This is a genomic window from Auraticoccus cholistanensis (assembly GCF_009742705.1).
GTDB lineage: Bacteria > Actinomycetota > Actinomycetes > Propionibacteriales > Propionibacteriaceae > Auraticoccus > Auraticoccus cholistanensis.
This window is the reverse complement of the sequence record NZ_WPCU01000003.1, coordinates 137,262-194,932: the sequence shown is the minus strand read 5'-3', so window position 1 is coordinate 194,932 and position 57,671 is coordinate 137,262. Positions and strand designations below refer to the sequence as shown.

Here is a 57,671-nt window from a genome sequence, read left to right as displayed (position 1 = left end):
CGTGGAACTCTAGCACGGCTCGGGCCGGGAAGACGATTCGGGCCTCGTCCTCCCACGGTCGGACCGGCTGGCCCGCTACCGTCGCACCGGGGTCCGAACCCGGGCGCACGCCTGCGCTCGGGTCGCCGCACGACGCGGCCCCCGCATAGGATCAGGGCTGGTCCGGCGTGCGAGAGGAGGGTCATGGGCGTTTTCGACCGGTTCGAGAAGCGGATCGAGGGAGCGGTCAACGGCGTCTTCGCGCGCGCCTTCAAGGGTGACGTCCAGCCGGTGGAGATCGCCGCGCGGCTGCAGCGCGAGCTCGACTCCGAGGCCAAGCTGATGTCGCGCGACCGCCGGCTGGTGCCCAACGAGTTCATCATCGGGCTCAGCGAGCACGACTACGAGCGGCTGACCCCCTACGGCAAGACCCTCACCGGTGAGCTGATCCCCGAGCTGCGCCGCCACGCCCAGGAGCAGGGCTACGTCTTCAACGGGCCCATCATGATCCACTACGAGCTGGACGACTCCCTGCCCACCGGCCGCTTCACCGTGGCCTCGGAGGCCGTCGCCGGGGTGGACGCCGACCGGCCCGCCACCACCACCCAGATCAACCGCGCGCAGCTGGTCCTCGAGGTCAACGGCATGCGCCACCCGCTGGTGCCGCCCGGCCTGGTGATCGGGCGCGGCACCGAGGCCGACCTGCGGATCAGCGACCCCGGCATCTCGCGGCGCCACGCCAAGATCGACGTGCGCGGCAGCGGGGCGGACCTGTTCATCGAGATCAACGACCTCGGCAGCACGAACGGCATCGTGGTGAACGGCCAGCGGGTGCGCTCCGCGCGGCTGGACGCGGGCTCACGGATCGAGATCGGGTCGACCCGGATGCTCGTGCACGCCCCTGCGGGGAGCTGAGCGTGTCCGAACTCGTCGTCACCTTGCTCAAGGTGCTCTTCCTGGCGCTGCTGTGGGTCTTCATCCTCTCCGCCGCCTCCGTCATCCGCACCGACCTCTTCGGCCGCACCGTGCAGGCCAGCGAGCTCCCCCAGCAGCTGGAGCAGCCGCACCGGCCCCGCGGGCGGCGCCGGGCCAAGCAGACCCCCAGGGCGGTGGAGGTCACCAACGGCAACAAGCAGGGCCTGCGGGCCGACCTGTTCTCCGGACCGGTGCTGATCGGGCGCAGCTCCGACTGCGCCATCCTGCTCGACGACGACTACGTCTCGACCCGTCACGCCCGCATCGACGCCGACAGCTCCGGCGGGTACTACGTCGAGGACCTCGGCTCCACCAACGGCACCTACGTCAACGGCCAGCGGATCACCGCCCCCACCACCATCACCCTGGTCGACAGCGTGAGGATCGGTCGCACGGTGCTGAAGCTGGTGAGCTGATGAGCCTGCAGCTGCGCTACGTAGCCCACTCCGAGGTCGGTCTGGTCCGCAAGAACAACCAGGACTCCGGCTACGCCAGCCCGACCCTGCTGGTGGTGGCCGACGGGATGGGCGGCGCCGCCGCCGGCGACCTGGCCTCCGCGGTCGCGATCGCCGAGGTCAAGGCCGCCGACGCCGAGCTGCGGCAGGCCGCCGAGGCCGCCCGGGAGGGCACCGACGAACCGCCCCGCGACCCGGAGCCGCCCGTCGCCGGGCCAGACGGGACTGGCACGGACGGGACTGGCACGGGCGGGACTGGCACGGGCGGGGCCGAGGGCGAGCCCGAGCCGGTCGACCCCAACGAGGTGCCGCTGGCGGTCGACGAGATGCTCGGTTCGCTGGCCGGGATCGTGGCCCGCGCCAACGACCGGATCGCCGACCTGGTGGCCGCCGACCACTCCCTGGAGGGGATGGGCACCACCCTCGACGCCGGCATGTTCGACGGCGAGCACCTGGCGCTGGCCCACATCGGCGACTCGCGGGTGTACCTGCTGCGCGACGGCGTGCTGCAGCGCCTCACCCACGACCACTCGTGGGTGCAGAGCCTGGTCGACGACGGCCGGATCAGCCCCGAGGAGGCGGCCTACCACCCGCACCGCTCGCTGCTGCTCAAGGTGCTCAACGGCCAGCCCGCCAACGACCCCGACCTGAGCACCCACCGGCTGCGCGCCGGCGACCGGCTGCTGTTCTGCTCCGACGGCCTCTGCGGTCTGGTCGACGACGCGGTGATGGAGCCGCTGCTCGCCGTCCCCGACCCCGAGGAGGCGCTGCGGCTGCTGCTGGCCGAGGCCCACGCCGAGGGCGGCATCGACAACATCACCATCCTGATCGCCGACCTGGTCGAGGCCGGCGACGACCCCGAGCTGGCCGACGTGATGGTGCTCGGCGCGGCCGGCTCCACCGACATCCCCGACGTCTCGGTCCGCCCCCAGACCATCGACCTGGGCGACGGCGACGACGACGGCGAGGACGACCTCGACGCCCCCAGCGCCCCGCTGCCGGCCACCCCGCGGACCGTGAGCACCCCCGTCAGCGCGACCTCCCCCGACCCCGAGTCCGACCGCTACGCCCTGCAGGCCCCGCCGCCCGCCCGCCGCCGCGTGCTCCGCGTCGTGCTGACCCTGCTGCTGGTCGTGGTGCTGCTGGGCGGGGCGGCCACCGGGGCCGTGCTGTGGGGCCGGACCCAGTACTTCGTCGGTCCGGCCGACGACCGCATCGCCATCTACCGGGGGCTGCCCGACGAGATCGGCGGGCTGGCCCTGAACCAGGTCTACGAGATCCAGCAGACCGCCATCGCCGACCTGCCGCTGCTGTACCAGGAGCAGGTCCGCGCCACCATCGAGGTGAACAGCCTGGCCGCGGCCCGGACCACCGTCGCCGAGCTGGCCGAGGTCTCGCAGGAGTGCATCCGCCAGCGCGAGGAGCGGGCCGAGGCCACCACCGAGCCCACCCCACGGCCCTCGACCCCCGCACCCGACGAGACCGAGCCGCCCTCCCCCGGCCCGACCGGGAGCACCCCGCCGCCGCCCGAGGACGGGACCTGCTGATGGCGTTGCTCAGCGAGGTCCCCAGCGTCGTGATGGTGCACCGCAAGCGCCGCAACGTCGAGCTGGTGATGATCCTGTTCGCGCAGGCGGTCGGTCTGGGCGCCTACGCGCTGATCCACCTCAACCAGTCCGCCCGGCTGCCCGACGAGCTGCCGGTGGTGGCGGGCCTGTGGTTCGGGCTCGGCCTGGTGGCGCACCTGGTGGTGCGGCTCCGGCTGCCCTACGCCGACCCGCTGCTGCTGCCCTGCGTGCTGCTGCTCAACGGCCTCGGCCTGGCCATGATCCACCGCATCGACCTGATCAACGAGCCGCCGACGTCCGGCGCCACCCAGCAGCTGATGTGGACCGCGCTCGGGGTGGCGCTGCTGGTGCTGACGGCGCTCGTGCTGCGCGACCACCGTCCGCTGATCCGCTTCACCTACACCCTCGGGCTGGCCGGCATCGCGCTGCTGCTGCTGCCGCTGCTGCCGGTGATCGGCACCTCGCAGTTCGGCGCCCGGATCTGGATCACCGTGGCCGGTTTCTCCTTCCAGCCGGCCGAGGTGGCCAAGGTGGTGCTGGCCATCGCCTTCTCCTCCTACCTGGTGGAGAAGCGCGACGTGCTGGCGCTGGCGGGGTGGCGGGTGCTCGGCCTCGACCTGCCCCGCGCCCGCGACCTCGGCCCGATCCTGCTGGTCTGGCTGGCCAGCCTGCTGGTGCTGGTCTACCAGCGCGACCTGGGGACGTCCCTGCTGTTCTTCGGGCTGTTCGTGATGATGCTCTACGTCTCGACCGAGCGGCCCGGCTGGGCGGTGCTGGGGACGGCCATGTTCGCCCTCGGCGCGGGGGCGGCCGTGCTTCTCGCCGACCGGGTCGGGCAGCTGGCGCACGTCAGCGTGCGGATCGACTCCTGGCTGCACCCCTTCGACGACATCGACCAGAACGGGCAGATCATCGCCGCCCAGTTCGGGCTGGCCTGGGGCGGCCTGCTGGGCACCGGGCTCGGGCTGGGCCGACCCGGGCTGACCCCGCTGGCGCGCAGCGACTTCATCGCCGCCGCGGTCGGCGAGGAGCTGGGGATGGCCGGCCTGATGGCGGTGATCACCGTGTACGGGATCGTCGTCGCCCGCGGGCTGCGCACCGCACTCGCCGCCAAGGACCAGTTCGGCACCCTGCTCGCCACCGGTCTGTCGTTCGTGCTGGCGCTGCAGGTCTTCATCATCATCGGCGGCGTGACACGGCTGCTGCCGCTGACCGGCCTGACCACGCCGTTCATGTCCCAGGGAGGGTCGTCGATGATCGCCAACTGGGTGATCGTCGCGCTGCTGCTGGTGATCAGCCACCAGACCCGCAAACCCGCCGCCACCCGGCTCGAGCCCTCGCCGGACGCGGAGGAGACGCAGGTGATCGGCCGGGACCGGGCCGGAGCAGGAGGTCGTCGGTGAACCGTCCGATCCGCCGGGTGGCGGTGGTGTGCATGCTGCTGTTCGCGCTGCTGCTGGGCAACGGCACCTACCTGATCGTCGTGCGTCAGGACGCCCTCAACGCCCACCCGAACAACCGGCGGGTCCGCGACGCCGAGTTCGCCCAGGACCGCGGGGGCATCCTGGTGGCCAACACGCTGATCGCCGAGACCGTCGAGTCCGACGGCGACTTCCGCTACCAGCGGGTCTACCCCGACCCGGAGGCCTACGCCCACGTGACCGGCTGGTACTCCTACGACCGGGCCCGCTCCGGGCTGGAGGAGACCTACAACACCGAGCTGGCCGGCACCGACGACTCGCTGTTCGTGCGCCGGTTGGTGGACCTGGTCACCGGACGCACCCCGCAGGGCGCCAGCATCACCACCACCATCAACCCCGAGGCGCAGCGGGCCGCCGCCGAGGCGCTGGGCGACCGCAAGGGCGCCGTGGTGGCGCTGGACCCGCGCACCGGCGCCGTGCTGGCCCTGGTGAGCCACCCCAGCTACGACCCCAACGCCATCGCCAGCCACGACATCGGCGAGGCCGACCAGGCCTACACCCAGCTGGCCGAGGACGAGGACCGCCCGCTGGCCAACCGGGCGGCCCGCGAGATCTACCCCCCGGGCTCGACCTTCAAGCTGGTGACCGCGGCGGCGGCGCTGGAGGCCGGCTGGGAGCCCGACACCGAGACCGACAGCCCCGACCGGCTGCAGCTGCCGGGCACCGAGACCTACCTGCCGAACCAGACCGACTGCGGCGGGGACGAGGTCACCCTGGACCAGGCCCTGCAGGTGTCCTGCAACACCGCCTTCGCCAACCTCGGTGTCGAGCTGGGCGCCGACGCGCTGCGCGAGCAGGCCGAGGCGTTCGGGTTCGAGACCCGCCACCTGGCCGACCTCAACGGGGTGGCCAGCCGCTTCCCGGAGAACCCCGACGACGCGCAGACCGCGCTCAGCGCGATCGGCCAGTTCGAGGTGGCCGCCTCCCCGCTGCAGATGGCCATGGTGGCCGCCGGGATCGCCAACGACGGCGTGGTGATGGAGCCCTACCTGGTCGACCAGGTGCGCGCCCCCAACCTCTCGGTGCTGCGGCAGACCCGTCCCCAGGAGCTCGGCCGGGCGATGTCGGCGGAGAACGCGGCGAAGCTGCAGCAGATGATGGTCGACGTCGTCGAGGAGGGCACCGGCGCGAACGCCCGGCTCGACGGCGTCGAGGTCGGCGGCAAGACGGGCACCGCGCAGACGGACCTGGAGCGCAACCCCTACGCCTGGTTCGTCTCCGCCGCGCCGATGGACGACCCGCAGGTGGCGGTGGCGGTGTTCATCGAGGACGCCGACATCGCGCGCAACGACATCGCCGGCGGACGGCTGGCCGCGCCGATCGCCCGCGCGGTCACCCAGGCGGTGGTCGAGTGAGCCGCCCCACCACCCGCCAGCACAGCATCCGCCGGCCCTGCGCCCGCCCCCTGATCCCCCGCCTCACCGGCGACCGAACCGCCTGCCAGGCCGCTGCCCCCGCAGCGAGGAAGGACCGCACCCGATGACGCTGCTCGGAGATCGCTACGAGCTCGGGGACCCCCTGGGCCGCGGCGGGATGGCCGACGTGCGCCGCGCCACCGACACCCGCCTGAACCGCCAGGTGGCGGTCAAGCGGCTGCGGGCCGACCTCGCCGCCGACCCCACCTTCCAGGCCCGGTTCCGCCGGGAGGCGCAGTCCGCGGCCGGGCTCAACCACCCCAACATCGTCGCCGTCTACGACACCGGCGAGGACTTCGACGAGCGGGCCGGCGTGGCCGTCCCCTACATCGTGATGGAGCTGGTCGAGGGCTCGACGCTGCGCGACGTGCTCCGCGACGGCCGCAAGATCATGCCCGAGCGGGCGCTGGAGATCATGCAGGGCGTGCTGGAGGCCCTCAGCTACAGCCACCGGGCGGGCATCGTGCACCGCGACATCAAGCCCGCCAACGTGATGCTGACCCCCAACGGCACCATCAAGGTGATGGACTTCGGCATCGCCCGCGCGGTCGCCGACACCTCCGCGACGATGACCCAGACGGCGGCGGTCATCGGCACCGCGCAGTACCTCTCGCCCGAGCAGGCCCGCGGCGAGACGGTGGACGCCCGCAGCGACATCTACTCCGCCGGCTGCCTGCTGTACGAGCTGCTGGTGGGTCGCCCGCCCTTCATCGGCGACTCCCCGGTCAGCGTGGCCTACCAGCACGTCCGTGAGCAGCCCACCCCGCCCAGCCAGCTCGACCCGGTGATCACCCCGGCCATCGACGCCGTGGTGCTGACCGCCCTGGCCAAGGACCCCGAGGCCCGCTACCAGAGCGCGCGGGAGTTCTCCGACGACCTGGGCCGTCTCCTGGCCGGCGAGGAGCTGACCACCGTGCTCCCCGCGGCGGCGGCCATGCCGGCCGCCGACAACGCCGCCACCCAGCTGCTCGGCGGCACCCCCACCCCCGTCCCGGTGGGCGGGCTCACCCCGGGCAGCGCCGGGTCGGCGGACGACCAGCTGCCGGTCGGGCAGATGAGCGAGGAGGAGGACGAGCCCACCCGCAAGGGCCCGTGGATCCTGATCGCCGTGCTCGCCCTGCTGGTGATCGCCGGCGCGGTCGCCGGGGCCATCTGGCTGCTGGACGGCAGCGGCCGGGCCCAGGACGACCCCAGCGCCGCCCCGAGCGTCCAGCTGGTGACCGTCCCCGACGTCTTCGACCGGACCGAGGCCGACGCCCGCGAGGCCGTCGAGGCGCTCGGGCTGGAGCTGGAGGTCGACCGCGTCAACGGCGAGGACGACGAGACCGTCGGCCGGGTGACCAACCAGGACCCCAGCCCCAACGAGCAGGTCCAGCCCGACAGCACCGTCACGGTCGAGGTCAACATGGGCCCGGCGGAGGCGCAGATCCCCAGCAACCTCGTCGGCCAGAGCCTGGACGAGGCCCGCGACGCCCTGCGTGAGGCGGGCTTCGAGGACGTCAAGGTGGAGGAGGCGACCAACGAGCCCCCGGACGCCCAGGCCGAGGAGGTCCTCGAGGTCACCCCCGCCGAGGGCAGCGAGGCGCCGCTGGAGACCGAGGTGACCCTGGTGGTGGCGACCGGCGAGAGCGAGCTGCCGGACTGGAGCGGCCTGAACCGGGCCGGCGTGCAGCAGAACGCCGAGCAGCTGGGCTTCACCGACGTGCAGTTCGAGGACCGTGAGAGCGACGAGGTCGACCCCGGGCTCGTCGTCGGCACGGATCCCGAGGCCGGCACCACCATCGACCGGGACGACCGGGTCGTGGTCTACCTGGCCACGGAGCCGGAGGAGCCCGAGCCCAGCCAGTCGGCACCGGCGCCCAGCGCCACCCCGGGCGCCACCCCCGACGAGGACGAGGACAGCCCCTCGCCGTCGGCCTCGCAGTCACCGCGCTGAGCCCGGACGCACCGCGGCCCCCGACCTGAGGTCGGGGGCCGCTGCCGTGCTCGGGGTCAGCGCCAGAGCGTGGAGATGACGAAGGCGCTGGCCATCAGACCCATGCCGATGAGGATGTTCCAGTCGCCGAGGTCGCTGATCAGCGGGACCATCGAGCCGGCGATGTAGTAGACCACCAGCCACGCCACGCCGAGCAGGCCGACGGTGATGAAGACCGGAGGCACCCAGCGACGGCTGCCGGGGGCCTTGACGGCGGCCGCGGCCGCGCCCCGCTCGCGCTTGCGCCGGGTGGCGACGTTCTTGCGGGCCTTGGATTCGGGCACCAGTCCTCCTTGGTCCCAGCGGGCCTGGGTTCGGTGGGTAGCGTAGTCACTGGTTTCCCAGTTGGCACGTCGCCACCGGGGCGGGGCGTGACCGGCCCCGCCGGCACCGGCTGCGCGGGAGGAGGAGGTGGGCGTGCGCGAGCCGCTGTGGCGCCGGGCCCGGAGCCGCCTCACCTCCCGGGTCCGCGGCGACCGGCCCACCCTGCGGCGGCGGCTGCTGACGCTCACGGTGTGCTTCGCGGCCGGGCTGATGATCACCGTGTCGGCGATCAACGCGCGGGGCACCGACCTGCGACCCGCCCGCAACACCGACCTGGCCGACCTCGTCCGCAGCGAGTCGGCCCGCAACTCCGACCTCGCCGCCGAGGTGGCCGAGATGCGCGCCGAGGTGGACCGGCTGACCGCCGCCTCGGGCACCGTGCCCGCCGACACGGAACGGGCCTCCGAGCTCTCCCGCCAGGTCGGGCTGGAGCCGGTGGCCGGGCCGGGGGTGACGGTGACCCTGACCGACGCCCCGGTCAGCATCGACCCCGTCGGCGTGGACGGGGACCTCCTCGTGGTGCACCAGCAGGACATCCAGGCCGTGGTCAACGTGCTGTGGCAGGGCGGCGCGGAGGCCATGACCATCCAGGGCCAGCGCGTCATCCCCACCACCGGCATCAAGTGCGTCGGCAACACCGTGGTGCTGCACGGTGTGCCCTACGCCCCGCCGTACGTCATCTCCGCGGTGGGTGAGCCGGGGGCGCTGGAGGCGGCCCTCGCCGGCTCCCCGCAGGTCGGCATCTACCGGCAGTACGTCGAGGCCTACGGCCTGGGCTACGCCCAGCGGACCGAGTCCCGCCTGGAGCTGCCCGGCTTCACCGGCGGGACGACGCTGAGCTGGGCCGGACCCCGCCGCGACAGCTGAGGGCGCCCGGGCCGCCGCTCGCTCAGGCGGCGGCCATGGCCCAGCGGACGGCCGCGGTCGCGCCCACCCCCAGCGCCCGGCCGACCCGACGGCCCGGCCAGGTCAGCCCCAGCATCTCCCGGGCCCAGGACGGCAGCAGCACCACCGCACCCGCTGCCAGCCCGGCGTAGCCGGGTCGGGCCGGGGCGGGCAGGGGTGCCTCGCGCAGCAGGAACCGGGCGGCGTCGCGGGCGGCCTCGCCGACCTCCAGCTCGGGGCGGAAGGCCTCCAGCCGCTGGTCGAGCTCGGCGCGGGTGGTGGGCGGGTCGGTCACCCCCAGCAGCCGGGCGGCCACCCCGGTCTGGCTCACGTAGGTGTCGGCCTCGGCGTCGGTCAGCGGGGTGGTGGCGTAGGCCTGGAAGGCGGTCAGGAAGCTGTCGACCTCGGCCAGGTGCACCCAGCCGAGCAGCTCGGGGTCGCCCGCGCGGTAGGGCCGTCCCCGCTCGTCGCGGCCCCGGACGCGCTCGTGCACCCGACGCACGCGCGCCACGGCCGCCTCGGCGTCGGGCACGGTGCCGAAGGTGGTGGTGGCCACGTAGTCGCTGGTGCGCTGCAGCCGTCCCCAGGGATCCCCGCGGTAGCCGCTGTGCCCCGCCACCCCGGCCATGGCCAGCGGGTGGAGCGACTGCAGCAGCAGCGCAGCCAGCCCGCCGGGGAACATGGACGCGTCGGAGTGCACCCGCCAGATGGGGTCGGCGGGGGTGAACCACCGCTCCCCCGGCGTGCCCCAGATCTGCTCGGCGCGCTCCTCGGCGTCCTCGCCGGCGACCCGGGAGCGGATCAGCCGACCGAGCGAGGAGCGCACCAGCGGGACCACTAGAGGGCCATGAGCGGGCTCAGCCCGGCGGCCCGGGCCGGCGCGTCGGTGTCCCCGCAGGTGGCCAGCCAGTTGGCCAGCATCTGGTAGCCGCCCTCGGTGAGCACGGACTCGGGGTGGAACTGCACCGCCTCGACGGGGAGCTCGCGGTGCCGCACGGCCATGATCACCCCGGTCTCGGTCCGCGCGGTGACCTCGAGGACGTCGGGCAGGGTGTCGGGCGCGATGGCCAGCGAGTGGTAGCGGGTGGCGGTGAAGGGGCTGGGCAGGCCGGCCAGCACGCCGCGGCCCTCGTGCAGCACCGGCGAGGTCTTGCCGTGCAGCAGCTCGGCGGCCCGGTCGACCACGCCGCCGTAGGCCACGGCGATCGACTGCAGGCCCAGGCACACCCCGAAGACCGGCAGCCGGCCGCCGTGGCTGCGGACCACGTCGACGCAGACGCCGGCGGACTCGGGGGTGCCCGGACCGGGTGACAGCAGCACGCCGTCGTAGCCGTCGGCCCAGTCCGGGTCGGCGAACCGCTCGTCGTCGTTGCGCCAGACGTCCACCTCGGCCCCGATCTGGGACAGGTAGTGCACGAGGTTGTAGACGAAGGAGTCGTAGTTGTCGACGACGAGGATCCTGCTCATGGGACCATTCTCCCCCACCGGACCAGCCCGTGCAGCCGGGTCAGATCCCGGCCGCCTCACGGGGGAAGCGGAGCACCGCCGCGACCGGCGAGCCGTCGACGAGGTCCTTCTGGCGCACGGCCCGCACCCTGCCGCCGCTGCGCAGCACCCGCACCACGATGTCGTCGACCAGGTTGTGGGTGGCCGGACCGGGCTCGGGGGCCGGACGGATCTCGCCGTCGTCGCCGACCTCGCCCTCCTGGACGGCGTCCATGTCGAACCAGAGCTCCTCGACCGCCGCGGCGACGGTGGCCCGGGCCACGTCGGCCAGCGAGCTGGTGGCGCGGCCGGCGCTGCGACGGGTGCCGAACAGCTCGCGCCAGGCCTCCACCTCGGCGCGGTGCTGCTCGTGCAGGATCTCCCGGGCGCGGGCGTCGACGGAGTCCGGGTCGAGGGAGGAGGGGTGGACGTCGATGCGGGCCGGCAGCAGGTGCTCGTACTCGTTGACGGCGCGGTAGGCGGCGTCCAGCTCGGGCGTGGCGGCCAGGATCAGCGGCAGCCCGCCGCTGGCCCGCAGCCGGGGCAGCACGGCCCGCTGGACGATCCGGGCGAACCCCTCCCGCTGGTGCCGGTCGCTGGGGGTGGCGCGCTGGTCGGCGCGGCCGTCGTTGTCGGTGACGGCCAGCGCGGCGCTCAGCTCGTCCTGGTCCAGCTCGAGCGGGATCTGCCGGGCGCGGTGGTCGGCGCCCAGGCCGTAGAGGGTGACGTCGTGGGTGGCCAGCGCGAGCACGTAGGCCCCGTGGCGGAACGCGTTGGCACGCAGCAGGGCCCCGACGTCGAAGCGGTCGCCCACGGACACGTGCGGGGTGAGCCGGTTGGCCAGCCGGAAGGTGCGGGCCCTCCCGTCGGAGGCGAAGATGGCCAGCGAGTTGGCCTGGTGCTCCCAGAAGCCGTGGTCGTCGACGAGCTCGCGGATCGGGGCGACGGCCTCGCGGGCCTCGCGCGCCGAGGCGCCACCGGACTCCAGCTCGCGCTCGGCCTGCCCGGCCGCGTTGCGCAGCGCGATGCGGATGGCTTCGTGGTCGGCGGGGATGGGTGAGGACTCGAGGTAGATCGTGACGCTGGCCGGGTGGCGGGCGTCGAGCAGCTGGTCGAGGTCCTCTTGGGTGATTGGGTCGACTGTGAGCATGGTCGTGACCTACCCGGGCCCGGGGGCGGGAAACGTCAGCCCGGGGTCGCGGCGGCGTGTCCCAGCAGCTCGTCGGCGGCATCGCTGAGCACCTGCCAGGTGCGTTCCACGTCGGCCGCGGTGGTCTGCCAGCCGCCGACGGCCCAGCGCAGCACCGTCCGACCCGACAGCTGGGTGTGACTCAGGTAGGCCTCCCCGGAGGTGTTGACCGCCGTCATCAGCGCAGCGGTCAGCCGGTCGGCCTCGGCGTCGGGGAGCCGGGCACCGGAGGCGTCGGCCGCCAGCCGGAAGGCGACCAGCCCGAGGCAGGGCGGTGCGGCGGGTGTGAAGCGGGGGTCGGCGTCCACCAGCCCGGTGACCCGGGCCGCCTGGGCGACACCGGCGCGGAGGTGGGCACGGAGCCCGGACAGCCCGTAGCTGCGCAGCACCGTCCACAGCTTGACCGCGCGGAACCGGCGTCCGAGCTGCGGGTGCCAGTCGCGGTAGTCGACCACGGCACCAGACTCGCTGGCCGGGTTGCGCAGGTACTCCGGCAGGATCGACAGGGCCCCGACCAGGGCGCTGCGGTCGCGGACCCAGAAGCTGCTGCAGTCGAAGGTGGTCAGCAGCCACTTGTGCGGGTTGGTGACGTAGGAGTCGGCGTGCTCGGCCACACCGGCGTTGACCCAGGCGTGCTCGGGGCAGAGCGCGGCCACCCCGGCCCAGGCGGCGTCGACGTGCAGCCAGGCACCGTGGCGGTGGGCCAGCGCCCCCATCTCGGTCACCGGGTCGACCGCACCGGTGCCGGTGGTGCCCACGCAGGCCTGCACCATCACCGGGACGCGACCGGCGGCCACGTCGGCCTTGAGCGCCTCGGCCAGGGCGGCGACGTCCAGCTGCTGGGTCCAGGCATCGACGTCGATGGTCCGCACGGCTCGCTCGCCCAGCCCGCTCATCATCGCGGCCTTCTGCAGCGAGGAGTGGGCCTGGCTGGAGGCGTAGACCGTGTAGCGGCCGGACTCGACGCCCTCGGTGCGGGCGCGTCCGCCGGTGGCCCGGTGCAGGGCGGCCAGCAGCGCGGTGAAGGTGGCGGTGGAGGCGGTGTCTTGGATGACGCCGCCTCCGGCGCCCGGGCTGCCGTCCTCGCGGCGGTGGCAGAAGGCCTCGGACAGGCCGAGGGCGCGGGCCAGCTGGTCCAGCACCACCTGCTCGAGCTCGGAGACCGACGGGCTGGTCGCCCACAGCATCCCTTGGGCGCCGATGCCGCTGCTGAGCAGGTCACCCAGCACGGCGGCCGGTGACGAGTTGGCCGGGAAGTACGCGAAGAACCGCGGGTGCTGCCAGTGCGTGAGCCCGGGGACGAGGAGCCGGTCGACGTCGGAGAGCACCTGCTCCAGGGGCTCCGGGTCGTCGGGGATCGGACCGTCGACCGCCTCCGCCACGCTGCCCGGCTCGACGGTGGAGAGCACCGGCCGCTCCCCCACCGTCGCCCAGTAGTCCGCGATCCAGTCGATGACCTTGTGCGCCTCGGTGCGGAACTGCTCCGCGCTCAGGTGCGGCGCCTGCTGCTGCTCGCTCACCCGGGCAACGTAGCCGCGCACCCCGACCCGGTCACACCCGTCCGTCACCAGCGCATCCAGCCGGCCTGCAGTGTCCGGTATGACATCTGGCCGGAAGTACCCGGCCGGACGTCGTACTGGGGCGCTCGCGCGGACGCTCCGGCGCTGGGCTCGGCGGTCAGCCGGTGAGCAGAACTTTTCGTTCCCTCCGTCGGTCGCCGTTCGGCACCGCCGGGAGCCAACTTGCTCACGAGCGCAGAGCCGCCACAACCCCTGTGCCTGTGAGAGGGCCATGAACGCCGGGGGTCCCGACCCAGTGCCCGCGAGTTGTGGCCACCGACCTGAGCCTCCTGCGATAGTGACGGAACCACAATGCGATGAGAGGGAGAGATGGCCCCGCAAGGCTTCGCCGACAAGGTCGCGTTCATCTGGAAGGTGGCGGACAAGCTGCGCGGCACCTTCAAGCAGCACGAGTACGGCTCGGTCATGCTGCCGTTGCTGGTGCTGCGCCGGATGGACGCCGTGCTGGCACCCACCAAGGAGGTGGTGCTGGAGAGCTTCCAGGGCCTCACGAACCCATCGCAGGGTCAGGACGCGATGCTCAAGGCGCTCACCGGCACCGGCTTCTACAACACCTCCCCGCTCACCTTCGCCACGCTCCTCAACGACGACAAGAACTTGGCCGAGAACCTCGCCGGCTACATCCGGCGACTCTCCCCAGACGCCCAGGCGGTGATCGAGGCCTACAGTTTCGACGACAAAGTGGTGCGGATGGAGCGCGCCGGGATTCTCTACGGCGTTGTGGCTGACTTCGCCGACCTCGACCTGCGGCCCGTCGTGGTCAGCAACGAGGCGATGGGCTACATCTTCGAGGAGCTGCTGCGGAAGTTCTCCGAGATGAGCAACGAAACCGCGGGTGAGCACTACACCCCCCGCGAGGTGATCGCGCTGATGGTCGACCTCCTGCTCACGGGGAAGACACTGGCTGAGCTGACCGAGAACCCACGGCCGGTGCGCACCGTCTACGACCCCGCGGCCGGGACCGGCGGCATGCTGATGGGAGCGCTGCACGGCATCCAGCACGCCAACGACGCCGCCCACGTGCAGGTGTACGGGCAGGAGATCAACGACGAGACGTGGGCCATCGCCCAGTCGGACCTGATGATCCAAGGCGTGCCGGCGGACCGCATGCAGCGGGGCAACACCCTCACCCAGGACGCCTACGCCCACCAGACCTTCGACTTCATCCTGGCCAACCCGCCGTACGGCGTCGACTGGAAGGGCTACGCTGCCCCGATCAAGGCCGAGCACCAGTCGCTCGGCTTCCACGGACGCTTCGGCGCCGGACTGCCAAGGGTGTCTGACGGGTCGCTGCTCTTCTTGCAGCACATGCTGTCGAAGATGAAGCCGGCTGGGTCCCGGGTGGCGATCGTGCTATCGGGCTCGCCGCTGTTCTCCGGACAGGCCGGGTCTGGTGAATCGGAGATCCGCCGCTGGATCCTCGAGAACGACTGGCTCGAGGGCATCGTCGCCCTGCCGGACCAGATGTTCTACAACACCGGCATCTCCACCTACGTGTGGCTGCTGACCAACGACAAGGCCAACGCCGACCGCGGTCTGGTGCGGCTCGTTGACGCCCGCGAGCTCGGAACCAAGATGCGCAAGTCACTCGGCGACAAGCGCAAGGAGCTCACCCCGGACGCCATCGCCGAGATCGCCCGGCTGTACGGCGGCGCGCTGGACGAGTACGCCGAGGATCCCCGGGTGAAGGTGCTGACACGGGAGACCTTCGGGTTTCAACGGATCACGGTCGAGCGCCCGCTGCGGCGCCGGTGGGAGGTGACACCTGAGGCGGTGGCGGCCGAGCCCTTCGACCAGTTCGCGAGCTTGGTCGGGCGCCGGTTCGACACCGAGGCGGCGCTGCTGGGCGAGACCAGCGGCCTGACACCGGCGCAGAAGAAGGCCTTCACGAAGGCGTGCGCGGTCGCCGATCCGGAGGCGCCGGTCATCACGAAGAAGGGCAAGCCTGAGCCCGACCCGGACCTGCGGGACCAGGAGAACGTGCCGCTGCCCGAGGGCTTCTTCGAGCTGGAAGATGCGGTGCGGGCCAAGTTGCTGCAGGAGGCGGCCGAACAGCACCTGGTGGCGGAAATCCACCCGTACGTGCCGGACGCGTGGATCGACCACACCAAGACGCGCGTGGGGGTGGAGATTTCGTTCACGCGGCAGTTCTACGTGTATACGCCGCCTAGGCCGGCGGGGGAGATCGCTGAGGAGATCCGGGCGTTGGAGGGGCAGATCCAACACTGGATGACAGGGCTTGGACTGTGAGAACGGTGCCGCTGCGCTATCTAGTCGGGCTCAACCAGCATGTGTTGCCTGAGGATACTGATCCAACGACTGAGTTCAAATACGTGGAGATATCCGACGTATCCCGCTCAGCTGGTGTTGTCGTGCCAGCCGAAAAGACTACCTTCGCCCAGGCACCAAGCCGAGCACGCAGGCTTGCGGTCGAGGGAGACACCGTCGTGTCCACGGTGCGCACGTACCTCCGCGCGGTCGGCAAAGTTCCCGCAACGACCAGCTCGGAGCGACTGGTCTTCAGCACTGGCTTCGCGGTGTTGCACCCACGACACATTGACCCCCGATACCTTTCCTACTGCTGCCGGTCCGACCCGTTCATCGAAGAGGTCGTAGCCAAGAGCGTCGGTGTGAGTTACCCAGCCATCAACGCCGTGGATTTGCTAGGCATCTCGGTGAAGGTTGGCTCGTTGCAGGAGCAGCGGCGTATCGCCGACTTCCTCGACGACCGGATCGACCGGCTCGACCGGATCATCGCCGCGCGACGCGAGCAGGTGGCCATGGCGCGATCTGCTGCCTTCTCCGCGATGAGCGCACAGATGGATGCGGATGCGAATGCGTTCGGCACAGCCGCCTTGCGCCGCTTCTGTCGTGGAATCGAACAAGGCTCATCCCCGATCGGCGAGGATGTGCCGGCTGGTCCGGGGGAGGCTGGCGTGCTCAAGACGAGTGCAATCATCGGCGGAGCATTCGAGCCGGCGAGAAACAAGCGCATACCGCCTGAAGTTGCAGACCATCGCCATGTCGTCGCTGATGGCGATGTGCTCATCACCCGCGGAAGCGGATCAGCTGCGCTAGTAGGCGACGCCGCGGTGGTACGCCTCGGTACCTATCAGGGTCGCCTTTACCTTTCGGACCTCACATATCGACTCGTGCGTCCCATGCTGATCCCTGACTACGTGGTTATGTCCATCACCAGTGCTCGCGGTCGCTCCGAACTAGGAACGCTAGTCAGGCAGGGCAGCGGTCCGGCGAAGGCCCGAGGCGATGATGTGCTCTCGCTGCCAGTGCCAAACGCTCCTCGTGAGCGCCAACTCAAGTCGATCGAAACCGTACGCGGGTACCGTGACCACGCCAACCAAGCCGAAGTCGCCCTGACCAAATCGATCGAGCTCCTCGCTGAGTACAAGACGTCCCTCATCACAGCCGCCGTCACCGGCGAGTTGGACGTCACCACGGCAGGAAGCGGGATCCCAGGATGAGCGTCCACGCCGAGTCCGCGTTCGAGGCCAACATCGAGGCCCACCTCCTCGCTCACGACTGGCTCAGCATCGCCCCGGCGTCCTACGACACCAAGCTCGGCCTCTTCCCCGACGAGGTCGTCGCCTTCCTCCAGACCACGCAGCCGAAGGCGTGGCAGCAGTTGGTCCACCGCCACGGTGGCGAGTCAGACGCCCGCAGGAAGGTGCTGCAGCGCCTCGCCGCCGAAATTGACCACCGCGGCACGGTCAGCGTCCTCCGCGGCGTCATCAAGGACTCCGGCGTCACGCTGCGGCTCTGCTGGTTCAAGCCGGCCAACTCGCTCACTGCCGAGCTGGGGGAGCGCTACGCCGCCAACCGGCTCGGCGTGGTGCGCCAACTGCACCACTCGGAGTCGCACCCGCAGGACTCGCTCGACCTGGTACTCGTGGTGAACGGCATCCCGGTGGCCACCGCCGAGCTGAAGAACCCGCTCACCAAGCAGACGATCGAGCACGCGATGGCGCAGTACCGCACCGACCGGCACCCGAACGACCTCATCTTCGCCAAGCGCACCCTGGTCCACTTCGCTGTCGACCCGCACCGCGTTGCGATGACTACCCGGCTGGCCGGTGACGCGACCCGGTTCCTGCCGTTCAACTCCGGGTCAGCCGGGCCAGGGCGTCCGGGTGCGGCGGGGAATCCCCCAGCTGGTCCTTCGACGGGCTCAGGGAGTGGGTACCAGACGGCCTACCTGTGGGAGCAGGTGTGGCAACGCGACGCGTTCCTCGAGCTGCTGGGCACCTTCGTCCACGAGCAGGACGGCAGCGTGCTCTTCCCCCGGTTCCACCAGTGGCACGCAGTCCGCTCGATCCTCGAGGCCACGCTGCGTGACGGCGCAGGCACCGACCGGCTCATCCAGCACTCCGCCGGCTCCGGCAAGTCCAACACCATCGCCTGGACCGCCCACTCACTCAGCCGCCTGCACGGCGCCAACGACCGTCCGGTTTTCGACAAGGTCGTCGTCATCACCGACCGCAAGGTGCTCGACCGGCAACTGCAGGAGACCGTCGCCGGCCTCGACCACACGCCGGGCACCATCGTCCGCGTCGACCAGCACTCCCGTCAGCTCCGCGAGGCCCTGGAGGGCAACGCCGCTCGCATCATCGTCACTACGCTGCAAAAGTTCCCGGTGATCGCCCAGACCGCCAACGACGTGGTCGGCAGCCGGTTCGCTGTCATCGTCGACGAGGCGCATTCCTCCACCACTGGCGACGCGGTCAGCAAGTTGAAGAAGGTACTCGGCACTGGCGAGAAGGCCCTCGACCAGGCCGAGCAGGCCGAGGCCGCGGCAGAGGCGTCCGCCGAGCCCGATGACGTCTTGGTTGCCAGCGCCCGGAACCGCGGCAAGCAGCGGAACCTGTCGTTCTTCGCCTTCACAGCCACCCCGAAGCCGCGGACGCTGGAGACCTTCGGTCAGCTGGACGCCGACGGCCACCGGCGTCCGTTCCACACGTACTCGATGCGCCAGGCCATCGACGAGGGTTTCATTCTCGACGTCCTCGCCAGCTACACGACCTATGCCACCTACTACAAGCTCGCCAACAGCGAACCCCGCCACGACCCCGAGCTCGACAAGGCGAAGGCGCGGGCGGCGCTCGCCCGCTTTGTCTCTCTGCACCCCTACCAGCTCGAGCAGAAGGCCGAGGTGATCGTCGAACACTTCCGGCAGAAGACCGCCAGCAAGATCGACGGCCGGGCCAAGGCGATGGTGGTCACCCGGTCCCGCCTGCACGCCGTCCGCATGAAGCAGGCCATCGACGGCTACCTCAAGCGCAAGGGCTATGACAGCGGCCCGTCACCGATCCGTGCCCTGGTGGCGTTCTCCGGCGAGGTGACCGACCCCGACGCGCCCGACCTGCGTCACACCGAAGCCGGTATGAACGGCTTCAGCGAGAGCCAGCTGCCCCAGAGGTTCTGCGAGGAGTACCAGGTGTTGGTGGTCGCCGAGAAGTACCAGACCGGCTTCGACGAACCACTGCTGCACACCATGTACGTCGACAAGAAGCTGGCTGGGGTGAAGGCGGTGCAGACGCTCTCGCGGCTGAACCGGACCCACCCGGGCAAGCAGGACACCTTCGTCCTCGACTTCGCCAACAGCGCCGAGGAGATCCGCGACAGCTTCGCCGACTTCTACGAGGAGTCCTTCGCCAACCCGACCGACCCGAACGTGCTGTACACGATGGAGCACGAGCTGCGGACCGCTGGCGTGCTTTCGAGCGACGAGATGCACGCCGCGGTGCGCGCCCTTCTGTCGGACGACCCGGCCCAGCAGCCGGTGATCTACGCGAACCTCGATCCCGCCGTCGGACGGTTCGTCTCCCTCGAGGAGGAGGCACAGGAGTTGTTTCGTGCCACCCTGCAGCACTTCTGCCGCGCCTACGCCTTTGTCGCTCAGGTGATGCCCTTCACCGACCCCGAGCTGGAGGAGCTGTTTCTCTACGGACGGCTGCTGCTCACCGACCTGCCGGCCGGCGAGTCCGACCCCATGCCGCAGCTCAGCTCGACCGTCCAGCTCACCCACCTGCGGATTGCCGTAACCGGGGAGAGCGCCATCGCACTGGAGGCGTCCGACGAGCCCGGGGAGGCGCTGCCCGGTCAGGGCAAGGGCAAGCAGGCCGAACCAGTGCTCGACCGCCTGTCCGCGCTCATCGCGGTGCTCAACGACAAGTACGGCGCAGAACTTGGCGAGGCAGACAAGATCTGGATGGAGCAGCAGCGGGTCGAGCTCAAGTCCGACCACGGCATGCGCACCGTCGCGGAGAACAATGACCGGCAGCAGTACCGCTTGGTGTTGGAGAATCGGGTCAAAGAGCTCTTGGTGCAGCGGCACGAGAAGAACGGGCTGCTGTTCGACCTGTTCTTCTCCAACCAGGACTTTCAGGAGCGGTTCCTTGACCACTTGACCACGACCTACGACGAGTTCCGCGCCGAGGCCAGTTGACGACGGTTGATCCAGCTCGAGAGGTCGATGCCCGTACAGGAAATCTCGTGCAGCGCCAGTACGACGTCCGGCCGGGAGTACCCGGCCGGACGTCGCATCGGAACCGAACCGCTGGGTCCAGCCGCTCTAGATGAGCGCTCCCATGGCCGGGTCGTGCAGCATGAGCGCCACGTCGGCGAGGAACCGTGACCCCTCGGCGCCGTCGGCCACCCGGTGGTCGAAGGAGACCGACAGCGTGGTCACCCAGCGCGGCTCGATGCGCTCCTCCGCTCCCTCGCCGACCACCCAGGGCCGCCGCGAGATCGCGCCGAGGCACAGGATGCCGGCCTCGCCGCGGTTGAGGATGGGGGTGCCCGCGTCGACGCCGAAGACCCCGACGTTGGTGATGGTGAAGGTGCCGCCCGACAGCGCTGCGGGCTGGGTGCGGCCCTCCTTCGCCACCGCGACCAGCTCGTTGAGCGCCTCGGCCAGCTCGCGCAGCCGCAGCCGCTGGGCGCCCTTGACGTTGGGCACCATCAGCCCTCGCGGGGTGGCGGCCGCGATGCCGAGGTTGACCTCGGACGAGCGGACGATCTCGGGACCGTCCGGGCCGTCCACCCAGCGGGAGTTCAGCTCGGGGGTGCGTCGCAGCGCCTGGCAGACCGCGGTGGCGACCAGCACCAGCGGGGTGAGCCGGACGCCGGCCATGTCCCGGCGGGCGCGGACCCGGTCGAGCAGCTCCATCGAGGCGGTGACGTCCACCTCGACCCACTCGGTGACGTGGGGGGCGGTGAACGCCGAGGCGACGACGGCCTCGGCGGTCGCCTTGCGCACCCCGCGGACCGGGATCCGCTCACCGACCGGCTCGGCCGCCGCGACGGCGGCCGGGGGCGCGTCGACCGCGGCGTCGGGGACGGGAGCACCGGTGCGGGCGGCGGTCTCGACGTCGTCGCGGGTGATGATGCCGCCGTGGCCCGTGCCGGTGAGGGTGGTCAGGTCGACGCCGAGCTGGCGGGCCAGCAGCCGGGTCGGCGGCTTGGCCAGCACGGGGCCGCGCTGCTCGCGCGGCTCGGTCGGCGCGGGGCCGGGGGCGGGCAGCGGTGCACCGGTGGGCTCCGCGGCGCCGCCGGCCAGCGGTACCCGCTCGTCCACCGGGGACGGGGCCGACGTGACGACCGGGTCGAGGGACTCGTCGACCCGGGCCTGCGCCCGCTCGGCCGAGGCGGTCACCGGCTCGGGGGAGGCGGTGCGGCGGGGCCGCCGCGACGTCCCGGCCGCCCGCACGCCGTAGCCCACCAGGTTGGGGGCGGCGGCCTCGTCGGCCTCCGCTGCCTCGGCCGGGCCGGCCGACCCGCCCGCCGCGGAGCCGGACCCGCCACCCGCGGGTCCGGTGCCGTCGTCGACGGCCAGGATGGGCGAGCCGACGTCGACCGTGGCACCCTCGGGCACCATCAGCTCGGCCACCCGGCCCGCGAACGGGCTGGGCAGCTCGACCAGCGACTTGCTGGTCTCGATCTCGACCACCACGTCGTTGATCTTCACCTCGTCACCGACGGCCACCCGCCAGGTCACGATCTCGGCCTCGACCAGTCCCTCGCCGGGGTCGGGCAGCTTGAACACCTGCATGTCGTCCTCCTCGCCCTCAGTAGGCCATCGAGCGGTCGACCGCGTCGAGCACCCGGTCGAGGTCGGGCAGGTACTGGTGCTCCACCCGGCTGGGCGGGTAGGGCATGTCGTAGCCGGCCACCCGCAGCACCGGGGCCTCGAGGTTGTAGAAGCAGTGCTCGCTGATCCGGGCGGCGAGCTCCGCGCCCAGACCGAGGTTCTGCTGGGCCTCGTGCACCACCACGGCGCGCCCGGTCCGCTGCACCGAGGCCACCACCGTGGCGGTGTCCAGCGGGGACAGCGTCCGCAGGTCGACGACCTCGAGGTCGCGGCCCTCCTCCTCCGCGGCGGCGGCCGCGTCCAGGCAGGTGCGCACCATCGGTCCGTAGGCGAGCAGGGTGACGTCACGGCCCGGGCGCACCACCTGCGCCTGGTGCAGCGGCAGCGGTGAGGCGGACTCGTCCACCTCGCCCTTGTCGTGGTAGCGGCGCTTGGGCTCGAGGAAGACGACCGGGTCGTCGGAGGCGATGGCCTGCTGGATCATCCAGTAGGCGTCGTGCGGGGTGGCGCAGGTGACCACCTTCAGCCCGGGGGTGTGGGCGAAGTACGCCTCGGGCGACTCGCTGTGGTGCTCGATCGCGCCGATGCCGCCGGCGTAGGGGATCCGGATCACCACGGGCAGCCGCTGCCGGCCGCGGGTGCGGAAGTGGAACTTGGCGAGCTGGGTGACGATCTGGTCGTAGGCGGGGTAGACGAAGCCGTCGAACTGGATCTCGACCACCGGCCGGTAGCCGCGCATGGCCATGCCGACCGCGGTGCCGACGATGCCGGACTCGGCCAGCGGGGAGTCGATCACCCGGTGCTCGCCGAAGTCCTTCTGCAGCCCCTCGGTGATGCGGAAGACCCCGCCGAGCTTGCCGATGTCCTCACCGGCCAGCAGCACCTTGGGGTCGGCCTCCAGGGCCCGGCGCAGCCCGGCGTTGAGGGCCTTGCCCAGCGTCATCCGCGTCATCGCGACACCTCCGTCGTGCTCTGCTGGTCCGCCCCGGTCTCGAAGCTGTCGACGTACTCGCGGAAGGTCTGCTGCTGGGCGGTCAGGTAGTCGGTCTGCTCGGCGTAGACGTCGGCGAACATCGCGTGCAGGTCGGGGGCCTGCAGCTGCAGGCAGCGCCGGCGCAGGTCCGCGGCCAGGTCGTCGGCCTCCTGGGCGAGGTCGGCGAAGAACCGCTCGTCGGCCGCCCCGGACGTCCGCAGCAGCGCCTTGACCCGCTCGATCGGGTCGCGCAGCCGCCAGGTCTCCAGCTCGTCGGCGAGCCGGTACTTGCTGGGGTCGTCGGAGGTGGTGTGGGCGCCCATCCGGTAGGTGTAGGCCTCGACCAGGGTGGGGCCGCCGCCGTTGCGGGCCCGGTCCAGCGCCCGCTCGGTGACCGCCCGGACCGCCAGCACGTCGTTGCCGTCGACCCGCACCCCGGGGAAGCCGAAGCCGCTGGCCCGCCGGTAGAGCGGGATGCGGGACTGCCGGCTCATCGGCTCCGAGATCGCCCACTGGTTGTTCTGGCAGAAGAAGACCACCGGGGCGTTGTAGGAGCTGGCGAAGACGAAGGACTCGTTGACGTCGCCCTGGCTGGTGGCCCCGTCGCCGAAGTAGGCCACCACCGCCGCGTCCTGCTCCGCGCTGCCGTTGCCGACCATGCCGTCGCGCTCCAGCGCCATCGCGTAGCCGGTGGCGTGCAGCGTCTGGGAGCCGATCACCAGGGTGTAGTTGCGGAACCGGGTGCCCTCGGCGTCCCAGTCGCCGAGGTCGACGCCGCGGAACAGCCCCAGCAGGTCGACCGGGTCGACACCCATGCACAGCGCCACCGCGTGCTCGCGGTAGCTGGGGAAGACGACGTCGTTGGGTCCGAGGGCGCGGGCGGAACCCACCTGGGCGGCCTCCTGGCCGAGCAGCGAGGCCCACAGGCCCAGCTCGCCCTGCCGCTGCAGGGCGGTGGCCTCGGTGTCGAGGCGGCGACCCAGGACCATGTCGCGCAGGTAGCCCGCGATCTCGGCGTCGTCGCCGTCGAACTGGTAGTCGGGGTGCTGGACCCGCTCGCCCTCCGGGGTGAGGAGCTGGACGAGATCGGTCTCGTCGGCGGTGGTGGGGCTCAACGACTGTCCTTTCGCCTGGGTGGGGCACCCCGGGAGGTGTGCCGGTCGCGGTGCCGCGTCGGCGCAGGGTGGCTGCGTCGCCGTCAGGTCACGGTAGCCCCGGCTCCGGCTGGTGGCCAGAAAAGCAGGACGCCCGAGGACTTGGCGGGGCGGCGCAGTGGCATGATCACGGCGTGGTGACCTTCACGACGGTGGTGGAGCTGAGCGGCCGGACGGCCACGGGTCTCGAGGTGCCCGCCGAGGCGGTCGAGGCGCTGGGGAGCGGCCGTCGCCCGGCGGTCACGGTCGCCGTCGGGGGGCACCGCTACCGCAGCACCGTGGCCGTGATGGGCGGACGCTTCATGCTGCCGCTGAGTGCGGAGAACCGGACCGCGGCCGGGGTGGCTGCCGGGGACACGGTCGAGGTGGAGCTCGAGCTGGACACCGCCCCACGCGAGGTCGAGGTGCCCGACGACCTGGCGCGGGCGCTGCAGCGCGCCGGCCTCACCGAGGCGTTCTCGGCGCTCTCCTACAGCCACCAGCGACGCCACGTCCTGCAGGTCGAGGGCGCCAGGACCGAGGCCACCCGGCTGCGACGGGTCGAGGCCGTCGTCGCCGCGCTGGCCGGTTGAGCCGTGGCCGCCCTCACCCTCGACGACGTCGTCACGACCACGGCGGCGGTCGCCGCCACCCGCTCGCGGACGGCCAAGCGCGACGCCATCGCCGGCCTGCTGACCCGGGCCGGGGAGGACGAGGTCGGACTGGTCGCGGCGTGGCTGGCCGGCACCCCGCGGCAGCGGCGGACCGGGGTGGGCTGGCGCTCGCTGACCGACCTGCCCGCCCCCGCCGACCAGCCCTCGCTGGGCGTCCTCGACGTCGACCGGGCGCTGGACGCCCTCGAGCAGGACTCCGGCCCCGGCTCGGCGGGGCGCCGCCGGGACCGGCTGCACGCGCTGATGCGGGCGGCCACCGCCGAGGAGCAGTCCTTCCTGCGGCGGCTGCTGACCGGCGAGCTGCGCCAGGGCGCCCTCGACGGGGTCGTGCTCGACGCCGTCGCGGCAGCCCACCAGCTGCCGCTGGACCTGGTCCGGCGGGCGGCGATGCTGGGCGGCTCGCTGGCCTCGGTCGCGGTGGCGGCGCACACCGGCGGCGCCGCCGCGCTGCAGGCCTTCGGGCTGGAGCTGATGCGTCCGCTCCGCCCGATGCTGGCCGCCTCCGCACCCGACCTGGAGTCCGCGCTGGCGGGGCTCGACCCCCCGTGGCTGGTGGACGCCAAGCTGGACGGCATCCGCATCCAGGTGCACCGCGCCGGCGACGAGGTGCGGGTGTGGAGCCGCAGCCTGGACGAGATCACCGCCCGGGTGCCGGAGGTGGTGGCCACGGTCCGCCAGCTCCCGGGCGAGCGGCTGGTGCTGGACGGCGAGGCCCTCGCCGTCGACGAGCACGGCCGGGCCGTCGCCTTCCAGGACAGCGCCTCGCTGGCCGCCCGGCACCAGCGCGAGCAGACCGCCGGCCAGGGCCAGGGGCTCGGCTGCTGGTTCTTCGACCTGCTGCACCGCGACGGCACCGACCTGCTCGACGCCCCCGCCACCGAGCGGGCCGCCCAGCTGGCCGAGGTGGCCGGGGACCTGGTGGTGCCACGGCTCGTCACCGCCGACGCCGAGGAGGCCGCCCGGTTCTCCGCCGACGCGCTGGCCGCCGGGCACGAGGGCGTGGTGGTCAAGGCCAGCACCGGCCGCTGGGAGGCGGGCCGGCGCGGCGGGGCGTGGGTCAAGGTCAAGCCCCGCCACACCGTGGACCTGGTGGTGCTCGCCGTGGAGCACGGCAGCGGGCGGCGCAGCGGGTTGCTGTCCAACATCCACCTGGGCGCCCGCGACCCCCGGACGGGCGGGTTCGTGATGCTGGGCAAGACCTTCAAGGGGATGACCGACGAGATGCTGGCCTGGCAGACCGAGCGGTTCCGCTCGCTGGCGGTCGAGGACAGCCCGTGGGTGGTGGAGCGGGGGCCGTGGGTGGTGCCGTTGCGGCCCGAGCAGGTGGTCGAGATCGCCTTCGACGGCGTCCAGCGCTCGACCCGCTACCCCGCCGGGATGGCGCTGCGGTTCGCGCGGGTGCTGCGCTACCGCGACGACAAGACCGCCGACGAGGCCGACACCGTCGACACGGTCCGCGCGCTGGCCGCTGGGCGATGAGTTCTGCCGCGGTGGCGGGTCCACCCCTGTGGAGACCCGCGTCCGAGGAGGAGCTGTGCCCGACCTGACCGCCCAGACCCGAGAGCTCACCCGGCTGCTCGCCGGGGTCGGCGACGAGGCGCTGACCGCCCCGACACCGTGCCCGGACTACGACGTGGCCGGCCTGCTGGCCCGCACCCTCGCCCTGTCCGGCCGCGACCCCAGCTGGACCCCGCCGCCCCGCCCCCGACCCTGATCGGGAAGTGGTCGGTCAGCCGTCCCAGCCCTGCTGCGGCTGGGCGCAGGTGTCGCGGAAGACGTACTGCGAGGGCAGCTTGCGCTCGTGGCTGGACCAGTCGATCTTGGGGCGGCGCTGGTCCTCGGGGACGTAGCCGATCCGGTAGACGGCCATCAGCTCCAGCTCGTCGGGGACGGCGAACAGCTCCACCAGCTTGTCCCACTGCCCCGGCACCTCCATCGGGAAGGAGACGAACTGGATCCCCAGGCCGAGCTCGACGGTGGTGAGCCACAGGTTCTCCATCGCCGCGCCCATGCTGAACACCGAGTAGAACGACGACAGCTCCCCGGTGCGGTACTCCGCCCGGTCCAGCATCACCGCCATCAGCAGCGGCGAGGACGCCACCAGCTTGCGGTTCTCCTCCCCCAGCGTCTGCGGCACCCGGAACCGGTTCATCAGCTTCTGCCCGTTGGGGGTGAACACCTGCTTGGTGAAGGGCCGCAGCGGGGCCGGCAGCCGGTCGAAGAGCATCCCGTCGCGCCGCTCGGCCATCTCCTCGGCCGAGAAGCGGAAGTAGCGGCGGTACCGCTCGAAGAAGGTGCCGTTGGACATGGCCTCGGTCATGCTGGCCCCGCTGATGGCGGCCACCTGCTCGATGGTCTCGCGGCGCTCGGTCAGGCAGAAGCGCCAGGGCTGGCTGTTCAGCTGGGACGGCGCCCGGCCGGCGACCTCGACCAGCAGCCGCTGGTGCTCCTCGCTGACGGGGTCGGGTCGGAAGGGCCCGTTGGTGGTCCGGCGGCGTCGGATCGCCTCGATCAGCTCCACGTCACTCCTTCGGTTCGCCCCGCGCGACGGCGGGTCCGGGCGGCCAGACCTGCGCTGGCCAGGTAGCAGGGCAGCAGGCTGAGCGCCACCAGGGGGTGGCGCCGGCTCCGGGTGCTCACCCGGGACAGCGCGGCCAGCCCGGCCAGGGCCGGCAGCAGCGGCCAGCCGGTCGGGCTGCGGGTCGCCAGCGCCGCGGTGGCCGCGGCCCCGGTGGTGGACACCGTGCTGATGTAGCCGGCGTGGTGGATCCAGCGCAGCCGCGGGTCGCGGAGCAGGCCGGTGCGCAGCCCCACCCCGAGCAGGCAGCTGACGGTGTAGGACGTGGCAGCCACGGCCACCAGCCGCGCCAGCCGGCGTCCGCCGTCCGGCAGCTCAGCGCTCATCGTCGTCCTCCGCCCCGAGGTCGCGGACCAGCAGCAGCCGGAAGGGGACGCCGCGACGCACCGACCAGCCGGCGGGGGCGAGCCGGGCCAGCTCGGCGGCTCGGAAGCTGCGCCGGATCGAGATCCGCCCGTCGTGGTGGACGAGCGAGCGCCGCGCGAACGGCAGCGCGAGCACGGTCCACACCAGCCAGGCCAGCCGGCTGCGCTCGAGGTCGCCGTGGAGCACGGCCCGCCGGGCCAGCCGCTCGCTGTCGGCCAGCAGGTCGCGGACCTGCTCGTCGTCCAGGTGGTGCAGCAGGTGGTTGCTCATCACCAGGTCGAAGCGACGACCCTGCCGGACCAGCGAGGCGCTGTCGGCCCGCTCGAACCGGACCCCCGGCACGGGCGGCAGCCGGGTCGCCCAGGCGTGCGCGCGGGGGTCGGGGTCGACGCCGGTGACCTCCAGCAGCAGGCCGTCCGCGCGGGCCCAGCCGGCGAGCCGGCGGGCCAGGTCGCCGCCGCCGCAGCCGACGTCGAGCAGCGTGCTGGTCCGCCCCGGGCTCAGCCGCGGCCGGATCTCCCGCCGGTACACCCGCCGCCACCCGGCCAGCAGGGCGTTGACCACCCGGAAGTGGCCGTAGGTGCGTTCCAGCAGCACCAGGTCGGCGCCGGGGTCGTCCATCACCTCCGACAGGCCGGTGGCGCGGCCGCTGCCCCAGCTCACCGGACCACCCGACGGGTCAGCAGGGCGGTCTCCACGGTCAGCCCAGGACCGAAGGCCATCGCGCAGACCGGCCCCGGCTGGTCGGCGTCGGCCAGCAGCTCGGCCAGCACGAAGAGCACGGTGGCGCTGGACATGTTGCCGTGCTCGCGCAGCACCCGCCGCGACGGCGCGAGCTGGTGCTCGTCGAGACCGAGGGCGTGCTGCACCCGGTCCAGCACGCTGCGCCCACCGGGGTGCACGGCCCACCCGGGCACGTCGGACCAGGGCCCGGCCATGCCGGGCAGCCGGGTCCGCAGCGGTTCCAGGGCCGCGGCGACGTGCCGCTCGACCAGCCGGGGCACCGCCCCGGTCAGCACCATGTCGAAGCCCTGGTCGCCGATGGTCCAGGCCATCTCGTCCTCGCCGGTGGTGACCACCGTGGAGGCGAACCCGGTCAGCTCCAGGACGGTCGCCCCGGGCGCCGGCGGGCGGGCGGTCACCACCGCGGCGGCGGCGCCGTCGCCGAAGACCGAGGCGGCGACCACGGTGTCGACGTCGTCACCGGCGTGCACGTGCAGGGTGCAGAGCTCGACGCAGACCACCAGCACCACCGCCGACGGGTCGGCGGCGCACAGCGCCCGCGCCGTCCGGAGCGCGGGGAAGGCGGCGTAGCAGCCCATGAAGCCCAGGTGGAAGCGCTCGGTGGCGGGTGGCAGGCCGAGGTCGCGGACGAGGACGTGGTCGGGGCCGGGGGCGAAGAAGCCGGTGCAGGAGGCGGTGACCACGTGGGTGACGTCGGACGCCGCCAGACCCGGGGCCTGCTCCAGGGCCCGGCGCGCCGCCTGCAGCACCAGGTCGGGGACGTGCTCGACGTAGCGGGCGTTGCGGACACCGGTGGAGGGCCGCAGCAGGGTGCCGTCCGGGCCCACGAACGCCGTGCCGGTGCCCGCCCCCGTGTCGACCAGCTCGGCCAGCACGGTGTGGCGGGTGTCGATGCCGGAGGCGTCGAAGGCGGCCCGCAGCCGGCGCTCGCCGAGCCGGCTGCGTCCGGGCTGGCCCGCGAGCACGTCGCGGGCGCGGTCCTGGGCGAGGACCGTCGGCGGGACGGCCGTGGCGATGGCGTGGACGGCCGCGGTCACCGCTGCTCCGCTGCTCGCATCGACGCCTCTCTCCGGGCGGGGACGTCCTCCCGGTGGGCGACCCGGCCGCCGCCCACGGTCATGCTGCCACGCGGACCCCAGCCTGCCGGAGCGGGTCGGCTCAGGCGTCCAGGGCGGTGACGCTGCGCAGCACCTCGGGCCAGCGCCGGTCCAGGGCCCGGCCGCCGACCCGCACGCCGAGCCACAGCGCCACCCCGCCGATCCCGACGGCCAGCAGCAGGGCCACCCACTGCAGCCAGCCGATCCACAGCGAGCCGATCCCGGCGGCGAGCACCGGCAGCGAGGCCACGAAGGAGATGCCGGTGACCACGGTGAAGGAGAGCAGGGCCTCGAAGCCGCCGCTGGAGCCCTTGCCGAACGGGTTGGCCCCGGGCGGCGGCGCGTGCCCGGGCCAGAACACGCTGATCCAGCTGGAGACGCCGGCGATGACGACCGCGGCGCCGAGGGTCATCGAGAGCACGGCCAGCAGCAGGTCCCAGCGGCCGGCGATGGCCACGCAGGCCACGCTGATGACCACCAGCGCGGGCACCACCAGCGTGCCGGCGGCCATCAGCCGTCCCAGCCGGTCGTCGGAGCCCCGCAGCCCGGTGTGGATGTGCAGGGCCAGCGCCGAGCCGTCGTAGGCCAGCTCCATGGCCAGCACCGAGCCGAGCAGGAAGGCCACCAGCAGCGGCGAGAAGACCACCACCAGCTCGTTCGGCGCGTCCTGGGTGAGCTGCATGACCACGACGAGCACCGGCAGCACCACCAGGGCCGCCAGGTTGGCCAGGTGGCGGGGGTCGCGGCGCCAGTAGCGCAGCGAGCGGGCGGCGACCGCGCCCCTGGGGGTGGCGCCGAACCAGCGGTCGACCGCCGCCCCGCCGCGGACCTTGCCCGAGCCGCTCTGGCCCTCCAGCGGGCTGGTCAGCCGCACCTGCAGGAAGTGGCCCCAGCCGATCCAGGCCAGCACCACGAGCCCGACGGCCAGCAGCAGCCGGGCCGCGGCGCCCAGCCAGGCGCCCTCGGCCACCGCGGCCGGCAGCGCCCACGCCCAGCCCAGCGGGGTCCAGCCGACCACGTCGGTCACCCGGCCCAGCAGCCCGGTCCAGCTGGTGCCGGTGGCGAAGGAGTCGGCGACCACGTTGACGCCGATGCCGATGCCGGCCCCCGACAGCGCGAGAACGACCACGGCGATGTCGCGGAAGCGGCGGGTGGAGAGCAGCTCGGCCAGCGCGGCGGTGACCAGCCGGGACAGCAGGAAGCAGGTGGCGACGCCGAGCACGACGGCGACCAGCGCGGCGACCGCGGTGCCGACCGAACGGCTCCACACCACCACCAGCCCCAGGGCCACCACGGTGGTGGCCAGCCCCGGCAGCCCGAGCAGACCCGCCGCGAACAGGCCGGGCTGGAGCCGTCGGGCGCTCAGCGGCAGCAGCGCGAACCGGGCGGGGCTGAGGGTCTCGTCGATCCCGGAGACCAGCACCGAGAACAGCACCCAGCCCAGCGTGACGGCGGAGAAGCCGATCACCGTGACGCCGCTGACCAGCTCCGGGGAGCCGCTGAGCCGCAGCGCCACGAAGCCGGCGTAGGCGGCCGCGACCAGCCCGAGGGCGTAGAGGCCGCCCAGCACCAGGCCGACCAGCGCCCACACGCTGCGGGTCAGCGTGTTGCGCAGCAGCGCGAGCTTGAGCCTTACGAGGACCGCAACCACGCCAGTGCCTCCTGGTCGAGCTCACGGCCGCCGACGAGGGAGATGAAGCGGCGCTGCAGCGACTCCCCCGCCCGGACCTCGTCCAGCGGGCCGGTGGCCAGCACCCGTCCCTGGGCGACCACGGCGACGGTGTCGCAGAGGCTCTCCACCAGCTCCATCACGTGGCTGGAGAGCACCACCGTGCCGCCGCCGGCGACGTAGCTGCGCAGGATGGCGCGGATCGTCTCGCCGGACACGGGGTCGACCGCCTCCAGCGGCTCGTCGAGCAGCAGCAGCCGCGGGGCGTGGATCAGCGCGCAGGCCAGCCCGATCTTCTTCGTCATGCCGGCGGAGTAGTCGACGACGAGGTTGTCGGCGTCCTCGGTGAGCCCCAGCGCCTCCAGCAGCTCGCCGCTGCGGGCGGTGACCAGCTCGGCCGGCACCGAGCGGAGCAGGCCGACGTAGCGCAGCAGCTCGCGTCCGCTGAGCCGGTCGAAGAGCCGCAGGCCGTCGGGCAGCACCCCCATCAGGGCCTTCGCGGCGGCGGGGTCGCTCCACACGTCGGCGCCCAGCACGACCGCCCGGCCGGCGTCGGGGCGCAGCAGCCCGGTGGCCATCGACAGCGTGGTGGTCTTGCCGGCGCCGTTGGGTCCGACCAGGCCGAACATCGACCCGGCGGGGACCTCGAGGGTCAGGTCGTCGACGGCCAGCTTGGCGCCGAAGGACTTGTGCAACCCCTGCAGGGACAGCGCGATCTGGTTCACGGCCACGAGTCAACCAGCGGGGTGCGGCCCTGTCCGGTGATCTTTGTCAGCAGCTGCTGCGGAGTCCCTCACGCCGCACCGGTGGCGGCGGCACGCGCGCCGCCGCCACCCGCGTCGCGACTCAGGCCAGGGACTCCACCCAGGCGTCGTGCAGGGCGGCGTAGCGGCCACCCTGCTGGGCCATCAGCTGCTGCGGCGAGCCGTCCTCCAGCACCTGCCCGTGCTCGAGCACCAGGACCCGGTCGGCGATCTCGACCGTGCTCAGCCGGTGGGCGATGATCACCGCGGTGCGGTTGGCCAGGATCGTCTGCAGCGCCTGCTGCACCAGCCGCTCGCTGGGGATGTCCAGGCTGGACGTCGCCTCGTCGAGGATCAGCACGGCCGGGTCGGCCAGGAAGGCCCGGGCGAAGGCGACCAGCTGGCGCTGACCCGCCGACAGCCGTCCGCCTCGCTTGGCCACGTCGGTGTCGTAGCCCTGCGGCAGCTCGTCGATGAAGGTGTCGGCCCCGACCGCGCGGGCGGCCTCGCGGACCTCCTCCTCGGTGGCGTCGGGACGCCCGAAGCGGATGTTGTCCCCCACCGTCCCGTCGAACATGAAGTTCTCCTGGGTGACCATGACGACGGCACGCCGCAGGTCGTCGTCGGCGAGGTCGCGCAGGTCCACCCCGTCCAGGGTGATCCGCCCCCGACCGGGGTCGTAGAAGCGGGCCATCAGCTTGGCGATGGTGGTCTTGCCCGCACCGGTGGTGCCGACCAGAGCCACCGTCTGGCCGGCGGGGATGTCCAGCTCCAGCCCGGGCAGCACCGGCCGCTCGCCGTAGCCGAAGTGCACGTCCTCGAAGCGCACCGCACCGCGGGCCCGGGGCAGCGGGACCGGCTTGGCCGGCGGCGCCACCTTGGGCTGCTCCTCCAGGACGCCGGAGAGCTTCTCCAGCGCCGAGGTGGCGGACTGGAAGGTGTTGTAGAACTGGCTGATCTCCTGCATCGGCTCGAAGAACATCCGCAGGTACAGCAGGAAGGCCGCCAGCACACCCACCGTCATCTCGCCGTGCAGCACCCGGTAGCCGCCGTAGAGCAGCACCAGGCCGATGGTGATGTTGCCGACCAGCTTGACCGTCGGCATGAAGATCGCGACCAGCCGGAAGGCCTTGACGTTGGCGTCGCGGTAGCGGTCGGCCAGGTCGTCGAAGATCTCGCCGTTGCGGTCCTCGCGGCGGTAGGCCTGGACGGCCCGGATGCCGGTCATCGACTCGACGAACTGCACGATGACCGCCGCCGAGGCCTCCCGCACGCTGCGGTAGGTGATCGCGCTCTGGCGGGAGAACCAGCGCACCAGCAGCATCAGCACCGGGAAGGAGGTCAGGCAGACCAGACCGAGGTGCCAGTCCAGGGTGAGCATCAGCACGCCGACGCCGAGCATGGTCAGCACCGCGGTCATCAGCCCGGAGAACCCGGTCTGCACCATCTCGGCGATGGCGTCGACGTCGCTGGTCATCCGCGAGACCACGCGCCCGGAGGTGTAGCGGTCGTGGAAGGCGACGTCGAGGACGTGGAAGTGCTTGTAGAGCCGCTGCCGGATCTCGAGCAGGATCCGCTGCCCCACCCGACCGGACTCCCGGACGAAGTAGATGTTGCCGGCGGCCTGGATGAGGACGGCGGCGATCATCGCACCCATCACCACCAGCAGCGGGGTGGCGGAGTCGCGCTCCACCAGCGCCGGGATGCCGATGTCGATGCCCTTCTGCACCAGCGTCGGCGGGGCCAGCCGGGCGGCGTTGGCGAGCACGACCACGACCAGCAGCACCAGCAGCGTGCGGTGGTAGGGCCGGACCAGGTCGCGCAGCAGCGACCAGGAGCGTCGCCGCAGGAAGATCGAGCCGCTGTCGCTGATGTCGTCCTGGCCCTCGGCCTTGACACCGCGCCAGGCGTCGACGGTGTGGTCGACCTCGGCCGGGCTGGTCCGGCTGCGGGCCTCGCGACGGGACAGCCGTCGCTCGGGGCGGGTGGTCGTCACCGGGCCACCTCCGCCCGCACGTCGCCGGAGCGGTCCGGGTGGCGTGGTGCGCGGCCGTCCGGCGGCTGCTCACCGTCGACCTCCGGCCGGGCGCCGGAGCGGTGCCCGTCGGTGGCGTGGGGACGGCTCCCGCACTCCTCGAGCTCGACCTCGGCGTCGAAGTCGGCCGACATCAGCTCGCGGTACTCCTGGCTGGTGGCCAGCAGCTCGGAGTGGGTGCCGACGGCGACGATGGTGCCCTGGCTGAGCACCGCGACCCGGTCGGCCAGCAGCACGGTGGACGCGCGGTGCGCCACCACGATGCCGGTGACGTCGGCCAGCACCCGCTTGAGCGCCTCCTCCACCAGGGCCTCGGTGTGGATGTCGAGCGCGCTGAGCGTGTCGTCGAGGACGAGCACCGTCGGGTTCACCAGCACGGCCCGGGCCAGCGCCAGCCGCTGGCGCTGACCGCCGGACAGGCTCATCCCCTGCTCGCCGATGCGGGTGTCCAGCCCCCACGGCAGGTCGTGGACGAAGTGCGCCTGGGCGATGTCGATCGCCTGCTCGATGTCGGCGTCGCTGGCGTCAGAGCGACCCAGCGCCAGGTTCTCGCGCGCCGACATGGAGAACAGCGTCGGGTCCTCGAAGGCGGTGGCCACCAGTCGGCGCAGGTGCCGGATCCGCAGCTCGCGGATGTCCACCCCGTCGAGGGTGATGCGACCCTCGGTGACGTCGACGAGCCGCGACACCAGCGCGGTCATCGTGGTCTTGCCCGCTCCCGTGCCGCCGACGAGCGCGATGGTCTCGCCCGGGGCGATGTCGAGGTTGACGTCGGTCAGCGTGTTCTGGTCGGCGTCGTCGAAGCGGAAGCCCACGTGCTCGAAGCGGAGGTGGCCGCGGGGGGCCTCGAGCACCTTGGTGCCGTCGACCAGCGGGCTCTCGGCGTCGAGGATCTCGGCCAGCCGGTCGGCGGCCGTCATCGCCTCCTGGGTCATCGCCAGCAGGAAGCCCAGCGCGGCCACCGGCCAGATGAGCGACAGCAGCAGGGTGATGAAGGCGACCAGGGTGCCGATGGTCAGGTCGCCGCGCGCGGTGGCGATGGCACCCATGCCGAGCACGATGATCATCGTGCAGGTGGGGATGACCTCGAGGAAGGTGAGGAAGCGCGAGGACAGCTTCACGCGGTCCATCGAGGTCTCGTACAGCTGCTGGGTGCGGCGCTCGAACCCGGAGTAGAGGTGGGCGAAGCGGCCGAAGGACTTGATCACCCGCAGCCCGTGGACGCCCTCCTCCACCGCGGAGGCGACGTCACCCTGCTCGTCCTGGATCTTGCGGGACAGCCGGGTGAAGCGCTTCTCGTTGACCAGGCAGAGCCAGGCCACCGGGATGATGGAGAGGGCCACCACGATGCCCAGCGGCCAGTACAGGTTGAGCAGCAGCACCACCACGACGGCGATCTGGACGATGTTGACGACCAGGAACAGCATCCCGAAGCCGAGGAAGCGCCGGATGATCGACAGGTCGGTCATCATCCGCGACAGCAGCTGGCCGGACTGCCAGCGGCCGTGGAAGGACATCGGCAGCGACTGCAGCTTGGCGTAGAGGTCGGTGCGGATCAGCCGCTCCGAGCCGTTGTTGGCCAGCGCCACGATCCAGCGCCGCAGGAACAGCACCACGGCCTCGGTGATCCCGATGGCCACGGCGACGGTGCCGAGGACGAGCAGGCCGCGCTGGTCGGCACGGGCGATCGGGCCGTCGATGACCCGCTGGGTCATCAGCGGGATGGCCATCGACAGCGCCACGCCGGCGATCGCCGCCACGGCCATCACCAGGTAGCGGCTGCCGTAGGGGTAGAGGTAGGTGCGCAGGCGCCAGAGCGAGGTGCTGTGCCGCACCCGCGCCGGGCGGGGTGCGATCCGGGGACGCACCTCGCGGGCGTCGTCGTCCGGGGACACGGGTGAGGTGGACGGGTGGACGGTGGAGACCGCGGGCATGAGAAGTCGTCCTGACCAGAGGTACGAGCGGGGAGGTACCTCTCATCCAACCCCAATGTCGGCGGCCGAAACAAACTCATTGTGCAGTCAGTGCACGGTTTCCGGAAATTTCTTCCGACCCGGCGCTGCGGACCCGCCGCGGCGCCGGTCTGGGGTCAGCGGCGCTCGGGGCGGCGCTGCGACCCCCGGTTGCCGAGGGCGAAGACGGCGTTGACCCCGACGATGCCGGCCCAGGAGACCGCGACACCGAGCAGGCCGGGCTCGACGTTGAGGGCGCTGATGGCCGTCACCGGCACCCCGACGCCGAGGGAGATGATGCCGAGCACGAACCGCTGGGTGCGGGACGTCCGCTCGATCCGCTCCCACGACGACTCCGCCGTGGCCGCCTGCCGCAGCTCGGCGCTGCGGGCCGCGGCGAGCTGCTCGACCCGCTCGGCCAGCCCCGCGGCCAGCGCGTCCTCGTAGTCCGGCCCCAGCTCCCGGCGCGCAGCCAGCGCGGCCTCGACGTCACGGGCGGTCTCGCTCGACCGGGGACGGTGACGCTCCGCCGGGGGCATGCTCTCCATGGTCGGGAGCGTAGTGCTCCGGGCGCCCCGCCGGGCCGCCGAACGCCCCCGAGCCGGCCCGGGGGCGACCCTGAACGGCACCGGAGGCGGCCGGTCCGTCCGCGGCCACGTGGGACGATGGCGGCATGCTGCTCCGACTGCTCGCCAACGCCGCGGCCCTGGGTGTCGCGACCCTCCTGCTGCCCGGGATCCGGCTGGGTGAGGGGGACCTGCTGCGCACGGTGCTGGTGCTGCTCGCCGTGGCCCTCGTCTTCGGTGTGGTCAACGCCGTGGTGAAGCCGGTCTTCACCGCCGTCACGCTGCCGGTGGTGATCCTCTCGCTGGGGATCTTCCTGCTGGTGATCAACGCCCTCATGCTGATGCTCACCTCCTGGGTGAGCGGCCTGCTCGACCTCGGCTGGCACGTCGACGGCTTCTGGAACGCCCTCTTCGGTGCGCTGATCATCTCGGTGGTCAGCTTCGTCCTCAACGCCTTCCTGCCCGACCGCAGGCGGCGGCGCCGGGGAGCCCGGGCGTGAGCGGGCGGCCGGGGCGCACCCGCCGCGTCGTCTTCGTCTGCTGGGGCAACATCTGCCGCTCCCCGATGGCGGAGCGGGTGGCCCGCAGCTGGGCCGCCGACCAGGGCCTGACCGACGTCGAGTTCACCAGCGCCGCCACCAGCACCGAGGAGATCGGCAACCCGATCGACCCCCGGGCCCGTGCCTGGCTGGAGCGCTCCGGCCACGACGCCGACGGGCACTCCGCCCACCAGGTCACCGCCGAGGAGATCGAGCAGGCCGACCTGGTGGTGGCGATGGAGGACGTCCACGTCCGCCGGATGGAGCAGATCACCGGGCGGCGCAACCCCAACGTGCGGCTGCTGACCGACTTCGACCCCGCCGCCCCGGACGGGACGGGCGTCCCGGACCCCTGGTACGGCGACGAGGACGGCTTCGGCGACACGCTGGCCAGCATCGAGGCTGCCCTGCCGGGGCTGTTCCGGCACCTCGAGCAGCACAGCGCCTAGAGTGAGCGCCATGCACATCCTGGTGGTGGACGACGACCAGGGCGTCCGCGACTCCCTCGCCCGCTCCCTGCAGTACAGCGGCTACGAGGTGAGCACCGCCAGCGACGGCGTGGAGGCCCTGGCACGGCTCTCGGCGGTCCGGCCCGACGCCGTCGTGATGGACGTGATGATGCCCCGGCTCGACGGGCTCGAGACCACCCGCATGCTGCGCTCGACCGGCAACGACGTGCCGATCCTGGTGCTCACCGCCCGCGACGCGGTGGGCGACCGGGTCGACGGCCTCGACGCCGGCGGCGACGACTACATGGCCAAGCCGTTCTCCCTCGAGGAGCTGCTGGCGCGGCTGCGCGCCCTGGTGCGGCGCGCCGGCACGGTCAACGAGTCGCTGGACCCGACCGCCCAGCACCTGACCTTCAGCGACCTCTCGCTCAACACCCAGACCCGCGAGGTGCTGCGGGGCTCGCGCCCGATCAGCCTCACCCGCACCGAGTTCGCGCTGCTGCAGGCCTTCATGGAGAACCCGCGCCGCGTGCTCGAGCGGGGGTGGCTGCTGAACGAGGTGTGGGGCTTCGACTTCCCCACCACCGCGAACTCCCTCGAGGTCTACATCGGCTACCTGCGGCGCAAGACCGAGGCCGAGAACGAGCCGCGGCTGATCCACACGGTGCGTGGCGTGGGCTACGTGCTGCGCGAAACGCCCCCGTGACCCGGACGGCGCCGTGATCTGGAAGTGGTTGGGCGCACCCTCGCTGGGGCGCCGCATCTCCGTGCTGACCGCGCTGGCGGTCGCCTGCACGGTCCTCATCACCGGGCTGGGCGGCTGGCTGGTCACCCGGGTGTCGCTGTACCAGCAGCTGGACGACGAGCTGATCGAGGTGGCCACCGTCACCTCGGAGTCGGTGGCCGCCGACATCAGCACCCTGGGCGGGCTCGACGCCGAGGCGCTGCGGACGGTGAACGTGTCGCTGCTGGTGCTGCGCAGCGACGGGGCGGTGATGCGCGTCCCCGGCGCCCCGACGTCCCTGGTCTGGGGCCCGGAGGAGATGGCCATCGCGCGGCTGCAGCAGGGCTCGTCGGCCCGCGAGGGCCGCGCCGACAACGGCAGCTCCTACCGGATCGTGGCCGTGCCGATGCCCGAGGTGGTGGACGACGACGGCGACTACGCGCTGGTGATCGGGCGGCCGCTGCAGCCCTACACCTCCATCCTGTCCTCGCTGGCCCTGGTGATGGGCAGCTTCGGGGTGCTGGCCATCGTCGGCTCGGCCTTCATCGGCTACGCGGTGGCGCGCTCCAGCCTGCAGCCGCTGCGCGAGCTCAGCGCCGCGGTGTCGCGGGTCACCGTCACCGACCACCTGGACCCGATCGAGGTCCACGGCGACGACGAGCTCTCCCAGCTGACCCGCTCCTTCAACACCATGCTCTCCTCGCTCAGCCTGTCGCGGGAGCGGCAGCGGCGGCTGATCGCCGACGCCGGTCACGAGCTGCGGACCCCGCTGACCAGCCTGCGCACCAACATCGAGCTGCTGGTGGCCGACGACCGCACCGGGATGCTGCCCGAGGGCGCCCGCGCCGACATCCTGCGCGACGTCGCCGCCCAGCTCTCGGAGTTCACCACCCTGGTCGGCGACCTGGTGCAGCTGGCCCGTGAGGACCGGGTGGACCCCTCCCCCGAGCCGATCGACCTGCGCGAGGTGACCCGCAACGCCATCGAGCGGGCGCGCCGGCGCGGGCCCGGGCTCACCTTCGACGTGGAGCTCAACCCGCTGTACCTGGTGGGCGAGCCGGACACCCTCGAGCGGGCCATCACCAACCTGCTCGACAACGCGGTGAAGTTCTCCCCGCCCGGCGGCACCATCCACGTGCTGCTGGAGGGCGACCGATTGCGGATCTCCGACCAGGGCCCCGGCATCGCCGACGAGGACCTGCCGCACATCTTCGACCGCTTCTACCGGGCAGACTCCTCCCGCAACACCCCCGGCACCGGGCTGGGGCTGTCCATCGTGGCCACCACGGTGGCCCGTCACGGCGGCTGGGTGCGGGCCGGCCGCTCCGCCGAGGGCGGGGCCGAGTTCACCGTCCAGCTGCCCGGCAGCACCACCCTGGCCGAGCTCGACGAGGACGCCGACGAGCAGACCCAGATCCTCACCCGGGTCAGCGACTGACCCCGGGTTGGTCACGGCCCCACAACGATTCCCGACCCGCTACTGGCCGCCGCAGCCGCCGGACCCCTATCTTCCTCGCGGGACCGGGCACCGGGACCGGTTGCCGGCTGCCAGAGCCGGTCGTCAGGAGGCACCCGTGACCCCCGCCCCCGCCCCGGCCCCGCAGCGGGCTCCGTCCCTGCGCCGCCTGCTGCGCTCCACGCTCCGGCTGGGCCTGGGCGCCACCCTGCTGCTCGGTCTCAGCCCCGTCGCCGGGCACGCCGAGGAGGACGCCGAGCGCTACCTCGTGCAGACCGAGAGCGCACCGGTCGCCGAGCAGCTGGCCGAGCGGACCGACGGCGAGGTCGGCCCCGTGGCCCGGTTCAGCCCCGGCGCCTCCAAGGCCTTCACCGCCGAGCTCACCGGGACCGAGGCGGCGCGGCTCCGCTCGCACCCGCAGGTGACCGACGTGGTGCGTGACGTGAGGATCCGCCTCGCCCCGACCACCGTCTCCACCAGCGCCACCTCCACGGTGCCGTGGGGGCTGGACCGCATCGACCAGCGCAGCCGCACCGGGAACGGCCGGTACACCACCCCCACCACCGGCGAGGGCACCGTGGTGGTGGTGGTCGACACCGGGATCAACGACTCCCACGACCAGTTCAGCGGCCGCGTCCTCGACGGCTACGACTACTTCGACTACGACGAGACGCCGCAGGACTGCAACGGCCACGGCACGCACGTGGCGGGCACCGCCGCCGGCCGCACCCTGGGCGCGGCGCCCGGCGCGTGGATCCTGCCGCTGCGCGTCTTCGACTGCCGCGGCGACGGCTACCTCAGCGACGTCCTCTACGCCTTCGAGGACGTGCTCGCCTGGCAGGTGCACGAGCGCGTGGTGGTCAACTTCTCCGGCGGCGCGTACGTGAGCGAGCTGCCCGCCGAGGGCCGGGAGATCATCGAGGACCTCGAGGACGTCATCGGCAGCCTCTACAACCAGGGCGTGCCCGTGGTCACGGCCGCCGGCAACGAGGGCGTCAGCGGCTGCTCCTCCAGCCCGGGCCGGCTCGGCGGGGTCATCAACGTGGCCGCCACCGACAGCAGCGACCGGCGTCCCGCCTGGTCCGACCGCGGCGGCTGCGTCGACCTCTTCGCCCCCGGCGTCGGGATCCGCTCGGCCTGGATCAGCTCCCGCACCAGCACCCAGGTGCTCGACGGGACCTCGATGGCCGCTCCGCACGTCACCGGCGTGGTCGCCCGCTTCCTGGAGCGCCAGCCCAGGGCCTCGGTGAAGCAGGTCTGGGCCGCGATCCGCAGCGACGCCACCCTCGACGTCGTCCGCGACCCGGCCGGCACCCCGAACCGGCTGGTCTACTCCGACGTGGACTTCCGCAAGCCCGGCGTGCCCACCTCGACCAGGGCCGACCTCGACCACGCCGCGCGCTCGACCACCGTCCGCTGGGCGCCGCCGGTGCGCGACGGCGGCAGGCCGATCACCGGCTACCGGGTGACCCGCTCCGACGAGGACGCCTCCGGCCGCGGCCCGGTCACCAAGGTGGTCTCGGCCGGCAGCCGCTCCTCCACCTTCACCGACCTCGTGCCCGGGCACCGCTACACCTTCAGCGTCACCGCCATCAACGCCGTCGGCACCGGTCCCAAGCGCGCCTGGCTGGAGGCCGCCGTGGTGCAGAAGCCCGGCCGTCCCGCCAGGCCGGTGCTGAAGTCCGGCTACACCGACGACCGCTCGGTGTCGGTGCGGGCGGACTGGGACAGGCCGTCGGGAGGGGCGGTGGACCACTACGTCATCACCGCGCGTCCCACCTCCGGCGGCAGCACCACCACCCGCCGGGTCGACGGCGACGTCACCTGGGGCTCGGTCCCCGGGCTCGTCCGCGGCCGCTCCTACATCGTCTCGGTGTACGGGGTGAACGCGGCGGGCGCCGGCGCCAAGTCGCCGGCCTCCGCCGCCGCCACCGCCCGCTGACCGCCCGCGCACCCGGCGGCTCCGGCCGTCGGGTGCGGGCTCAGGACCGGCCCCGCGTCGCCCGCGGGGTGTGGGTGGGCAGGGTCATCCGGGGGCCGCGACGCGGCGGACGTCCGGCGTGCATGCCCAGCAGGCACTGCACCCGGTAGCGGTGGCCCCGGTAGGGCTCCAGCACCTCGGTCGCGGCGGCGTCGTCCAGCTTCTCCCCCAGCAGCGCCCAGGTGATGGCCCCGCCGACGTGGTAGTCGCCGACGCTCCAGGCGTCGGTGTCCCCGTGGGCGCGCTGGCGCACCTCGGCCGAGGTCCAGTGCCCGACGCCCCGGACCGAGCGCAGCGCACGGTCGGCGGCCGGCAGCGGCAGGCCGAGCGTGCGCTCCAGGGCGTCCGCCCGCAGCGACCCGCGGACCAGCGGGGCGCTGCGGCGCTGCTCCACCCCGGCCGCCAGGTACCGCCAGCTGGGGATGCGGGCCCAGACCGCCGGCGCGGGCGGCAGCCGCAGCCCGGCCGCGCTGGAGTGCGGGTCGAGCGCGGGTCCGGGCGCCGGCTCGCCGAACTCCTGCACCAGCAGCCGGAAGGCCAGGAAGGCCTCCTTGCCGGTCACGACCTGCTCCAGGCAGGCCGCGGTGTAGGCCTCGTGCACCCGGTCGCTGGCCCCGATCCGCAGCCCCGGGTGGCGTCGCGCCGCCTCGGCGAGCACCGGGTGGGCGGGGCGGAAGGAGGCCAGGTCGTCCTCGGCGCCCAGCAGCCGCGGCGCCTGCGCCAGCGTCCACTCCGCGCCGGGTCCCCACGCCTCGACCCGCACGCCGTCGGCCAGCGAGACCCAGGAGCTGGTCGCGGGACCCTCGGGGGTGCGGCTGGCCCGCCACCACCGCCCCGGCCCGAGCCGCCGGTGGGTGGGGTCGCCCTGGCCGTGGCGGTGCTTGGCCAGGTTGTGGTCCACGCAGAGCCGCGGGTCGCCGTCCAGCCGGACCGTGCGGACGGTCCCGCCGGTCACCAGGGTCACCGGTCGCCCGGCTTCACCCACGGGTGCGGCTCGCAGTCGCCCACCGACTTGGTCTGCTGCATCATGATCGGCGCCGGCTCCCCGGCCGCCGGGCAGTCGACGTGGTCGTAGCCCAGCCGGTGCCCGACCTCGTGGTTGACCAGGTACTGCCGGTAGCCGGTCAGGTCGTCGCCGAAGGGCTTGGCCCCGAGCACCCACCGCTTGGCGTTGAGGACGACGTTGTCGCCGTTGCGGCAGGAGACCTCGCCGTTGGTCCGCAGCGGTGCGCAGAGGGCGTCGGTGGTGCCCGGCGTCACCACGTAGATGGTGAAGTCCACGTCCTCCCCGGGACCGACCAGCTGGAAGCGCACCGAGCCGTCGCCGCGCCAGCTGCGCTCGTCGCCCAGCACGTCGGCGATCTCGGTCGCGGTGTCCTCGGGGTCCAGCGCAAGGTTCTCCTCGATCCGGACGCGGTAGCGCAGCAGCTCACCGTCCCGGCTGGTCGGACCGGCGGAGAGGTCGACGGTGACGTACTCCTGGGGGCCGCGGGCCGGCACCTCGGGCTCGGGGGTCTTCTCGGGCTTCGGCTTGCTCCTCGGCTTCGCCGGCTCCTGGGTGGGCTCCGGTCCCGGCGTCGGCTCCGCGCTGGCCGTCGCGGCCGCGGCCAGCCCGTCGGGGGCGGGGGCCGGGCCGGCCTGCTGGGCGGCGCTGATGCCACGGACGCCGAGGATGGCCAGCGGGAGCACCAGCAGCAGCACGGCGACCAGCACCCAGAGCCGGAAGTTGGACTCCCGCGGGACGCTCCGCCGGGGCCGCGCACGACCCGGAGCACCCGAGCGCGCTCGGGTAGGGTGCTCGGCGACGGCGGGCGGAGTGTCCGTCGGCTCAGTCACGACCACCAAGACTAGGCGACAGCGTGTCTCACACCCACCTCCACCACAGCGGGCCCGGCAGCCCGGAGTCGGCCGAGCGGCAGCGGCGGGCCATGCGGATCATGGTCGTGGTCCTCGTGCCGCTGGCGGTCTGGACGCTGGTCGGGCTGATCGCGATGTGGCCGACGGACGTGCAGCAGCACATCCGCTCCGACGCCTCCACCTACTCCGTGGAGGGCGTCACCACCCCCGAGGGACGTGTGACGGCGGTCAACGAGATCAACTGCGACGGCCTGGAGGGGTCCAACCCGAGCTTCGAGAGCACCTGCGCCGACCTGTCGGTGGAGATGCTGCAGGGTCCCGAGCGCGGCCAGACCGTCAACGTCACGCTGACCGCCGCCGTCTACGCCTCCGGGGTCGAGCCGGGGCAGCGGGTGCGGCTGATCCGGGTGCCGATCCCCGACGCCCCCGCCGGCTACCAGTTCTCCGACTTCTCCCGCCAGCTGCCGCTGACCGTCTTCGGGCTGCTGTTCATCGGCTCCATCGTGGCGGTGGCGCGGCTGCGCGGGCTGATCGCGATGCTCGGGCTGGGCTTCGCCGGGTTCGTGATGATCCAGTTCATGTTCCCGGCCCTGGTCAGCGGATCGAACCCGGTGATGGTGGGGCTGATCGGCAGCGCCGCGATCATGTTCGTCGTCCTGTATGCCACCCACGGGTTCAGCGCGCGGACGTCCACGGCCCTGATCGGGACGCTGTTCGGGCTGGTGATCTCGGCGGCGCTGTCGTTCGCGGCGGTGAAGTGGGCCCACCTGACCGGGGTGGCGGCCGAGGACGACTTCCTGCTGTCCAACTCCGCGCCGGACCTCCAGCTCACCTCCGTGGTCATCTGCGGGATCATCGTGGCCAGCCTGGGCGCGCTCAACGACGTCACGATCACCCAGGCCTCCGCGGTCTGGGAGCTGGCCGAGACCGAGAAGGACGCCGGCAAGATCTTCAGCCGGGCGATGCGGATCGGCCGCGACCACATCGCCTCCACCGTCTACACCATCGCCTTCGCCACCGCCGGCGCCACCCTCGGCGTGCTGCTGCTCATCACCATCTACGGCCGCCCGCTGCTGGAGGTCGTGCAGCAGGAGCAGTTCGCCGGCGAGGTGCTGCGGACCATGGTGGGCTCGATCGGCCTGGTGGCGGCGCTGCCGCTCACCACCGCGGTCGGTGCGGCCCTGGTCAGCCTGACCCGCCGCGAGGGCGAGCCCGAGCTCTCCCCCGACCAGAGCCGCCCCCGCAACGAGGGCGACGAGCTGCTCGACATCCAGTGACCCCGGCCTCTTCCGAGGGGAAGGATCAGACGGTGCGCCGGCCGGCCACCACGGTGGCCAGCACCTGCACCGAGCGCAGGTGGGCGGCCACGGCCGCGCTGCCGGGCTGCTCGGCCAGCGGGTCCCGGTCGACCAGGACGACGTCGGCCGGCGCCCCGGGGACGAGCGCGGGGACGCCGTCGGTGGAGGCGGCGAGCGCCTCGGCGGCGGTGACGGCCTGCTCGGCGTGCCAGGGCTCGCGGTCGTCGCCCGAGCGGTGCACCGCGGCGGCCATCGCCTGCCACGGGTCGAGCGGGGCGACCGGCGCGTCGGAGCCGAACCGCAGCTCGACGCCCAGGTCGAGCATGGTGCGGAACATGAAGCAGCGGTCCGCCCGGCCCGGCCAGTTGAGCTCGGTGACGTCGCGGTCGTCGAGCAGGTGCACCGGTTGGACGCTGGCCCGCACCCCCAGCGAGGCGAGCCGGGCGAGGTCCTCGACCCGGGCGAGCTGCACGTGCTCCACGCTGCCGCGGGCGCCGGTGGCGGCGAACACGTCCGCCGCCGCTCCGACGGCGGCGTCCCCGATCGCGTGCACGGCCACCTCGAGCCCGGCGGCGGTGGCCCGTCGCAGCAGGTCGGCCAGCTGCTCGGCGGGGTAGTTCACCGTGCCGGTGGTGGGCTGCCCGGCCAGCTGCGCCGAGCTGGTGGCGTAGGGCTCGCAGCACCAGGCGGTACGGGTGTTGAGGGAGCCGTCGGAGATGATCTTGAGCGGTCCCATCCGCAGCAGCCCGGCGGGGTCGTGCTCGGGCGCCAGCGGCGACCCGGTGCGCAGCCCGAGGGCCACCACCTCCTCCAGCAGCTCGGGGTAGACGCCGGCCCGGACGCGCAGCGGCAGCGCCGCCGAGGCGAGCCGCCGGGGCCAGAGCCGGTGGTTGGCGGCGAACTCGAAGTCGGTGACGCCGACCACGCCGCGGGCGGCGGCGGCCCGCACGGCCTGGGCCACGCCGGCCTCGTTCTGCTCGGCCGCACCGGGCAGCTGGAGCAGCCGCGGCTGCACCTGGAACCACTCCAGCTCCTCCAGCGGGCCCGTGCGCGGCGGCAGCCCCAGCAGGGACAGCGCCGCCGAGCTCATCCAGCAGCTGTGGACGTCACCGCTGATCAGCACCACCGGGTGACCGCCGCTGACCCGGTCCAGCTCGTCCACCCGGGCCGGCTCCCACCAGGCGCCGGTGCGGTGCCCGAACCCGGTCACCACCTGCTGGCGGGGCGCGCCGGCGGCGTCGAGCTCACGGACCCGGGCCGCGACCTGGTCGAGCACGTCGGAGGGACGTGCCGCGCCGGCGGTGTCGAGCCGGCTGAAGGTCATCCCCCACTGGCCCAGGTGCACGTGCTGGTCCCACAACCCCGGCAGGGCCCAGCTGCCGCCGGCGTCGACGACCTCCGCCCCGGCCGCGGCCAGCCGCCGTCCCACCTCGGCCACCCGGCCGTCGGCCAGCCGGACGTCGACCGGCTCCTCGTCCCGCCGGCCGGACACGGCCACCCGTCGCACGCCGCGCAGCAGCAGGGGTCGGAAGGGGCTGGCGACGGGGTCGTACGGCTGCGGCACGCGCGCAGTCTGCCACCGCGGGCGGCCCCGCGGCAGCAGGTCGCCCCGGTGTGAACGCGGGCGCGCCGGGGAGGTCCCCGGGTCCGCCCGGAAGCTCCCCTGCGGGCGGGAATAACTGTCGGTGCCGACGGCTTGACTTCGATACGCTCGAGCGCGTCCCGGTTGCCGCGCGCCCGGGCCTCTCATACTCGACGACGAGTTCCTCTGCTCACCCGGGTCGACACCGACATGACCCGCCTGGAAGGACCCGCTGTGCCCCAGACCCTGCCCCGCCCCGAGGCGCCGCCCAGCCAGGACACCCGCGGGATCATCCCCATCCTGCTGCTGTCGGCCTTCGTGCTCATCCTCAACGAGACCACGATGTCGGTCGCCGTGCCCCGGCTGATGGTGGCGTTCTCCGTCGACGCCACCGTGGCCCAGTGGCTGACGACCGCCTTCCTGCTGACCATGGCCGTGGTGATCCCGCTGAGCGGCTTCCTGCTGCAGCGGCTGACCACCCGCACGGTCTTCTTCCTGTCCCTCGGGCTGTTCAGCGCCGGCACCCTGGCCTGCGCGCTGGCGCCCACCTTCGCCGTGCTGCTGGTCGGCCGGATCGTGCAGGCCAGCGGGACCGCGGTGATGATGCCGCTGCTGATGACCACCGTGCTGACCCTGGTGCCGATCGCCCGCCGGGGACGCGTGATGGGCAACATCTCCATCGTCATCGCGGTCGCCCCCACCCTCGGACCGACCGCATCCGGCCTGATTCAGGACGCCTTCGGCTGGCGCTGGGTCTTCGGGCTGGTGCTGCCGATCGCGCTGGCCATGCTGGTGGCCGGGGCGTTCCGCCTGAAGAACTTCGGCACCACCTCCAAGGCGCCGGTCGACGTGCTCTCGGTGGTGCTGTCGGCCTTCGGCTTCGGCGGCCTGGTGTACGGCCTCACGCAGCTCGGTGAGAGCTTCGGCGGCAACATCGCCACCATGCTCGTGCCGCTCGGCGTGGGCGTGCTCGCGCTCGCCCTGTTCGTGCTGCGCCAGCTGGGGCTGCAGAAGCAGGACCGCCCGTTGCTCGACCTGCGGACCTTCCGCAGCCGCACCTTCACCATCGGCCTGGGGATCATGATGGTGGCCTTCGGCGCCCTGCTCGGCTCCGGCATCCTGATCCCGATCTACCTGCAGGACCTGCGGGGGCTCAGCCCGGCCCAGACCGGCCTGTTCGTGATGCCGGGCGGGGTGATGATGGGCCTGATGGGTCCGCTCGTCGGCCGGCTCTACGACCGGGTCGGCCCGCGGGTGCTGGTGCTGCCGGGGGTGGCCGCGCTGGCGGCGCTGCTGCTGCTGTTCGGCCGCGCCGACCTGGAGACCCCGATGGTGCTGCTGGTGGTCCTCTACACCGTGATGATGCTGACCCTGGGTCTCACCTTCACCCCGACCATGACGGCCGCCCTCAACAGCCTGCCGCCGCGGCAGTACTCCCACGGCTCCGCGCTCGTGGGCACGCTGCAGCAGGTGGCCGGCGGTGCCGGGACCGCGCTGCTGGTGACGGTCATGTCGGTGCGCTGGGCCGCCCTGGAGGAGTCCGGGACGCCGAGCGTCCAGGCGCACATGGGCGGCATCGAGCTGGCGTTCACCGTCGCGGCGGTGCTGGCCCTGGCCGCCGTCGCCCTGGCGGTGATGCTGCCCGGACGCCCGCCCGCGGCCCAGGACGACCGCAGCGACGACCTGGAGCGCGCCGACGGCCCCGAGCTGGTCGGCGGCGCCGAGGTCACCGCCCACGCCTGACGCCTGACGCGCACGGGGGCTGTGGATGCACGGGGGGCCCGGGACGACTCGTCCCGGGCCCTCCGTACATCCACAGCCTGCGTGCATCCACAGCCGCGTCCACAGCTGGGGAGAACTACACGGGTGTAGTTCCTGCTCCTGGCTGCCAGGAGCGCCCAGGGGCCGCCCGCCTCAGAGGCGGACGACGGTGATCCCCGGCACCGGCTGCGGGGCGTCGAGGGTGGCCAGCACGTCCCCGGCCTCGGCGAGCCCCACCACCCGGCCGACCAGCTCCGCGGGCCGCAGCGCACCGGTGGTGACCAGCTCCAGCAGCGCCGGGTAGTCGACCGCGGCCATGCCGTGGGAGCCGTGCAGGGACAGCTCGGAGGCCACCACCGGCCCCATCGGCACGGGCGGCAGCGCGTCGGCGCCGAGCAGCAGACCCACCTGCACGTGCCGGCCGCGGGGACGCAGGCAGTGCACCGAGGCGGCCACGGTGGCCGGGGCACCCACCGCGTCCACCGACACGTGCGCCCCGCCCCCGGTCACCTCGCGCACCTGCTCGGCCAGCCGCTCCCCCGGCTCCAGCACGACCTCGGCCCCCAGCTCGGACGCCCGCTGCCGGGCCGCCGCGCTGACGTCCACCGCGAGCACCCGGGCGCCCAGCGCGCGTCCGATCATCACCGCCGACAAGCCGACGCCGCCGGCGCCGTGGACGGCCAGCCACTGCCCGGCGGCGAGGCGGCCGTGGACCGTCAGGGCCCGGTGGGCGGTGGCCACCCGGCAGCCGAGGGCGGCGGCCGAGACGGGGTCCACCGCGTCCGGCAGCGCCACCAGGTTGAGCTCGGCCGCGGTCACCACGACCAGCTCGGCGAAGCTGCCGTCGCGGGTGAACCCCGGCTGCTGCTGGTCGGGGCACACCTGCGCCTCGCCGGCCGCGCACCAGCTGCAGCGCCCGCAGCCCTGCACGAACGGGGCGGTGACCCGCTGCCCCACCCGCCAGCCCCGGACGTCCGCGCCCACCTCGTGCACCGTGCCGGCGAACTCGTGACCGGGGACCATCGGCAGCGGCACCGGGTCGTGGCCGCGCCAGGCGTGCCAGTCCGAGCGGCAGACGCCGGTCGCCTCCACCCGCACCACGACCCCGTCGGCGGGGCACCGCGGCGCCGGCCGCTCGACCAGCTGCGGGTGCTCCCCGTACCGGGAGTAGCTCACTGCGCGCACCGAACCACCCTAGGGGCGCGGCAGCACCTACGGTGGTCCGGTGCCTGCCGAGACCACCTCCCAGCAGCGGCGGGGCCTGGACCGGGAGATCTTCGCCCTGGCCCTGCCCGCCTTCGCCACCCTGCTCTCGGAGCCGGTGCTGATCATGGTCGACACCGCCGTGGTCGGGCACCTCGGCACCCAGTCCCTGGCCGGGCTCGGTGCGGCGGCCAGCGTGGTCGGCGTCGTCGTCTCGCTGTGCATCTTCCTGGCCTACGGCACCACCGCCACGGTGGCGCGGCGCCTCGGCGCGGGCGACCTGCGGGGCGCGCTCGCCGGTGGTCTGGACGGGATGACGCTGGCCCTGCTCATCGGGGTGGCCGCGGCCGCCGTGGTGGGCCTGGGGGCCGGTCCGCTGGTCGACCTCTACTCCGACGACCCGGTGGTGGTCGAGCAGGGCCGCCGCTACCTGGGCATCGTGGCCCTGGGGCTGCCGTCGGTGCTCGTGGTGCTGGCGGCCACCGGCGTGCTGCGCGGGCTGCAGGACACCCGGACCCCGCTCTACGTGGCCATCGGCACCAACGTGGTCAACATGGTGCTGTCGGTCGTGCTGGTCTACGGCGCCGGGATGGGCATCGCCGGCGCCGCCACCGGGACGGTGCTGGCCCAGAGCGCCGGAGCGGTGTTCCTGGCCAGGACGGTGCTGCGCGGGGCGCGGCGTGAGGGCGTGCACTGGCGCTGGAACCCGGGCGGGGTGCTGGCGGCGGTGCGCACCGGCGTGTGGCTGGTGCTGCGGACGGCGGCGATGCAGGGCACCATCCTCACCACCACCGCGGTGGCCGCCGGGCTGGGGGCGGTGACCCTGGCCTCCCACCAGGTGGTCAACAGCCTGTGGGTGTTCCTGGCCTTCGCCCTGGACGCGATCGCCATCGCCGCCCAGGCCATCGTCGGCCGCTACCTCGGGGCCGGTGAGGCGGGCGTGGTCCGCAGCCTGATGCGGCGGATGGTCGGCTGGGGCGTCGTGGCCGGGGTGGTCTTCGGGGTGGTGGTGTGGGCGGCCAGCCCGCTGTACGTGCCGCTGTTCTCCCCCGACCCTGCGGTCCAGTCGCTGGTGCGGCAGGTGCTGGTGGTGGTCGCCGTGGTGACACCGCTCAGCGGCGTGGTGTTCGTCCTCGACGGCGTGCTGATCGGCGCCGGGGACGCCCGCTACCTCGCCCTGGCCAGCGTGGCCACCACGGTGGTGTACGTGCCGCTGGCGGCGCTGGTCGGCTGGAGCGGTGCGGGGCTGGCGTGGCTGTGGGCGGCGTACTGCGTGTGGATGCTGGCGCGGGCGGTGGCCCTGGTGGCGCGGGCCCGCGGGACGCGCTGGATGCGGCTGGGGGTCTGAGCGGTGGGTCCGGGACCCCGGCGTGTGCCACCCTGGCGCCGACCCGCTGACGAAGGAGGAGGCACCGTGGGGCTGTTCTCACGCTGGACCCGTCGACCCGAGCCCGAGCAGGCCGCACCGGTCCAGCACACAGGACCGATCTTCCCGGTCTTCCGCACCGTGTCGGAGATGCCCGCGTCGACCATCGAGAGGTACGAGGGCGAGCTGCCCGAGCCGGTGCTGCGGATGTGGCGCGAGCACGGGATCGGCCTGGTGGGCGACGGGTTCGTCCGCGTCGTCGACCCGGTCGCCTTCCAGGCCGACGGCGGCGTGACCCTGCGCTCCGGCGTGCCGCTGTTCCTCACGGCCCTGAACGACACCATCGTGTGGATCCCGGAGTCGGGCACCTTCACCGCGATGAAGCTGCGCTGGGGGGCCATGGACATCGTCTCGGAGCGGGGCGAGGACTTCGAGCTGGCGCTGCGCCGCTTCGGCGACCCGGAGTACCAGCTGCGGGTGCTGGAGAGCCGCCACTACACCGAGGCCGTGGAACGGCTGGGGGTCCCAGACATCACCGAGGGCTTCGCCTACCGGCTGCCGCTGGCCATGGGCGGGCGGCACCGCGCCAGCGAGCTCACGCTCGGCAGCTCCCTGGTCACCCAGTCGATCCTGCTGCAGGCCGACACCCCGGCGCTGCGCTGCTACCGACCCAGCCAGGTCGAGCCCCGCGACGACTACTGACGGCAGACGGCGAGGGCACACGGGTGCAGCGCGAGCAGGAATGGGACGGCTACCCCAACGTCCGGGACCTCGGCGGACTGCCCACGCCGCACGCGCGGAACGGGTGGACGACCTTCGGAAGGGTGTTCCGCGGCCCCCGGCCGGAGCTGCTCACCCAGGAGGGCTGGGCAGCCCTGCAACGCGCAGGCGTGCGCACCCTGGTCGACCTGCGCAATGCCGACGAGCGCGGACGGCGGTCCGACGACCCCGTGCTCGAGGGACCTCCGTCGTCGCTGACCGTGCTGCACCGTCCTCTCGAGGACCACGACCACGAGGAGTTCATGCGGTCGTGCGGGGCGATCCTGGACTCGCCCGAGTACTACCCCCACAACCTGCGGCTGCTGCCGCAGCTCGTGTCGGACGCCCTGCGCGCCGTGGCCGCAGCCGGGCCGGGCGGCGTCCTGGTGCACTGCGCCGCCGGGCGCGACCGCACCGGTCTGCTCACCAGCCTGCTGCTGGTGGTGGCTGGCGTGGCTAGCGGCACCGTGGCCGACGACTACGAACTCGGCGTACGGGCGGTGGAGGCCGAAGCCGTTGCCGGCCGTTCGCGCGAGGCGCCCCGCGGTGCGGGTCTGGAGGAGTGGGTGCGTACCAGCCGGAGCTGGCTGCTGCGCTTCCTCGAGGAGCTGGAGCCTGGCAGGGACCCCGCCGAGCACGGGCTCCCGACCATCGGTCTGGATGCGGCCACCTGTCGCGTGCTGCGTGAAAGGCTGACCAGCTGAGCGCAGCGGCCTCTCAGGGCAGCCAGGGGTCGAGCGGCGGCCCGAGCACCCGGTCGATCCGGGCCCGCTGACCCGCCGGCAGCGGGGGCAGCTCGTCGGGGGCGAACCAGCCGACCTCGGTCGACTCGTCGTCGGCCACCTGCGCGCGCCCGGAGACGTAGCGGCAGTGGAACAGCACGGTGAGGTACTGGGCCACGTCGCCGTTGCCGTAGTGGACCGGCTCGTCGCTGGTCACGGCGACCAGCCGCTCGATGCGCGCGGTCACCCCGGTCTCCTCCGCGATCTCGCGCAGGATGCCGTCGCCGGGCTGCTCACCGGGTTCGAGGATGCCGCTGGGGACGGCCCACTGGCCGTCGTCGCTGCGCCGGCCCAGCAGCACCCGGCCGTCGTCGTCGGTGACCACGGCGGAGACACCGGGCAGCCACAGCCGGTGGGTGCCCACCATCGTCCGCAGCTCGGTGATGAACTCGGGAACCGGCACGCGCCAACCCTGCCACAGCCGTGGACGCCACGCCGGGCCACGGCCGTGGACGCCACGCGTAGACCAGCCGTGGACGCCACGCCCTCGACCAGCCGTGGACGCCACGAGGCCCGCCGGACGGGTGTCCGACGGGCCTCGAGAGGGTCCCGCTCAGGCGGCGGGGACGACCTCCACCGGCAGGTGGGCGGTGACCGCCTCGTGCAGCTTCACACCCACGGTGTGACGCCCCAGCGTCTTGATCGGCTTGGCGATCTGGACCGAGCGCTTGTCCACCGACGGGCCGCCGGCCTTCTTGATGGCGCCGGCGATGTCGGCGGCCGTGACGGCGCCGAACAGCCGGTCCTGGTGGACCCGCGCGCTCAGCTGGACCGACAGGCCCTCGAGCTGGGTGCGGACCTCCTGGGCGTGCTCGATGCCGCGGATCTCGCGGGCGTCACGCGCCCGCTTGATGCCCTCGATCTGCTTCTCCGCGCCACGGCTCCAGCGGATCGCCTGGCCCTGCGGCAGCAGGTAGTTGCGGCCGTAGCCGTCCTTGACCTCGACGACGTCGCCGGGGATGCCGAGGTTCGCGACCTCGGCGGTCAGGATGAGCTTCATCTGTGTCCCGTCCCTTCTCAGCGAGCCGTGGAGGCGTAGGGCAGCAGGGCCATCTCACGCGCGTTCTTGATCGCGGTGGCGACCTTGCGCTGGTCCTGGACGGAGAGCCCGGTGACCCGGCGGGCCCGGATCTTCCCGCGCTCGGAGATGAACTTGCGCAGGGTGGCGGTGTCCTTGTAGTCGACCTTGCCCACGCGGGCGGTCTTCACCGGCCCTGCGGCCTTCTTGTTCTTCATCGGTGGCTTGCGCTGTGCGGCCATTGTGGTGCTCCTCGTGTTCGAGCCCGGCTCTCGCCGGAATGTGCCTGCCGGACGGAGCCGGCGGATGTGCTGGGGACCGGGTGCGGACCCGGACGTGGATCAGAAGGGGGGTTCGTCGCTCTGGGCCTGGGCCCACGGGTCGGACCCGGCCGAGCCGCCACGGCTGCCGCCGCCGGACCAGGAGTCCTGGCCGCCGCCGCCGAAGCCGCCCCGGTCACCGCCGCCGGACTGGCCGCCGCCGTAGCCGCCGCCTCCGCCCTGGCCGCCGCCGTAGCCGCCGCCACCGCCCTGGCCGCCACCGCTGCTGGTGCGCGTGACCTTGGCGGTCGCGTAGCGCAGCGCGGGGCCGACCTCGTCGACGTCGACCTCGAACACCGTGCGCCGCTCACCCTCGCGGGTCTCGTAGCTCCGCGACTTCAGCCGGCCCTGGACGATGACCCGCATGCCCTTCTGCAGCGACTCGGCCACGTTCTCGGCGGCCTGCCGCCAGACGGCGCAGTTGAGGAACATCGCGTCCCCGTCCTTCCACTCGCCGCTCTGGCGGTCGAAGGTGCGGGGCGTCGAGGCCACGGTGAAGTTGGCCACGGCCGCCCCCGACGGGGTGAACCGCAGCTCGGGGTCGGCGGTGAGGTTGCCGACCAGGGTGATGACGGTTTCGCCTGCCATGGTGTCTCCGGTGTCAGTCTCGGATGGGTGTCGGTGTCACTGTGCCACGCAGCTCGGCCGATCGGGTCGTCCCAGCCGTGACCGGTGGACAACTCCCCTGCTCGCCCGTCCCCACCAGCTGTGCTGGCGGACGGGCGCGCGATCAGTCCTTCTTCTTCTTCTCCGGCACGGGGCGGAGCACCTTCGTGCGCATGATGCGCTCGTTGATGGTGAAGAGGCGGTCCATCTCCTTGACCGCGTCGGGCTCGGCGGTCAGCTCGATGACCGCGTAGATGCCCTCGGACTTCTTGTTGATCTCGTAGGCGAGCCGACGCTTGCCCCAGACATCCAGGTTCTCGATGGTGCCACCGGCGTCGGTGATCACCTTGGTGTGCTGCTCCAGGATGGGGTTCACCTGGCGGTCGTCGGTGTCGGGATCGATGATCACCATGACTTCGTACTTGCGCATCGCGTACTCCACCTCCTCTGGTCTCGGCGGCCATGGGACGTCCCCATGGCAGGAGGGCGATTGCTTCGTCCGTTCCCACACGGGTGGGCGGACACGGTCGACGGGTCGACCAGCGACGAACTCTACCCCGACCGGCCGGGCGCGACGAAATCGTCAGGGTCGAGGGGGCGGCCACGGCCCGGGCTGCTGCGGTGGCGGCCACTGCGGGGCCTGCTGGGGCGAGGGCTGCTGCGGGGGTGGCCACGGCCGGGCCTGCTGCGGGAAGGGCTGCTGCGGGGGCGACCAGGGCGGCTGCTGCGGTGACGGCCACGACGGGGTCACCGGTCCGGGCTGGCCCGGAGGCGGCGCCGGGAACGGCCACCCCTGGGGCGCGCGGCCGGCGACCCAGTCGCCCAGCGCGGCCAGGACCTCCTGCCTGCGCTCGGGCGGGAGCCGTCGGAAGAAGGCGGAGGCGCTGAACACGTCGTGCGTCCGCCGCGACACCCAGACGCCGGCCAGCACCGGCACGACCAGCAGCACCAGCATGATCACGATGCCGCCCAGCCACTGCAGCGCCGACATCGCGAAGACGTCCATCATCCCGGTCACGCTGGCCACCGCGATGACGCAGCCGCGCAGCAGCCCCGAGAAGGCCAGCCCCAGCAGCAGCCAGCCGGCCGCCCGCCGGGGCAGGTAGTGCGCGGCGCGGGCCGCGAGCAGGAAGGTGAGCACCGCCAGCACCGGCATGGTGACCACGGCCCAGCTGCCGGACATGGCGGCGCCCAGCGCGGCGGGGTCGCCGCCGGAGGAGGAGATGGCGACGCCGGCGACCGTCCCGAGGGCGGCTCCGAGCAGGCTGTCGACCACGAGGACGGCGACGCCGAAGACGCCGGCGAGCCAGGGGCCCGGACGGGCCAGCTGCCCGCGGCTGACCGCGGGCAGGTCCGGCCGGGACCGGCTCCGCCGCCTGTTCCGCACCACGGTGACCACGGCGGGCACCGCCGCCACCAGCGCGGGGAGCTGGTCCACCGCGGGGCCCGAGAGCCGCAGCAGCTGGCAGACGAAACCGGTGGCGATCATCAGCAGCGGGACGCCGAGCAGGACGGTCACCGAGTCCGACGTGGTGATCCCCGTGGCGGCCGCACCCGCTCCACCCGTGGCGGCCGCACCGCCGGGCGCCGTGCGCGGTGCAGCGTGAGCAGCCATGACCGTCCCCCGAGTAGGCCCTGCCTTCTTTATCCGTCCGCGCCACGGCGAAGTCAAGGGCCGGGTCTGTCTCCCGCCGCGTCCTGCGTGCCAGACTGACGCCTCGTGCGTCCCCTGATCCCCGCGCCCAGGTCCGTGCAGCAGCTCGCCGGCGAGCTGCTGCTGACTCCGGAGGCCACGCTGAGCGGTCCGCCGGGGTGCCGGGCGGCGGTCCGGCGGCTGCTGGGTCCGGGCACCGGGCTGGCGCTGGAGACGTCCGGCTCCCGGGGCACCGTCGACGTCGCCCTCGACCCCGCGCTCGCGCCGGAGGCCTACCGGCTCCGCGTCGACGGCACCGGCGTGCAGGTGGTCGCCGGCAGCGAGACCGGCGTCGGCTGGGCCGTGCAGACGCTGCGGCAGCTGCTGCCGCCCTCGGCGCTGGGCCCCGGTCCGACGAGCGAGCCCCTGCTGCTGCCGGCGGTCGAGGTGGAGGACGAGCCCCGGTTCGGCTGGCGCGGCGTGATGATCGACGTCTGCCGCCACTTCATGCCGCTGCGCGACCTGTACGCCCTGGTGGACCAGCTGGCCCTGCACAAGTACAACGTGCTGCACCTGCACCTGACCGACGACCAGGGCTGGCGCTTCGAGGTGCGCAGCCACCCCGAGCTGCACACCGTCGGCGGCACCCGCGCGGAGACGATGATCGGCAAGGACGGCCCGGTCGACGGCACCCCGCACGGCGGCTGGTACACCCAGGACCAGCTCCGCGGCCTGGTCGGCTACGCCGCGCAGCGCGGCATCACCGTCGTCCCCGAGATCGAGTTCCCCGGCCACGTCGCCGCGGCCCTGACCGCGTACCCCGAGCTGGCCGTCCCCGGCCACCACCGCGACGCCGTGGGCGTGGCCCCGGGCATCTACGACGACGTCATCAGCACCGACGAGACGTCGATGGCCCTGGTCCTCGACGTGTTCAGCGAGCTGCTCGAGGTTTTTCCCTCCCCGTTCATCCACGTCGGCGGCGACGAGGCCCCGCGGGTGCAGTGGCTGGCCAGCCCCGAGAGCCAGGCGCTGGCCGCCTCCCGCGGGCTCCCCGACGCCGGGCACCTGCAGCGCTGGTTCACGGAGCAGCTGCGCGACTGGCTGGCCGAGCGCGGCCGCCGGCTGGTGGGCTGGGACGAGATCTGCGAGGAGGGTCCGCTGCCCGGCGCGGTGGCGATGGCCTGGCGCGGACCCGAGCACGGCGTCGCCGCCGCCTCGGCCGGCCTGGAGGTGGTGATGGCCCCGGTGACGGCCACCTACTTCGACTACTACCCCTCGAACGCGCCGGAGGAGCGCCGGGCGATCGGCGGGCTGATCACCACCGAGGACGCCTACGCCTTCGAACCGCTGGCGGGCCTGGACGAGGTCAGTGCCACCCGCGTGCTCGGCACCCAGTGCCAGGTGTGGACCGAGTACCTCCCCGACCTGCGCCGGGTGGAGTACATGCTGTGGCCGCGCGCATGCGCCCACGCCGAGGTCGCCTGGTCCTCCCCCGTGGGCCGCAGCTTCGCCGAGTTCTCCGGACGGCTGGCCGCGCACACCGCCCGGCTGGACGCCCTGGGGATCAACCACCGACCCGAGAGCGGCCCGCTGCCCCACCAGCAGGGCGGCACGGGCGTCTGGCGGCGCGTGCCGGCCGGAGAGGTCGATGGGGTTCACCCGGGCTGAGCTCGACGCCTTCCGCGACACGAGCGTCCCCGACCTGGTCGGTCCCGGTCTGCGGCTGCTGTTCGTCGGGATCAACCCGGGACTGTGGACCGCCGCCACCCAGACCCACTTCGCCCACCCGGGCAACCGCTTCTGGCCGGCCCTGCGACGGGCCGGGGTGGTCGACCTGGACGTCGACCGCGGCAGCGGCTTCACCGACGCCGACCGCGCCGCGGTGATCCGTCGCGGCATCGGCATCACCAACCTGGCACCCCGGGCCACCGCCCGCGCCGACGAGCTCACCCGCGAGGAGCTGCGGACGGGGCTCGAGCGGCTGCACGCCCTCGTCGCCGAGCACCGGCCGGTGGTGGTGGCGGTGGCCGGGGTGACGGCCTGGCGCAGCGCCACCGGGGACCGCCGGGCGCGGCTGGGCCGCCAGCAGGAGACGCTGGCCGGGGCGGCGCTGTGGCTGGTGCCCAACCCCAGCGGGCTCAACGCCCACGAGACGCTGGACTCCCTGGCCCGTGCCTACGCCGAGCCGGCGGTGGAGGCGGGCCTGCTCCCCGGTCCCGGCTGAGCGGGGTCGACGGTCAGGGCCGCTGCGAGCGCGGCAGGGTGGCCACGACCAGCTCGTAGGAGGTGTCGATCGCCTCGAGCAGCTCGTCGAGCTCGATCGCGCCCCCGGTGGCCAGCCGGTTCCAGCCGTGCCGGCCGATGTAGGCCGCCACCGAGGCGTCGCCGG

51 protein-coding genes and 1 pseudogene are annotated in these 57,671 nt (G+C 73.1%); 25 read left to right on the top strand and 27 right to left on the bottom strand.

Going from position 1 to position 57,671, the window contains the following annotated elements; genetic code table 11:
• The first annotated feature begins 183 nt into the window (after window positions 1–183).
• From GC722_RS01890 to pknB, 6 genes and pseudogenes are all read left to right on the top strand, one after another.
• Window positions 184–894 carry an FhaA domain-containing protein gene (locus GC722_RS01890; RefSeq protein ID WP_156607427.1) on the top strand — a complete coding sequence of 237 codons (711 nt, stop codon included), beginning with the start codon at window positions 184–186 and terminating at the stop codon, window positions 892–894.
• A gap of 2 nt (window positions 895–896) precedes the next feature.
• Window positions 897–1,370, top strand: coding sequence for an FHA domain-containing protein FhaB/FipA (locus GC722_RS01885; protein ID WP_331714296.1), 474 nt, complete (start codon window positions 897–899; stop codon window positions 1,368–1,370).
• A pseudogene (locus GC722_RS19100) lies at window positions 1,370–2,134 on the top strand (PP2C family protein-serine/threonine phosphatase); the annotation flags it as partial. The gene GC722_RS01885 and the pseudogene GC722_RS19100, both read left to right, overlap by 1 nt.
• 821 nt (window positions 2,135–2,955) lie before the next feature.
• Window positions 2,956–4,380 (top strand): FtsW/RodA/SpoVE family cell cycle protein, encoded by a 1,425-nt coding sequence (locus tag GC722_RS01875; protein ID WP_156607421.1) that lies wholly within the window; start codon window positions 2,956–2,958, stop codon window positions 4,378–4,380.
• Entirely contained in the window at window positions 4,377–5,813 is a 1,437-nt protein-coding gene (locus tag GC722_RS01870) for a peptidoglycan D,D-transpeptidase FtsI family protein (protein WP_331714295.1), read from the top strand. The genes GC722_RS01875 and GC722_RS01870 overlap by 4 nt, the downstream gene beginning before the upstream one ends.
• A 124-nt stretch (window positions 5,814–5,937) precedes the next feature.
• Window positions 5,938–7,809, top strand: a complete 1,872-nt coding sequence (pknB, locus tag GC722_RS01865; RefSeq protein ID WP_156607419.1) for a Stk1 family PASTA domain-containing Ser/Thr kinase — start codon at window positions 5,938–5,940, stop codon at window positions 7,807–7,809.
• Window positions 7,810–7,865: 56 nt separating this feature from the next.
• Here the strand turns inward: pknB and GC722_RS19095 are convergent, their stop codons facing one another.
• On the bottom strand, window positions 7,866–8,132 hold the full coding sequence (locus tag GC722_RS19095; RefSeq protein WP_331714294.1) for a cell division protein CrgA: 267 nt from the start codon (window positions 8,130–8,132) through the stop codon (window positions 7,866–7,868).
• 133 nt (window positions 8,133–8,265) lie between these two features.
• On the opposite strand from GC722_RS19095, the gene GC722_RS01855 reads away from it, so the two are divergent.
• Window positions 8,266–9,039, top strand: coding sequence for a DUF881 domain-containing protein (locus tag GC722_RS01855; protein ID WP_331714293.1), 774 nt, complete (start codon window positions 8,266–8,268; stop codon window positions 9,037–9,039).
• 22 nt (window positions 9,040–9,061) lie between these two features.
• Here the strand turns inward: GC722_RS01855 and GC722_RS01850 are convergent, their stop codons facing one another.
• From GC722_RS01850 to GC722_RS01835, 4 genes are read right to left on the bottom strand one after another with little or no spacing between them, the layout of a single operon-like run.
• Window positions 9,062–9,883 carry an oxygenase MpaB family protein gene (locus tag GC722_RS01850; RefSeq protein ID WP_331714292.1) on the bottom strand — a complete coding sequence of 274 codons (822 nt, stop codon included), beginning with the start codon at window positions 9,881–9,883 and terminating at the stop codon, window positions 9,062–9,064.
• A gap of 11 nt (window positions 9,884–9,894) precedes the next feature.
• A complete protein-coding gene (locus GC722_RS01845; protein ID WP_156607417.1) occupies window positions 9,895–10,524 on the bottom strand; it encodes an aminodeoxychorismate/anthranilate synthase component II in 630 nt (209 codons plus the stop codon).
• A gap of 40 nt (window positions 10,525–10,564) precedes the next feature.
• Window positions 10,565–11,692: a baeRF11 domain-containing protein gene (locus GC722_RS01840; protein ID WP_156607415.1), complete on the bottom strand. Its 1,128-nt coding sequence runs from the start codon at window positions 11,690–11,692 to the stop codon at window positions 10,565–10,567.
• A gap of 35 nt (window positions 11,693–11,727) precedes the next feature.
• On the bottom strand, window positions 11,728–13,251 hold the full coding sequence (locus GC722_RS01835) for a pyridoxal phosphate-dependent decarboxylase family protein (RefSeq protein ID WP_197429692.1): 1,524 nt from the start codon (window positions 13,249–13,251) through the stop codon (window positions 11,728–11,730).
• Between the two features lie 369 nt (window positions 13,252–13,620).
• Here GC722_RS01835 and GC722_RS01830 point away from each other — a divergent pair, with 369 nt between their 5' ends.
• Genes GC722_RS01830 through GC722_RS01820 form a run of 3 tightly spaced genes read left to right on the top strand, consistent with a single transcriptional unit; the run spans window position 13,621 to window position 19,774 of the window.
• Window positions 13,621–15,561, top strand: coding sequence for a type I restriction-modification system subunit M (locus tag GC722_RS01830; protein ID WP_156607413.1), 1,941 nt, complete (start codon window positions 13,621–13,623; stop codon window positions 15,559–15,561).
• 5 nt (window positions 15,562–15,566) lie between these two features.
• On the top strand, window positions 15,567–16,793 hold the full coding sequence (locus tag GC722_RS01825) for a restriction endonuclease subunit S (RefSeq protein WP_197429691.1): 1,227 nt from the start codon (window positions 15,567–15,569) through the stop codon (window positions 16,791–16,793).
• On the top strand, window positions 16,790–19,774 hold the full coding sequence (locus tag GC722_RS01820) for a type I restriction endonuclease subunit R (protein ID WP_156607409.1): 2,985 nt from the start codon (window positions 16,790–16,792) through the stop codon (window positions 19,772–19,774). Before GC722_RS01825 ends, GC722_RS01820 begins: the two co-directional genes overlap by 4 nt.
• Window positions 19,775–19,900: 126 nt before the next feature.
• On the opposite strand, the gene GC722_RS01815 is transcribed toward GC722_RS01820, so the two are convergent.
• From GC722_RS01815 to pdhA, 3 genes are read right to left on the bottom strand one after another with little or no spacing between them, the layout of a single operon-like run.
• On the bottom strand, window positions 19,901–21,379 hold the full coding sequence (locus GC722_RS01815; RefSeq protein WP_156607407.1) for a dihydrolipoamide acetyltransferase family protein: 1,479 nt from the start codon (window positions 21,377–21,379) through the stop codon (window positions 19,901–19,903).
• Between the two features lie 16 nt (window positions 21,380–21,395).
• Window positions 21,396–22,370 (bottom strand): alpha-ketoacid dehydrogenase subunit beta, encoded by a 975-nt coding sequence (locus GC722_RS01810; RefSeq protein WP_156607405.1) that lies wholly within the window; start codon window positions 22,368–22,370, stop codon window positions 21,396–21,398.
• Window positions 22,367–23,506, bottom strand: coding sequence for a pyruvate dehydrogenase (acetyl-transferring) E1 component subunit alpha (pdhA, locus tag GC722_RS01805; RefSeq protein WP_156607403.1), 1,140 nt, complete (start codon window positions 23,504–23,506; stop codon window positions 22,367–22,369). Before pdhA ends, GC722_RS01810 begins: the two co-directional genes overlap by 4 nt.
• Window positions 23,507–23,679: 173 nt before the next feature.
• Here pdhA and GC722_RS19090 point away from each other — a divergent pair, with 173 nt between their 5' ends.
• Genes GC722_RS19090 through GC722_RS01790 form a run of 3 tightly spaced genes read left to right on the top strand, consistent with a single transcriptional unit; the run spans window position 23,680 to window position 25,912 of the window.
• Window positions 23,680–24,117, top strand: coding sequence for a YdeI/OmpD-associated family protein (locus GC722_RS19090; protein WP_331714291.1), 438 nt, complete (start codon window positions 23,680–23,682; stop codon window positions 24,115–24,117).
• A 3-nt stretch (window positions 24,118–24,120) separates the two neighbouring features.
• Window positions 24,121–25,677 (top strand): ATP-dependent DNA ligase, encoded by a 1,557-nt coding sequence (locus GC722_RS01795; protein WP_331714290.1) that lies wholly within the window; start codon window positions 24,121–24,123, stop codon window positions 25,675–25,677.
• Between the two features lie 55 nt (window positions 25,678–25,732).
• On the top strand, window positions 25,733–25,912 hold the full coding sequence (locus tag GC722_RS01790; RefSeq protein ID WP_197429690.1) for a maleylpyruvate isomerase N-terminal domain-containing protein: 180 nt from the start codon (window positions 25,733–25,735) through the stop codon (window positions 25,910–25,912).
• Window positions 25,913–25,927: 15 nt separating this feature from the next.
• Here GC722_RS01790 and GC722_RS01785 read toward each other — a convergent pair whose 3' ends face one another.
• The 9 genes from GC722_RS01785 to GC722_RS01745 all read right to left on the bottom strand — a co-directional run bounded on the left by GC722_RS01785 (window position 25,928) and on the right by GC722_RS01745 (window position 35,930).
• Entirely contained in the window at window positions 25,928–26,719 is a 792-nt protein-coding gene (locus GC722_RS01785; protein WP_197429689.1) for a nitroreductase family protein, read from the bottom strand.
• Entirely contained in the window at window positions 26,710–27,102 is a 393-nt protein-coding gene (locus GC722_RS01780) for a hypothetical protein (RefSeq protein ID WP_197429688.1), read from the bottom strand. The genes GC722_RS01785 and GC722_RS01780 overlap by 10 nt, the downstream gene beginning before the upstream one ends.
• Entirely contained in the window at window positions 27,092–27,805 is a 714-nt protein-coding gene (locus tag GC722_RS01775) for a class I SAM-dependent methyltransferase (RefSeq protein ID WP_197429687.1), read from the bottom strand. Before GC722_RS01775 ends, GC722_RS01780 begins: the two co-directional genes overlap by 11 nt.
• Window positions 27,802–28,923 (bottom strand): type III polyketide synthase, encoded by a 1,122-nt coding sequence (locus GC722_RS01770; RefSeq protein ID WP_197429686.1) that lies wholly within the window; start codon window positions 28,921–28,923, stop codon window positions 27,802–27,804. Before GC722_RS01770 ends, GC722_RS01775 begins: the two co-directional genes overlap by 4 nt.
• A 121-nt stretch (window positions 28,924–29,044) precedes the next feature.
• On the bottom strand, window positions 29,045–30,634 hold the full coding sequence (locus tag GC722_RS01765; RefSeq protein WP_156607397.1) for a hypothetical protein: 1,590 nt from the start codon (window positions 30,632–30,634) through the stop codon (window positions 29,045–29,047).
• Complete coding sequence (locus GC722_RS01760; protein WP_331714289.1) at window positions 30,616–31,377, bottom strand: ABC transporter ATP-binding protein; 762 nt, start codon at window positions 31,375–31,377, stop codon at window positions 30,616–30,618. Before GC722_RS01760 ends, GC722_RS01765 begins: the two co-directional genes overlap by 19 nt.
• A gap of 121 nt (window positions 31,378–31,498) precedes the next feature.
• Window positions 31,499–33,391: an ABC transporter ATP-binding protein gene (locus GC722_RS01755; RefSeq protein WP_331714288.1), complete on the bottom strand. Its 1,893-nt coding sequence runs from the start codon at window positions 33,389–33,391 to the stop codon at window positions 31,499–31,501.
• Entirely contained in the window at window positions 33,388–35,364 is a 1,977-nt protein-coding gene (locus tag GC722_RS01750) for an ABC transporter ATP-binding protein (RefSeq protein ID WP_156607395.1), read from the bottom strand. Before GC722_RS01750 ends, GC722_RS01755 begins: the two co-directional genes overlap by 4 nt.
• A 155-nt stretch (window positions 35,365–35,519) precedes the next feature.
• Window positions 35,520–35,930, bottom strand: coding sequence for a hypothetical protein (locus GC722_RS01745; protein WP_156607392.1), 411 nt, complete (start codon window positions 35,928–35,930; stop codon window positions 35,520–35,522).
• 125 nt (window positions 35,931–36,055) lie between these two features.
• On the opposite strand from GC722_RS01745, the gene GC722_RS01740 reads away from it, so the two are divergent.
• The 5 genes from GC722_RS01740 (at window position 36,056) to GC722_RS01720 (ending at window position 41,058) form a co-directional block, all read left to right on the top strand.
• Window positions 36,056–36,448 carry a phage holin family protein gene (locus GC722_RS01740; protein WP_156607390.1) on the top strand — a complete coding sequence of 131 codons (393 nt, stop codon included), beginning with the start codon at window positions 36,056–36,058 and terminating at the stop codon, window positions 36,446–36,448.
• Window positions 36,445–36,936: a low molecular weight protein-tyrosine-phosphatase gene (locus GC722_RS01735; RefSeq protein ID WP_331714287.1), complete on the top strand. Its 492-nt coding sequence runs from the start codon at window positions 36,445–36,447 to the stop codon at window positions 36,934–36,936. Before GC722_RS01740 ends, GC722_RS01735 begins: the two co-directional genes overlap by 4 nt.
• A gap of 10 nt (window positions 36,937–36,946) precedes the next feature.
• Window positions 36,947–37,642: a response regulator transcription factor gene (locus GC722_RS01730; RefSeq protein ID WP_156607388.1), complete on the top strand. Its 696-nt coding sequence runs from the start codon at window positions 36,947–36,949 to the stop codon at window positions 37,640–37,642.
• 13 nt (window positions 37,643–37,655) lie between these two features.
• On the top strand, window positions 37,656–39,098 hold the full coding sequence (locus tag GC722_RS01725) for a sensor histidine kinase (RefSeq protein ID WP_331714286.1): 1,443 nt from the start codon (window positions 37,656–37,658) through the stop codon (window positions 39,096–39,098).
• Between the two features lie 136 nt (window positions 39,099–39,234).
• Window positions 39,235–41,058, top strand: a complete 1,824-nt coding sequence (locus GC722_RS01720) for a S8 family serine peptidase (protein ID WP_156607386.1) — start codon at window positions 39,235–39,237, stop codon at window positions 41,056–41,058.
• Between the two features lie 40 nt (window positions 41,059–41,098).
• Here the strand turns inward: GC722_RS01720 and GC722_RS01715 are convergent, their stop codons facing one another.
• Entirely contained in the window at window positions 41,099–42,061 is a 963-nt protein-coding gene (locus tag GC722_RS01715; protein WP_331714285.1) for a DNA-3-methyladenine glycosylase family protein, read from the bottom strand.
• Window positions 42,058–42,933, bottom strand: a complete 876-nt coding sequence (locus GC722_RS01710) for a DUF3152 domain-containing protein (protein ID WP_156607384.1) — start codon at window positions 42,931–42,933, stop codon at window positions 42,058–42,060. The genes GC722_RS01715 and GC722_RS01710 overlap by 4 nt, the downstream gene beginning before the upstream one ends.
• A gap of 23 nt (window positions 42,934–42,956) precedes the next feature.
• On the opposite strand from GC722_RS01710, the gene GC722_RS01705 reads away from it, so the two are divergent.
• On the top strand, window positions 42,957–44,231 hold the full coding sequence (locus GC722_RS01705; protein WP_331714284.1) for a YibE/F family protein: 1,275 nt from the start codon (window positions 42,957–42,959) through the stop codon (window positions 44,229–44,231).
• Between the two features lie 25 nt (window positions 44,232–44,256).
• On the opposite strand, the gene GC722_RS01700 is transcribed toward GC722_RS01705, so the two are convergent.
• Window positions 44,257–45,816, bottom strand: a complete 1,560-nt coding sequence (locus GC722_RS01700) for an amidohydrolase (RefSeq protein ID WP_197429685.1) — start codon at window positions 45,814–45,816, stop codon at window positions 44,257–44,259.
• 252 nt (window positions 45,817–46,068) lie between these two features.
• Here GC722_RS01700 and GC722_RS01695 point away from each other — a divergent pair, with 252 nt between their 5' ends.
• Window positions 46,069–47,577: an MDR family MFS transporter gene (locus tag GC722_RS01695; protein ID WP_331714283.1), complete on the top strand. Its 1,509-nt coding sequence runs from the start codon at window positions 46,069–46,071 to the stop codon at window positions 47,575–47,577.
• A 171-nt stretch (window positions 47,578–47,748) separates the two neighbouring features.
• Here GC722_RS01695 and GC722_RS01690 read toward each other — a convergent pair whose 3' ends face one another.
• On the bottom strand, window positions 47,749–48,780 hold the full coding sequence (locus GC722_RS01690) for an alcohol dehydrogenase catalytic domain-containing protein (protein ID WP_331714282.1): 1,032 nt from the start codon (window positions 48,778–48,780) through the stop codon (window positions 47,749–47,751).
• 40 nt (window positions 48,781–48,820) lie between these two features.
• Here GC722_RS01690 and GC722_RS01685 point away from each other — a divergent pair, with 40 nt between their 5' ends.
• The 3 genes from GC722_RS01685 to GC722_RS01675 all read left to right on the top strand — a co-directional run bounded on the left by GC722_RS01685 (window position 48,821) and on the right by GC722_RS01675 (window position 51,627).
• Window positions 48,821–50,146 (top strand): MATE family efflux transporter, encoded by a 1,326-nt coding sequence (locus GC722_RS01685; protein ID WP_331714281.1) that lies wholly within the window; start codon window positions 48,821–48,823, stop codon window positions 50,144–50,146.
• 66 nt (window positions 50,147–50,212) lie between these two features.
• On the top strand, window positions 50,213–50,866 hold the full coding sequence (locus GC722_RS01680) for a GAD-like domain-containing protein (protein WP_156607378.1): 654 nt from the start codon (window positions 50,213–50,215) through the stop codon (window positions 50,864–50,866).
• Window positions 50,867–50,889: 23 nt separating this feature from the next.
• Window positions 50,890–51,627: a tyrosine-protein phosphatase gene (locus tag GC722_RS01675; protein WP_197429684.1), complete on the top strand. Its 738-nt coding sequence runs from the start codon at window positions 50,890–50,892 to the stop codon at window positions 51,625–51,627.
• Between the two features lie 13 nt (window positions 51,628–51,640).
• Here the strand turns inward: GC722_RS01675 and GC722_RS01670 are convergent, their stop codons facing one another.
• From GC722_RS01670 to GC722_RS01645, 6 genes are all read right to left on the bottom strand, one after another.
• The gene (locus GC722_RS01670) at window positions 51,641–52,108 is read right to left on the bottom strand and encodes an NUDIX hydrolase (RefSeq protein WP_331714280.1); all 468 of its coding nucleotides are present in this window, start codon (window positions 52,106–52,108) and stop codon (window positions 51,641–51,643) included.
• A 150-nt stretch (window positions 52,109–52,258) separates the two neighbouring features.
• Window positions 52,259–52,705, bottom strand: coding sequence for a 50S ribosomal protein L9 (rplI, locus tag GC722_RS01665; RefSeq protein ID WP_156607376.1), 447 nt, complete (start codon window positions 52,703–52,705; stop codon window positions 52,259–52,261).
• A gap of 17 nt (window positions 52,706–52,722) precedes the next feature.
• Window positions 52,723–52,941 carry a 30S ribosomal protein S18 gene (gene rpsR, locus GC722_RS01660; RefSeq protein WP_231747340.1) on the bottom strand — a complete coding sequence of 73 codons (219 nt, stop codon included), beginning with the start codon at window positions 52,939–52,941 and terminating at the stop codon, window positions 52,723–52,725.
• 123 nt (window positions 52,942–53,064) lie between these two features.
• A complete protein-coding gene (locus GC722_RS01655) occupies window positions 53,065–53,631 on the bottom strand; it encodes a single-stranded DNA-binding protein (protein ID WP_156607372.1) in 567 nt (188 codons plus the stop codon).
• Between the two features lie 142 nt (window positions 53,632–53,773).
• On the bottom strand, window positions 53,774–54,079 hold the full coding sequence (rpsF, locus tag GC722_RS01650; RefSeq protein WP_156607370.1) for a 30S ribosomal protein S6: 306 nt from the start codon (window positions 54,077–54,079) through the stop codon (window positions 53,774–53,776).
• Window positions 54,080–54,232: 153 nt separating this feature from the next.
• The gene (locus GC722_RS01645; RefSeq protein ID WP_156607368.1) at window positions 54,233–55,168 is read right to left on the bottom strand and encodes a hypothetical protein; all 936 of its coding nucleotides are present in this window, start codon (window positions 55,166–55,168) and stop codon (window positions 54,233–54,235) included.
• Window positions 55,169–55,369: 201 nt separating this feature from the next.
• Between GC722_RS01645 and GC722_RS01640 the strand changes: the two genes are divergently transcribed.
• Both GC722_RS01640 and GC722_RS01635 read left to right on the top strand, forming a co-directional pair.
• On the top strand, window positions 55,370–56,950 hold the full coding sequence (locus tag GC722_RS01640) for a beta-N-acetylhexosaminidase (protein ID WP_156607366.1): 1,581 nt from the start codon (window positions 55,370–55,372) through the stop codon (window positions 56,948–56,950).
• A complete protein-coding gene (locus GC722_RS01635) occupies window positions 56,931–57,506 on the top strand; it encodes a mismatch-specific DNA-glycosylase (protein WP_156607364.1) in 576 nt (191 codons plus the stop codon). Before GC722_RS01640 ends, GC722_RS01635 begins: the two co-directional genes overlap by 20 nt.
• Window positions 57,507–57,671 lie beyond the last annotated feature (165 nt).

Coding starts and splice junctions, on each gene's coding strand:
- GC722_RS01890 (WP_156607427.1), top strand. CDS start 184: ATGGGCGTTTTCGACCGGTTCGAGAAGCGGATCGAGGGAGCGGTCAAC.
- GC722_RS01875 (WP_156607421.1), top strand. CDS start 2,956: ATGGCGTTGCTCAGCGAGGTCCCCAGCGTCGTGATGGTGCACCGCAAG.
- pknB (WP_156607419.1), top strand. CDS start 5,938: ATGACGCTGCTCGGAGATCGCTACGAGCTCGGGGACCCCCTGGGCCGC.
- GC722_RS01845 (WP_156607417.1), bottom strand. CDS start 10,524: ATGAGCAGGATCCTCGTCGTCGACAACTACGACTCCTTCGTCTACAAC.
- GC722_RS01840 (WP_156607415.1), bottom strand. CDS start 11,692: ATGCTCACAGTCGACCCAATCACCCAAGAGGACCTCGACCAGCTGCTC.
- GC722_RS01830 (WP_156607413.1), top strand. CDS start 13,621: ATGGCCCCGCAAGGCTTCGCCGACAAGGTCGCGTTCATCTGGAAGGTG.
- GC722_RS01820 (WP_156607409.1), top strand. CDS start 16,790: ATGAGCGTCCACGCCGAGTCCGCGTTCGAGGCCAACATCGAGGCCCAC.
- GC722_RS01815 (WP_156607407.1), bottom strand. CDS start 21,379: ATGCAGGTGTTCAAGCTGCCCGACCCCGGCGAGGGACTGGTCGAGGCC.
- GC722_RS01810 (WP_156607405.1), bottom strand. CDS start 22,370: ATGACGCGGATGACGCTGGGCAAGGCCCTCAACGCCGGGCTGCGCCGG.
- GC722_RS01780 (WP_197429688.1), bottom strand. CDS start 27,102: ATGAGCGCTGAGCTGCCGGACGGCGGACGCCGGCTGGCGCGGCTGGTG.
- GC722_RS01750 (WP_156607395.1), bottom strand. CDS start 35,364: ATGCCCGCGGTCTCCACCGTCCACCCGTCCACCTCACCCGTGTCCCCG.
- GC722_RS01745 (WP_156607392.1), bottom strand. CDS start 35,930: ATGGAGAGCATGCCCCCGGCGGAGCGTCACCGTCCCCGGTCGAGCGAG.
- GC722_RS01740 (WP_156607390.1), top strand. CDS start 36,056: ATGCTGCTCCGACTGCTCGCCAACGCCGCGGCCCTGGGTGTCGCGACC.
- GC722_RS01730 (WP_156607388.1), top strand. CDS start 36,947: ATGCACATCCTGGTGGTGGACGACGACCAGGGCGTCCGCGACTCCCTC.
- rplI (WP_156607376.1), bottom strand. CDS start 52,705: ATGAAGCTCATCCTGACCGCCGAGGTCGCGAACCTCGGCATCCCCGGC.
- rpsR (WP_231747340.1), bottom strand. CDS start 52,941: ATGAAGAACAAGAAGGCCGCAGGGCCGGTGAAGACCGCCCGCGTGGGC.
- GC722_RS01655 (WP_156607372.1), bottom strand. CDS start 53,631: ATGGCAGGCGAAACCGTCATCACCCTGGTCGGCAACCTCACCGCCGAC.
- rpsF (WP_156607370.1), bottom strand. CDS start 54,079: ATGCGCAAGTACGAAGTCATGGTGATCATCGATCCCGACACCGACGAC.
- GC722_RS01635 (WP_156607364.1), top strand. CDS start 56,931: ATGGGGTTCACCCGGGCTGAGCTCGACGCCTTCCGCGACACGAGCGTC.